This window comes from Cardinium endosymbiont of Culicoides punctatus, assembly GCF_004354815.1.
Taxonomy (GTDB): Bacteria; Bacteroidota; Bacteroidia; order Cytophagales; family Amoebophilaceae; genus Cardinium.
Map to the genome: position 1 here is coordinate 1 of NZ_QWJI01000014.1, position 54,407 is coordinate 54,407.

The following is a 54,407-nucleotide window of genomic DNA, read 5'->3' on the forward strand; positions in this document are numbered from 1 at the left end:
TTTGATTTACTATGTCTTTTTAAGAATAGCGCCCAATCTGTAAATTTATTTATTATACTCTGAAAATCTTCTTTATATAACGGAGTGCTGTTATGTAAAAAGGATATAGCTTGGGTTACATTGCTGACCACATTTTCTAAAATGGTCCCATTTTCTGCAATTACATCTTTGTCTCTTTTTTGCGTTATATCCAATCCATATGCGATTTCTTTAAGTTTCTGTTCTTCTTGAGCTTTCTGTTGGTCCTTTAGATAAATATTCTGCTTAATTAACAAATTATTTTGATTTTTAGTGTAAAAAATAATAAATAGCATAACTACACCGAATACTAAAACCAATGGCATGTTTTTGACACTTATTTGCAAGATTCCTTCTATTTCTAACTGGAAGATAGCATAAGCAAGCATTGAAACGTTAAGCACCATAGCAGGTATGCTTACATAAGAGGGTAATATATATACAGTAAAAGCCAGGTGAACAAAAGCTAAAAATAAGGTAAAAATAAGATTTGTACTATGTAACCAGTGAAAAGTAATGTCCATAGAAAGTGCAAAAAGCAGTCCTATAACCCAATACTTTCCAGATATATAACGGGTGCCACCCTTGTTTTGATGCATACCATAACAAAAAAAGATGAGGGCCGTTATTACTCTAAGTACATACCAATTTGTAAAATGATCTTTTCCAATTATAAAGAGAGCAAACAGCGTGGTAATTCCAATATAAAAGGCCATTAACAACAGACTTTGATGATTAGGCTTAAGTTTCTCTAACTTACTACGGAGTTTTTCTTCTTCTTGCATCCGCTTTTTTTTCCTTTCCTGTGCCTGTCTTTTTTGTTTAGCTTCATCATCCTCTTTCATCCATCCTGTACCTTCTGGCTGTGGACGTGAGTAATGTGCAACCATCATGGCTATGCCATTAGCCAACATACAAAAAAAGGAACCATCTATATCTGTTTTTGGCTCACCCCATATTTTCCATGCTATCATAGTCAATGCCCCAGTAACCATACCTATCAGGGCAGTAGAGGAAGTACCTCGAAAGCTAAAAACAGCTAAGATAAAGGGGGCTGTAATGATTGGTATAGAACAAGCAAATACCAGTTGCATTAGTTCTAGCAAATCTGTACAGTAAAATGTTAGTATCATGGCAGATAAACCTATAATTAGGGAAGTAAGCCTAATAAGTCCAAGCCCATTTGAAGTAGTTGTTTGTTTATTACGTATACTTTTTAAAATATCATGGACAATTAAAACAGAACAAGTATTAAGCTCTGAATCAGCTGTAGACATGGTAAGCGCAAGTAGGCTCATACAAATGAGCCCTCTAAACAAGGGGTGTATGTTACCCATAATATATACCCAAACATCTTGTATAGATGAGTCTGGAAATGAAACAAAAGCAGCTACTCCCACTAAGATTATGAAAATAACTATAAATAAGCGCAGTATACTAGAATACATAAAAACCCTTTCAGCTTGTATAGTACTAGAAGCCATATAGATCCTTTGTATTGTTGGTGGTTTTATATAAGACACCATGCCAGCTAAAATTAATGCAATTATATTGATTAAATTAGTATTCCAATAAATTACATTTGAAAATTGGAATTTTTCTTGTGTTTGTAAAAAGGTCAACGTCTCTCCCATTGACTGTCCCGTTTTTTGGAACATAAGCCAAGCTAATACAGGAATAATTATTAAAAAGGTTATAAATTGCAGTGCATCTGTATAAGTTACTGCACGAATGCCTCCAAATGAAGAATAAAAAATAAGAATAAGTGTAGCAATAATAGTTATAATTCTAGGATCAACCATATCTGTACACATACCGACGGTCAATGTTATTACATTAATTTGAATAGCAATAGTAGCAATAGCAGTAATGATGCAAGCTATTGCAGTAATAACTCTTGGTATTTTTCCATATATGCGTCCAATACTTTCTGCCATAGAAAGGTGACCCATAAATAATGTCATACGTCTTGCAAGAACACTGATCATCCAAAAGTCTATACCTCCTCCTGCCACTATCGAAAATAATATCCAATATAAGCCTTGCTTATGGACTTGTTGTACGGTTCGTATTAATCCTCCTCCTCCAAAAATTGTAGCCAATACCGTAGCTACCAACGTAGCTGTGGAAAAATTTTTATGACCTACAGCATATTCTTTAAGGCTGGTCGTTTTTTTACTAAAGTAGACCCCTGTAGCCAACGTAAATAACAAAAAGGTTATTACCATAATAAGTGGAAGATTGGATAGTATCATAGGAAATCTTGTGTTAAATGTTAAAAAGGTTATATAAATGTTTTAATTTTCAACTGTTTTCTAGACACCTTATATTTAGTACTTCTTAGCAGAAGATATTATAGGTAACTTATTTAACAAAATCAAGTTTTTATTTTAAAATTTATTAAAATATAAAATTGGTGGCTTAGATGATGGTTTAAATATATCAAAACTTTCGCACTTTTATCCAACATACGTTTACCAGCGTAATTGTAAAAACATATGCAAATAAAATGAAATTATAACATTCATTATTAATATAAAATAAATCGTTATATCTGCTTGGCTGGCTTAGCATCATATGTTTAACCACCATTTCGATAGATATGCATTGAACAGAAATTTACATATTATGTAATCCAATCAAGAAATTGGGAAGTGAAATACTTGAGCAATATATTTGATCTGTTACATACGAAAGCTTCCTTGTAGTATCTATAAAAAGTGTTATATTTGTTGGATATATGGGCCACTTCAGAAAAAGACTTTTTTGTGAGGTTTGTCGATATTTTTAATACTTTGTCTAAAGAAATGTAATTACCCAGGGTTCCCTGTGCTCTGCATACAACGGTTGTTGTCTTTGGAATTGATTTGTAATAAAATATAAAATTCGTGGTAAAAATTTTGGTAGTAGATTTCCCAATATGTTAAAATTGATAAAAATATTTATATTTAACAATCAGTTTTTTTATAAAATTTAAAAAAGGCACCTGGGTAGTTATAAAGAAATAAGAATTATAATAGGGAAGACTTCTTCTTAATTAATTTTGATAGATTTTTTTACATATGCTAGAAAATAGATTTATAAATAATACATTCATTCAGGCTATAATACAAGGGAGAGTAACGTTTTCGATAATTAAACCAGATGCTGTTAGGGCCCATCATGTGGGAACAATTATATCCATGATAGAAAAAGCGGGCTTTACTATCAAAGCCATGTCTATGACCCATCTTAAAGAAACAGAGGCTCAGGATTTTTATAAAGTACATGCAAATCGTCCATTCTATAAAGATTTGTGTTTGTTTATGGCTTCTGGCCCTATCGTTGTAATGGTATTGGAGAAAGATAATGCAATTCCAAGTTTTCGCAAGTTAATGGGGACAACCAATCCGTTAGATGCTGAAGAGGGAACAATTAGAAAAATGTTTGCACGATCAATAGATGAAAATGCCATTCATGGATCAGATGGATATGAAACAGCAGCTGAGGAAATAGCTTTCTTTTTCCCTAGTAATTATATAAAATAAATTATTGTGGGATACCTGATGGGTTGTATTTAGACTTCTTTCGAAACACATTATGTAATTCCATTTTATTATAGTCTCATCAACAAATATAAGACCTCAGGTTAGTTTCGAAAGAAGTTTGTGATCACCTTTTTGGAGATTTTTCCTAACATTATCAGTAAATTTTGTTGTTTCATTCCCGTGCAACAAAATAATATTTCTATATTGTATTCGAAGTTCTTTATGCCAAATAAAGTAATGATTGCTTGTAACTTTATAAGTTGTTGATCATTTTGTTTTATGATCTTTGGTATCTGTTCCACGTGAAACATTTTAAAAAATGCCGGTTAAATATGATATTATTGTAGTTGGTGCTGGGCATGCGGGTTGTGAAGCATCTGTAGCCGCCTCTAAAATGGGTGCTAAGGTATTGCTCATTACGATGAGCATGAATACTATTGGCCAGATGTCCTGCAACCCTGCCATGGGTGGCATTGCAAAAGGGCAACTTGTTCGAGAGATAGATGCCCTAGGGGGATTTTCTGGAATAGTATCAGATCGATCTGCGATCCAGTTTAGGATGCTTAATACATCTAAAGGACCTGCTATGTGGAGCCCTCGAACACAAAATGACAGAAGGCTTTTTTCGGAATATTGGAAAATGGCACTTGAATCATTGCCTAATCTGTTTTTTTTGCAAGATATGGTTACAGCTCTTCTTGTACAAGGAGGCACTGTGGTTGGTGTTAAAACAGCTTTAGGCCTAGAGATCGAGAGCAGGGCTGTAATTCTAACAAATGGAACTTTTTTAAATGGACTTATCCATATTGGTGAACAAAAGACTTCCGGAGGGCGTTCTACGGAAAAAGCGGCTACAGGGATAACAGAACAATTGCAAAAACTGGGCTTTGAAACAGGTAGAATGAAGACCGGAACTCCCCCTCGTATAGATGGGAGAACGTTAGACTATAGTAAAATGGAAGAACAACCTGGAGATGATTTGCCCAGTACTTTTTCCTTTTTCAATTCTACACCATTATCTAAACAAAAAAGTTGTCATATCACTTATACCAACAATAAAGTCCATGACATCATTCGCGAGAATCTATCACGCTCTCCTATGTACAATGGGCAAATACAGACCCGAGGACCTCGTTACTGCCCTTCTATAGAAGATAAAATATATAGATTTGCAGATAAAGAGCGGCATCAAATTTTTGTAGAACCAGAAGGTTGGCATACTACTCAGATTTATGTCAATGGATTGTCAACCTCATTGCCATATGATGTTCAACTTAAAATGTTACGATTGATCGTTGGATTTGAAAATGTAGAAATGCTATGTCCTGGTTATGCTATTGAATACGATTATTTCCCTCCTACACAACTAAATCATACATTGGAAACACAATTGATTCAAAATCTATATTTTGCTGGCCAAATTAATGGCACTACTGGGTATGAGGAGGCTGCCTGTCAAGGTCTAATGGCAGGTATTAATGCCTATAGAAAAATTAATGCATTGCATCCAATCATATTAAAAAGATCAGATGCCTATATCGGTGTATTAATAGATGATTTAGTAAATAAGGGGACAGAAGAGCCTTACAGAATGTTTACTTCACGTGCAGAATTTAGAATTTTACTCAGACAGGATAATGCTGACCTCCGCTTAACAGAATTAGGGCATTCTATAGGTTTGGCTGAAGATGAGCGTTTCCAAAAAATATGTCAAAAAAAAGAATATATAGCATCTATTTTAGGCTTCTTGAAAAAATGGAAAATTAAGACATGTGAAATTAATACAAAACTCGAAGCTGCAGGTACATGTTTAATTACAGAAACACAATCTGCTTATACACTACTCAAAAGACCTGAACTAAATCTTCATGATCTTATAGACTTAGATCATAAAGGGATATTAACTGCTTATACACAAGAAATACTACAGCAAGTTGAAATTCAAATTAAATATGAAAGCTATTCTATTAAAGAAAAAGAGCTTGTAGAAAAAGCAGAAAGATTAGAGCATTATAAAATCCCATTTGATTTTGACTATACTTTGTTGAAGTCACTTTCTGCAGAGGGACGTGAGAAGTTGCAGAAAAGGAAGCCTGCTACTTTAGGTCAAGCTGCTCGCATTAGTGGAGTAAGCCCATCCGACATCTCTATATTAATGGTGTATTTAGGACGATAAACAAACAGCAAAAAGATACTCCGTGCTTGAAAATACCATGCTTACACTATTAGGAAAGATATATATATCACCAACATGAGGTTAGTGTAAGCATTCCTTTATTGTAGCAACCATGTAGATCCTTACTTTTTGCTAAGAGATATGTTAATATAATAAACTGCAGGAGTTAATGTAGGGGTGTAAAGAGCAAAAAATAATGAGTGTCTTTGCCATCTCATACTAATTGTAAGCAAAATATATTAGACCATATATAGGCAAATACCTTTGATATATTGGTCTTTTTTTTTTATTTTGCCAAATAGGGGGATATGTAAGTCAGTATTATTTGGGTAATATAAACCACCAAGAAAAAAGATAACGTATATATTTTTCTGGATGTGATTTGTGTTATTTTGTTTATTGTCTGATTATTAGTGATTTTTTATTATATTTTCTTATAAGTTATATAAAGACAGATAAAAGATATTTTGGTAGGCAGTTAATAAGGTATATTAATATAATTAAGTATAAAACTTTATGCGAAATAAATCGCAATATGTATGGGAAAGATTATAGCGATTGTAAATCAAAAAGGTGGAGTTGGTAAAACTACTACTGCTATAAACCTGGCCGCTAGCCTTGCTGTGTTAGAAAAGAAAACCCTTCTTATTGATGTTGATCCACAAGCAAATGGCACATCCGGGATTGGCGTAAAACCAGAAGATGTAGAATATAGTATTTATGAATGTATTGTAGATGCTGTGGGTCCTAAGTCCCTTATTAAAGAAACCAGTATCTCAAATTTAGATCTTTTGCCCTCTCATATTAATTTAGTTGGTGCTGAAGTAGAAATGGTAAATTTTAAAAATAGAGAGGGGCGTATCAAAGAATCTCTTAAGTCTATACTTCCAATTTATGACTATGTCATAATTGATTGTGCCCCTTCATTAGGTCTAATAACTATTAATGCCCTTACTGCTGCAGATTCTTTAATCATACCCGTTCAGTGTGAATATTTTGCATTAGAAGGATTAGGTAAATTATTGAATACCACAAAAATTATACAGTCCCGACTAAATCCTAATCTTGAAATAGAAGGGATATTGATGACAATGTATGATGCACGGTTACGTTTAGCCAATCAAATTGTGGCAGAGGTCAAAAAACATTTCCAAAACATGGTTTTTGAAACAATTATTCCAAGAAATATCAAACTAAGTGAAGCACCCAGTTTTGGTATGCCCGCAATAACTTATGATGCAGAAAGTAAAGGTGCTATTAGCTATCTTAATCTTGCTGAAGAAATTATTAGTAGAAAGAAAACAGTAGTTTAACTTTTACCCCATTATCCAATTGGAAGCTATGCAACCAAAAAAAGGGAACCACAAAAGTGTATTAGGTAGGGGGTTAAGCGCCTTACTTCAGGATTCTCATACACCAATACATTCATACAATAAGAGAGACTCTTTTGAATTTATTAGTACGGAATTAATTGAAATTAATCCCTTTCAACCTCGTCAAGACTTTTGTGAAAAAGCATTACATGAGTTAAGTGAATCTATAAAGATTCATGGTATTATACAGCCTCTCACTGTTCGTAAATTGGACAATGGTACGTATCAATTAGTAGCTGGAGAACGTCGTTTGCGTGCTGCTAAATTAGCAGGCTTGGTAGAATTACCAGCTTATGTACGGACTACAGATGACCAGCAAATGTTAGAAATTGCACTGATTGAAAATATTCAACGTGAATCTCTAAATGCCATTGAAATTGCCCTTAGCTACCAACGTTTATTAACTGAATGTAAGTTAACCCAAGAAGAACTTGCACAACGTGTGGGAAAGGATAGGACCACTGTAAATAATTATCTCCGTTTACTGAAACTACCACCTGATATACAAATTGCCTTGAGAGATCAAAAAATTTCTATGGGCCATGCAAGAGCACTTATTAATCTAAACACACCAGCAGCTCAATTGAGTTTACTGAAAAAAATCATTGAATTAGGCATTTCAGTAAGGGAAGTAGAGAAATTGGTACAAAATCTATCTACAACCCATTCTAAGAAGGCTGTTCAAAACATACCCCTACATTCATCTTTTAAGACCACACTGAAAAACACTACTATGCAATTGGAACAACAATTTAATACAAAAATAGTGATCAAAACAGATGCCCAAAAACAGGGCCAAGGGGAAATTAAGATTTCATTTGGTTCAGAAGAAGAACTACAAAGAATTGTTTCCATCCTTTCCAAGTAACCACAAACATGAATAAACTGTATATCTTTTTTATGACATTCATTGGAAGTATGCTTTTTTTGGATTTAAGTATAGCTTCTACCTCTAATGAATCTTTATTATGTACTACTAAAAGAAAACTACTTAGTGAAACACAATCATACGCTCCTAGGCTTAGTATGCTAAGTATTACAACGCCAGATAAGTCAGATGAAGAAACATTGCAACGTAAGACCATGCAGATGAATGCTATGGTCCAACGTTCTTGGATCTCTTCTATGGTTATACCTGGTTTAGGACAAGTGTACAACAAACATTATTGGAAAGTCCCTTGTATTTACTTAGGATTTGCAATGCTTGGCTACAGGATACATGCAGAACATCAAGAAATGAATTCCCATAAACGTACGTTGCTTGTAACTAGTAGTAATAACGACCAAAAAAAAATACAAACTTTGCCTCTAGTTCCCTATACACAAAAACGTATTAATGATTGTAAACGTACCCGCAACTTATTCATTATGATTGCAGCTGCTTGGTATCTATTAAATGTATTTGATGCTTATGCAGGTGCTCACGATAAAATGGTTAATTTTACAGATGATATTGGAATAGATCCTGAAATAAAAACAAGTTCTAGTCAACCAGCTGCTGATGCTGCAATGGTTTGTTTTTCTTTGCCTGTTTATTTCTAATAAATTAAGTCTAGACGCTTCTCAAAACGCTATGAATACACATGCTCATCATCATTATACAGAAGAAAATATTCGTTCCTTAGCTTGGCAAGAACACCTTCGATTCCGTCCTGGTATGTATATCGGTAAGCTAGGTGATGGTTCCGCTTCAGATGATGGCATTTATATATTAATCAAAGAAGTTATTGATAATAGTATAGATGAGTTTGTTATGGGCTATGGAAAGCAAGTTGAAATAACCGTGTCTGACCATGAAATTTCTGTGAGAGATTTTGGGAGAGGAATTCCATTGGGCAAAGTAATAGATTGTGTAGCTAAAATAAATACAGGGGGCAAATACGATAGTAAGGCATTTCAAAAGTCTGTAGGGCTAAATGGGGTAGGTATCAAGGCTGTTAATGCACTTTCAGAATATTTTAAAGTTCAATCTTTTCGTGATGGATTAACCAAGTCAGCCATTTTTTCTGCAGGAGTCATGGCATCAGAAGAAGAAATTAAGGAAACTACTGAACCAAATGGGACACATATTGTATTTATTCCAGATCGGACTATATTTAAACAATACTCATTTATTCTTCACTTTATAGAAGAACAAATAGCCAACTATACCTTTTTAAATACAGGGTTGATTTTTGTTTTGAATGGCAAAAAGTACCGCTCCCGTAATGGACTTTTAGATCTTTTACACACGAAAACAGATATTGAGTCACTCTCTTATCCTATTATCCATCTAAAAGATAAGGATATTGAACTATGTTTAACCCATCATCAAAACGCTGGTAATGAGATTTATTATACTTTTGTCAATGGGCAATTCACTGCTCAGGGTGGAGTACATTTAAATTCATTTAAGGAAGCTGTTGTAAAAACAGTACGAGAATTTTATAAGAAAGATTTTGACTCAAGCGATATTCGTGGAGGACTAGTAGCCGCGCTTGCTATTAAGGTTCAAGATCCTATTTTTGAGTCACAAACTAAAACCAAGCTAGGGTCACAGCAGATGGGACCTGAAGGTCCGAGTATTCGTAGTTTTATAATTGATTTCATCAAAAGAGAACTAGACAACTATTTGCATAAACATACGATAGTCGTAGAAGCCTTACAAAAACGAATTTTACAGTCTGAACGTGAACGTAAAGAAATAGCTGGTATAAAGAAACTAGTTAGTGAAAAAACAAAAAAAGCAAATCTCCACAACAAAAAATTAAGAGACTGCCATATTCACTACAATTCTAAACATCCTAAAAAGTTGGATAGCACTATTTTTATTACAGAAGGGAATTCTGCCAGTGGCTCTATAACCAAATCACGTAATGTTGCAACACAGGCAGTTTTTTCATTACGGGGCAAACCTTTAAACTGTTTTGGGCAATCTAAAAAATTAGTTTATGAAAATGAAGAACTGAATCTTCTCCAGCATGCTTTGAATATTACAAATGGGCCCGATGGGCTCCGTTACAACAAAATTGTAATCGCTACGGATGCCGATGTTGATGGTATGCATATTCGATTACTCATACTGACCTATTTTTTGCAATTTTTCCCTGAATTGGTTCATAATCAGCATCTGCATATACTGGAAACACCACTTTTTCGAGTTCGGAATAAAAAAATTACACATTATTGCTATAATGAAAAAGAGAAAGAAAAAGCGATACAGTCACTTGGTTCACAATTTGAAGTTACACGATTTAAGGGTTTAGGAGAAATATCTCCCGATGAGTTTTCCAATTTTATAGGTGAAGGTATGCGTCTATCTCCCGTAACCTTATCAACCAGTGCCACCCTTCAAGCATTATTAGCGTTTTATATGGGCAAAAACACACCAGAAAGGCAAAGTTTTATTATTGATAATCTTATAATAGAGGAGAGCCTCTCTGACCAACATATACTGGACTAATTTTTTCAGTACATTATAAATCAAAAATAATGCTACATATGCTTTTGTAGAGAGAATATTTTTTTATAAATCCCACCCTGTTGAAGTAAACTGCTATGAGAACCTTGTTCAACAAGGTGGCCTTGTTCTAACACAAAAATTTTATCTGCTTGGCAAATGGTACTTAGCCTGTGGGATACTATAATAGAAGTCTTATTTTGAATTAATGATTTTAGTCCTGTTTGTACGTTTTGTTCAGAAGCTGTATCTAGAGCTGAAGTAGCTTCATCTAAAACTAAGATAGGTGGGTTACTTAATATCGCTCTCGCGATGCAAATGCATTGTTTTTGACCACCTGAAAGCTTATTGCCATGTGCTCCAATAATTGTGTCATACCCTTGTGGTAACCCCATGATAAAATTATGAGCAAAAGCTACCTTAGCAGCTTCAATAACCTTTTCTTTGCTATATGTTGGCCTGTTAAAAGCAATGTTGTTAAAGACAGTATCATGAAATAAAATGGATTCTTGGGTAACAACACCCATTAAGTGGTGTAAAGATGTTGTACTTATCTGTGGTAAAGGCATATTGTCTATCTCAATTTCACCCGATGTTGGCCTATATAAACCAGATAAAAGTGATAAAAGTGTGGACTTCCCTGAACCAGAAGCACCTACTATTGCTATCGTCTCTCCTTTTTTGATGGTTAAATGTATTTGGTGTAAAACGTTATTTTCTTCATTACTGTAAGAGAATGAAACATTTTTAAAAACTATTTCATGTTCAAAATTTACATGCTTTACCCCTGTAAGTTTTTGTTGATGTTTTGATTCTTCATCTAATAAACTGAAAATCCGACTTCCAGCAGCAATACCTCGTTGAATGTGTCCAATAGATCTTGAAATCATCTTAATAGGTATCAGTGTCTGAGAGCAAATGATAATGTAGGCAATAAATGCACTAGCTGTAAGGGGGCTTTGTTCCAAAAGGATTAACGTACCACCATACGCAAGTATAGTAGAAACAGCAACAACACTTAGAGATTCCGATATAGGGGCAGTCATATGCTCTTTTCTTGCTACTGACATGTTGGTAAAAGCATATGCTTGACTTTCTTTTTTGAATTTATCCACAATGTATTGCTGTGCACCAAAGACTTTTATAATACGTACTCCTTCTAATGTTTCCTCAATTAGACTCATTAAATTGCCTAGTGACTGTTGGGTTCGATTTGCCCATTTGCGTAATCTTTTTATAATTGTGGTTATTACCCATCCAATAATAGGTAGCAGTAATAGTGTGAATAGACTCAGTTTAGGTGCCATGTAAAAGAGGACAGAAATATAGCAAAAAAGTTGAGTCGGTTCTTTAAGAAATACACGAAGTGTGTCTGCTACGGCATGTTCTATTTCCTGAATATCCGTTGTAATTCTTGCCATTAAATCACCTTTCTTCTTATCCGTAAAGTGTTGCAAAGGAAGGGTTAATGTTTTGTTAAAAAGTGCCAATCGTAAATTATAGACTACATTGATGCGTACTTTTGTCATGGTAATATCAGCAATATATCTAAAGAGACCACTGATAAAGGTAGAAAGCGTAAATAAAGAGGACAATAAGTAGAGCGCTGATTTTTTTCCATAATTTTCGATCGTTTTTATAAATACAAAATTAAATACTTTTGTAAAGTAATGAATGCTTATATGCCATTGTGGGAGTGGTTGTTGCTGAGACAGCATGTGGTTCAATTCTTCTTGGTTAAATAGAATCTTAAGCAGAGGAATCACTAATCCATATGTAGTTAATCCAAAAAAGATAGAAAAGAATATAGCAATGAAATAATAGAAAGCAAGTTTTTTTAAAGGCCCTACGTAACCTAAAATTCTGGAATAAATGTTCATTAAAAACAGATGTTACAATCAATTCGTTTTCAAAACAAAAAAGATCAGTTATCTATAAAAAGCTCACTAGCTATTTTGTCCGCAAGCAATTTACCACTATTTGTTAAATAAAGTTTACTATGAGTTAAATAAGCAAGCTCTTTTTGTGTAATATGTTGTATAAAATTCCTTTTTTGAGCCATTAAGTCAACTCCATATTGCTTATGCATCCATTCAAAATCACATCCCCAATAGGTTCTAATGCTTGTCATAATGTATTCATTAATATGGTTTGTTATGGTCAGTGTTTCTTCTGTATGCGGGAGCTCCCCTTTCTGTATGGATTTTATATATATTGGATTATTAGAAATATTCCAATACCTTTTTATGCCATTGTATCCATGTGCACCCGGTCCTATGCCTAAATAGGCTCCTGATTTCCAGTAGTTTATATTGTGTCTGGAAAATTTTTCTGGTTGACAGAAATTAGAAATTTCATAGTGGATATACCCTTTTTTATTAAGGATGTCTATAGCTAGTTCAAATTGCTCTGCAGCTATTTCTTCAGAAATTTCAGTTATTTTTCCCTGTTTATACCAATGTCCAAAAACCGTTTTGGGTTCAATAGTTAAGCAATATGCTGAAATATGTTCTGGTTCTAGTAACAGTGCTTCTGTTAGATCATTTTGCCAATCGCGTGTTGTTGTACCAGTGGTAGCATAGATAAGATCTATATTTAGATTGTTGAATTGAGCTTTTCTAGCCCATATTATACTTTGTCTTGCTAAAGTAGCAGTATGAGCTCTATTCATATAACGTAGGGTATGGTCATTAAAAGACTGTATGCCAATGCTCAATCTATTGATGCCTATATGCCTAAATCCTTGTAGTTTTTCAAGTGTCAGGTCGTCTGGATTTCCTTCTAGTGTTATTTCTATATCTTTGGTAATAGAAAAATATTTGAAAATGTGATTTAATAATTTTTCTATTTCTAGGAGTGTGAGTACAGATGGGGTACCCCCACCGAAATAGATACTGGTAATGGGAACATTGCCTAAATAATTTTGGCGTAATACTAGTTCTCTACATATGCTTTCTATTACTAATGATTTTAGTTGAAAGTTTGTACTAAAGTGAAAATTGCAATAATGACAAGCTTGCTTGCAGAATGGAATATGCAGGTATATCCCTGTGTTAGATTTTTCTAATGTTGTAATCAAGGTAGATGCATAAGTAAAGAAAGATACTCCAAGGCCAATTAAATGCTATGCATGGATATCATTGTAGAGGGTGAGGGATTCGAACCCCCGATACCAATGACGATATGACGGTTTTCAAGACCGTTGCATTCAACCACTCTGCCAACCCTCCAAAAACATTCTGAAAATATAAGAAGTCTACAGCCACTAATTTATATAAAAGAGCTGGTATACCCAAAAAACTTAACAAAAAATTTAAGTTTTTTGTTAAGGCAATAATACAATAAAAATTTTGGTAATACATTTGCTTATCTATAGGTTTGGTGAAGATATGCTTGATGAATAATCAATGATTTTTTTAAAATCTAAAAAAGGCACCTGGATAGTTACGATTTGGGAGACTCTTTTTTTGTAAATACCCTATGAATCCATCTAGGAAGAAAAAGAATGCCTAAAGTTAGATAAATATAAAACGTACACATACGCCATAAAACAGCTATTACGAGGGTATAGTCGCCTAATGTTGTCTCAAAAAATTGTTGAAATAATACCTCTGCAATTCCACTTCCTCCTGGGGATATAGGAATTAACATAATCGCCCACATAATAATCTGTTTTCCAAACATAGAAAAGTGTTCTATGAAAGTAATAGGACTGTAAGCTGCAATTAAGCAGTTTAAGAAAGCATACCGAACACCCCATGTGAGAATGGTACATAGTAATATTCTGAACCAGAAAAAAATATGCTTACCTCTAAATTCGTTCGAAGTCGTAATAATATCTTTACTAAGCTCATATGCAGATCGTCGCCATCTTTTAAAAAGCGTGATACTAGTTACACGCATCAAAATCCACTTTAAGAATAATGGATTGATAAAAACACCAATGGATATAATAGATGTATAAATAGCAAGAATAAAATAATTTGTAAAGAAAATGGCTTTTACACTAGTGGCTAAGTCATTTGTCATTGCAAATAAGGTTTCATATCCACCTAAAAAAGCATGAAAACCAGCTAGTAGAAAAAAGAAATTATCCATTATTCCATTTACAATAACATAGGATAGAGACTTACCTAAACTGAGTCCTTCCTTAGAAAAAAGAAAAATAGCAACAATGCCTCCTCCTACTACTGATGGGGTCACAGCAGAGGCAAATTCCCAAAGAATGGCAATATAAAAGCAACTTGTCCAACTTAGCGTACTATCGCTTAAAAAACGGAGTCTGCAGATGTGTCCTATTTCTCGTAATATAATCGAGCATAAAGCCATACATATATATTTCCAATTAGGATCCTTCAATAGGGAAATGGTCTCTTTAGATATTTTACCAGATCTGTAAAATAAAAATACAGTAATAGCTAACCCAAATAATATGGGAAGCCACACTTTTTTTATATTAAGTGTTTGAAGTGCTTCTTGAGCATTTGTTTCAATTTGATTATTCAATTTAGTTCTCTTTTAATTAAGTATATGATTTATCCTTTTACGGAAGGGACTCTGAAGTAATTTGTGTCCCCACTAGGTGCAAGTGCTAATGCCCGTTCATGAGTAATAGCGTTCATTGCTAGATCCTGTCGAAGTTCATTAGCTTGTAATAATAGTGTAAATTGATCTAAACCTAAGTCTTGATCTTCAAAAACTAGTTCATCCAATTGTTCTACCCAATCTACCATTTCATTTAAGTCATGAAGCATTGCTTCCTTTTCATGTTCATGAAATTCCAGACGAGACAGGTAAGCTAATTTGTCTAAAGAGTCGTTGTCAATTATCATAATGAGAGATTTATAAAAATAAAGCCAGATGTACAACAGTGATGCACACAAAAGCAAATATAAGACGAATTTTCAATCATTAATATTATTTTTATGCGTTTATAAAAAAGGTTTTGGTTTTTTATCTAGTTGCAAGGCAAATATAATAAGCATTAATAGTAATAGACTATATGAAGCTATGTATCCAATATAATCACCGTATAAAGTATAGAAAGCTATCTGATCATTTGCTTGAAGCACTTGACGTATGGCAATGGGTTCTAAGGGCTTCGTTGCTGCTATGATATCTCCACGTTGGTTAATGAATCCGCAAATACCTGTATTGGCAGCACGAATCACACTTTTTCGATGTGCTATAGCTAATAACCGACTATACTGAAAATGATAATGATATATAGGCGTATTGCCCCACCAGTTGTCATTGGTTACCACAACGAATATATTCCCCCCTTTTTTTGCAGCACTACCTACAAAAGCACCATAAATGGATTCATAACAGTTAATTGGCACAGCTTTTATTTGGTGATTTATTTTAAAAACTTTGCTTCCATCTCCCTTACCTAAACAGGGGTCTATATCTCCAATTTCTGCAAACTTTTGCTTGATCCAGGATAATATTTTTTTTGGAAAAAGGTGAAAATATGGAATATATTCTGCACATGGCAATCTTTTTGTTTTGTGATATATGGCTACTTCTTTACCAGATGTGAAATAAAAAACACTATTAAAATAATCAATATATTTTGCACCTCTTTTTTTTGCCGTTTTTGAAGCATCGGCAATGTCATAAGAACGGTATGAACTGGCTCCTGATATAAGGTGTAAGTTATTATGTTTCTTTAGGAATTTCAGTATGGGCTGTATGCATACATAATTATCTATATGTTGCTCTTCGAGGCAGCAATCGATCGCCGATTCAGGCCAGGCAACCAAACAAGTGTTAGGTGTTATTCCTTTCTGAGAGAGGCTTAGTAATCTATCTATTTGGTCTTCATATGGGATATGTAATGGAGAAGTAGTGCTTTTTTCTGTATAGCTATCGAAGTTAGGCTGTACAGCTACCGTTTCTACATGAGTACCTTGATCACTATAGTTATAGTAGCTTACTAAGCTAATACATAGTGGTAAAAATAACCAGCAAAAAAAAATTTTCACTAGCATAAAGGTATATTGTTCAAACAATATATGGTAACTAATAATATTAGCAACCAAGATCCAAAGGGAGCCTCCTAAAATTCCAGTATAGGCATACCATTGAATACAATAGGCCATTCCAGCTAGACCATTTCCTAGGTTTAACCAAGGGAAAGTAAATTCCCAAGATTCCCAAGAAAGTTGAGCATGTTCCAGTGTCAACCAACAAGTCACAAGTCCTATGTAAGCTATGTATGGTTTAAACCATTTTCGAATATAATAGTAAACAATCCAGGGTATAGATAGGCAAATTGTATTGTACAAAGCTACAAAAATGAAACCTGCAAAAGCAGCATTAGAGATCCACCAAATGGTTACACAGTTCCAAAAAAATAGGGTTAATAGAATATAAAAAAAACAGCATAGAAAAGATTTTTGCTTGTTCAGTGTATTATAGTGTCTTACTATTAGTAAGATAGGCACGATAGCAACACATAGTAACCATCCAAACCAAGCTGAGCACCAGGCTAACCAAAAAAAGAGACTGCTTAAAACAGATAAAGTGAGTAAATAGGCTGTATGAGAAATATGAGTTCTTTCATTTAAAAAAATAGATTGAACAAAAGCTGCATAATGGTGCATAGAAGTTTATAGGTATTTTTATGTATATGTTTAATAGTTGAATAATTCAATATAAAGGTTCATGAAAAACTTTTCCTAAAGACTGGAATTGTATTTAAGAACCAGAAAAAAGAAATCAATGCAAATTTATAAAATTTGCAGGTAGATTTTAAATGAATTATGTATATTTACACAATCTCTTCAAAAGCCTCCTTCTTTTATTCTCGTTGTCTAGTAACTCTATTACGACTTTTCTTACGTTCATCTAAATGATCTAAGAAAGCATCTCTATCAGAAATTTCATTTCCTTTTGAGTCATAATATTTACACTTATAATCATTAAAATTACGTTTATCACTATCAAAGTTTATGCCTATAACAACAATATCCTTGTTCTGACGAACATACTGTTGGATATACTTAGTATTTTGAGTTTGTTCTATTGCAGTATGAGCATCTTGTCCATGTTTTAATTCAAATAGATAAGTAATGTTCGGTATCGAGTTAATAACAATATCTATCCTTCCTAAATTAGAACATTTTTCACTTTCTGGATTTAGTTTAGCTCCTCTTAAAAAAGCATGAAACACTGAATGGTAAAAAGCTTCATTTTTATTTTGTTCTTGTAAAAAGAAGAAATAAGGAATACTTGAAAAAGAAGATTCAAGAGTAGACATAAAACCATCTATATCTACTGCTACCAGAAAATTTATTAAGTTATCTTCGCTAGTTTTACCTTTTGATTTTACTGTTTCATTGAGTTCTTCATATAATGAGTCTTTAAAAGACTCTCTTACTTCATCATTAGGAAATTTTACTAATAAGGGTCTTGTATCTGAATCCCATGCTTCGTCCCATATCTTTTTTTCTTCATCTGATAATTCTTTATACTTATCAATAGTTAGATAACCAGATTGGAACATTTTACCAATCATACTTAATTCATTTTCTTTAGGACTGGTTAATTTGTACTCTGTAGCAATAATATTTTCATTAAAATCTATATCAAAATAGGAATCATCAGCTCTTTTAGTTAAGAAAGTAGGTGTTCCTGAATTATACCAATAGTTATTTAGTTTACCCTCTTCTAAAAACCTTAAGGTAGACCATGGATTATATACCGGAATAGTACCTTCTCCAACAGTAAATTTATACCCATTATACTTGCAACGCATCTTGCTTACAAATGTATCTCTGCTTACTTTTTTTATTTTTGCTAATTCATCTATACGTTTAATATAGGCAGAACCTTCCTGTAGTAAATCTTCTTTTTCCCTATAACCAGCTATATCTGAATAATTTTTACTAAGCGTAATATCCTTTAGGTTATTAGGACCAGATTGACATTCTTTAAAACAGTAAGCACTAACGCCTGTAACAAATTCTAACTTAATAAAGTTATTAGAAGTAAGGCTTTTAATGACCGTTAAAAACTCTCGTACAATCAAACAGTTTTCTTCTTTTATAATGGGATCTGATTGATTGATAAACGGTGCATCATATTCGTCTACCAGGATGACTACTTTAGGTTCGTAACTTGAATCAGTCTTTTTAAGTTCTGTGAATTTTAAAATTAGTTTATTAATTAAATTTATTGTATAATCTTTAATAAGCGTTTTTTCTGTAGGACTATCAATTTTTATATTGTATGCACAAACAATATCATACAATCTATTTATAAGAGTATATTTAACTGATTCTGAGTTATTATTATCTATTTTTGAAAAATCCACTCTAATGACAGGATGCTTCTTCCAATCATAACCAGAATTATAGATATAGCAATCTTGAAATAGCTCTTTATTTCCTTTAGCTATTTCTTCTAATGTGCTAACAAATAAAGACTTACCAAATCTACGGGGACGGGAGAGAAAAACAGTAGCTTCTTCTTTAAATAACGTTTCAGCATGTTTTGTTTTATCTACATAATATCCTGACCTAATCACAGCTTCAATGTTAGATTTACCAATAGGTAAAATTCCTGTGTATGTTAATTTCTGTCTTTTAGTATCAGAACCTATTTCTACCTCTTCTAATGGTCTTTTATTTTTTAAGTCTTTTTGATCTTGATTCATACCATACTTATTTGCTTTACATGAAAATAAAGATAGTATAAGACACAGTAATACCGTGTCAATATTTTTGTTTTTTTAGTGGTGGTTTAAATATATGATGTCATAGAAGTCTATTGACTTTACGCACCCCCTATTTCTTACCGTATCACACCGGATTACTCTTTTGTGTTCTTGACACACTAAACCACCACCAAACACACAAAATTGGCAACATGCTCATTATCGATATCTTTTCATATAATCATATGCATGCCATCGTTCAAAACAAGAATGCATGCTATGTCCCCAATGGCGGATCTCCCTTAGAAAAACTTCTCGAAAAGAAGACTTATCCAAAACGCTGTAATACGGTCTCTTAACATGATCCGTTTGTGATGATGAGACAGGAACCAAAGTGGAAGAAGTCGGAATTTTTCTCAAAATAGCATGGGCAAAATCATACCAACTGGCAACACCTTCATTGGTGTAGTGATAGATTCCAGGTGGACAGTAAGCTATGTGATTATCGCTTATCTTCTTAAGCACTTCTCCAATAGCTTCAGCTAAATCCCTTACATATGTGGGACTTCCTATTTGATCATCGGGCACTTGAATCGTCTCATTTTTTTTCCCTGACTCAATGATTCTAGTGAAAAAATTATCACCACATTCATGATACAACCAAGATGTTCTTATGATATAATATTGCTCTGCAATCTCTGTAATTAACTTTTCTCCCGCTAATTTAGAATGGCCATATTGATTCACTGGTTCAGTAGGATCATTTGGTTTCAATGGGCATCCTAATGTTGTACCAAAAACGTAATCTGTAGAAATATGAATAAGTGGGATATTGTATTTACGTGACAATGTAGCCAAATTACCTGCGCCAATACTATTTACTTCAAAGCATGCTTTAACTTCTTGTTCTGCACGTTGTACATCTGTATAGGCGGCACAATTGATTATATACCGTACAGGATGTTTTGTAACATAGGCTTCTAACTGAGCTGTATCTGTAATATCAAGATCTGACTTACTACAATAAAGGGGAGTGATTAATCTGTGATATTTAAAAGTATCCTGTAATGTGGAACCTAACAGACCATTCGCACCAGTAATTAAAACAGCATCCATAAAAAATAAACTATGTACACAAATGGATATTATTGTAGGACGTTTCTTATTTGTTTTCAGTAATACAGAAACATGAACTTTACACTCGTTCTTTAAATACTAAAGAAGGAATAGAAATATCTACAATACATTCATTTTGATAATCAATATCATCTACAGAAAACCCAAATAATTTGTAAAAGTCATGTCTATATCCTTTAAGATCAGTAATTTTATCTATATTTCCAACACTTACTTCCGACCAAAGTTCTGAAACCATTTGTTGAACATCTTCACGCATCTCCCAATCATCGATGCGGACTAACCCTTCGGTATCTACTGGTACATGCCCATCTTGTCTATATAAAAAATTTGCATACAACCGATACATTTGCTCTATACATCCTTCATGCAAATTTTTCTCTTTCATAACCTTGTATAGCAACGATATGTATAGTGGGACTACAGGTATAGCAGCACTAGCCTGAGTCACCAAAGCTTTATTTACAGAAATAAAAGCTTGTCCAGAAGTGTCACTAAGTTTCTGTGTTAGTAGCTTACTGGTTTCTTCTAAATGCTTTTTCGCTTGACCAATAGTACCCCTGGAATAGATTGGCTGAGTCAACTCTGGGCCTATATAGGAATAAGCCACTGTTTTTACTCCTGGTGCCAGTAGCTTTGCATCTAGTAAAGCATCTATCCACATCATCCAGTCTTCGCCTCCCATAACTGCAACAGTATGCTCTACTTCTTTAGGGGTTGCTGGATCAATATGGATGTCTGAAATTTGACCAGACATTATATCAATGGTTTTACTAGTGTAAGCTTCTCCAATAGGTTTTAAAACTGAGTTAAAGAGCGTTCCTGTTTTAGGATGGGTACGCCGTGGAGATGCCAGGCTATATACTACAAGATCCACTCCACCTCCCCAATCTCGTTTGATAAGGTCAATAGTTTCGTCTTTAATGCTATTGGAGAAAGCATCACCATTAATGCTTTTTGCATAGAGGTCTGCTTGACCAGCGGCTTGCTCAAATGCAGCAGTATTGTACCAACCAGCAGAAGCAGTCCGCCTGCTGTCTGCTGGTCGTTCAAAGAAAATACCTATCGTTTCAGCTTTAGCACCAAAAGCCGTTACTATCCTACTAGACATACCATAACCTGTAGATGCGCCAATAATCAGCACCTTTTTGGGTCCTTTTCTAATAGGATGCTGATTGGTTACATATTTAATTTGATCTAATGTATTTTTAAAACACCCCGCTGGATGGGTTGTAGTACATATAAAGCCACGTATTTTAGGTTCTATAAACATGTTCATATATATTGCTTTATTTCAGTGTGGCTTTAATTTTTATTTCCCCATGTTAGCAACATCTTCTATAGGATCCTCTTCACTAAGAAAATGCTTAGCATCGTAGGAGGTATCATATAAAGAAGCATCAGGCGTAACTGGTTCATTTTGCTGTGGTTTATTTTTGCCCATTTTGCATTTCCCATCAAAACAAGCACCCTCTTCAAAAACTAATTTACTAGCAATAATATCACCGAATACCACAGCTGTTGATTTCAATACAAGTAGCTCTACCACTTCTATCGTTCCTCTCACTTCCCCACCAATTTCAGCATTCTGCGCAAAAATATTGCCCTGTACTTGTGCCGTATGACTCAAAACTGCTTTTGCTTTTGTTTGAATACCGCCAGTTATCTTTCCTTCTATACGTATATTTCCCGTAGCACTGATATTTCCCTCAAGGTTTGATCCTTGCCCTATAATATTACTAACTGTCACAGGATTTCTATCTTTATTGATTTTGTTATTAAACATTTTTCTAGAATTTAATAAATTCCTCAGGATTTAATGGAATACCTTCATTCCAAAGCTCAAAGTGGAGATGTGGACCTGTAGAAATTTCCCCAGAGTTTCCCATAAGTGCAATTACATCACCTGCTCTAATTAAGTTACCAACTTTTTTAAATAAAACGGAACAGTGTTTACAAATTGAAACCAAATTATTATGATGTTGAATAGCTATAACCCACCCTGTTTCTACTGACCAATCAGCAAAAATAACTATTCCTGTCGCTATTCCTTTAATCGGTTCCTTATCTTTTGCAACAATATCTACTCCATAATGGCCACTTTTTTGATTAAATGACTCTGTAACCATCCCTTTTATAGGAGGGAAAAATAAACTTGGATGTTTTTGCAATGCAGATACTTGGAACGTTGCCACCGTTTGTTTTGGGATAGATGCTTGAATGGCTGGTGCATGGTCTTTTTTTACTGCATCATGCATATCAGTTGCTGATGATACGGTATCGATTTTTGTGGTAGTAGCAGATTGTTTAGTTGTTCCTTGAATAACATTTTGGAGTATTTCAATAAACTTTGTTTGTGATTCAATTTGTTGTTCTAGCTCCTCTACTGTGGTAGCCAAACAGAGTATTTTCTTTTGGTTTTCCATCTCTATATAGGTAGGATTCATCCACTTGGATAAAACGGTTTTGGCTAGAAAGAGCCCAAGAGAAAGGCTTCCAAAGAACCATAAACAAACTAGTATTATTATGGTTGCATAACTAAAAGGGGCCGTTACATATTCTGCAAAATTTTCCACGTTTCGAATAATCAGCTGGTAACGACTTTCAAACCCATTCAAAATTTTTCTATATATACCCAACGATCAATCAGTTTTTGACTTATTCAACAATAATTATCAGCTAGCGTTCAATATTTTGAATCACTAAATTTACTACCAAGCATGTGGGCAGTATTGGACTCGAACCAACGACCTTTCCGATGTCAACGGAATGCTCTAAACCAACTGAGCTAACCACCCAAATAGAAAAAAGAATTAAATCTCTTTCTTTTACATTTAATCAATAGTTTTAGCTCTCATAAATAGGTAAGTCAGCGTGCACACAGGGGGAGTCGAACCCCCACACCCGAAGGCACCACCCCCTCAAGATGGCGTGTATACCAATTTCACCATGTGTGCAAAAGACAAAATAGTTTTGACGCTTCTTTATTTTAGAACGTAAAAACAACTAAACTTAAAGCAAGTTAATAAATATTAGCGCTTGTGCCAAACTGAATGTATAGCGAAGCTTACGTTATCTTTGATGTGACATCGTGCTTCCACCATCTACTTCTTTTATAGAACTGATGGCTTAGTATACCTATGCCAATACCTAATATGGCTCCACAAAGAATGTCTAGTGGATAATGCATACCTCCATATATGCGACCATAAGAAATAATGGTCGCCCAAATAAAAAAAAGGAAAGCATACCTATATTTTGGCTTAAAAGTTTCCCAAAAAATCATTGAAAAGGAAAAGGTATTGCTGGCATGAGAAGATGGGAATCCATATAGCCCTTCATGATCCCCCACAAGATGCAGCAATGAAATATCTATCTGATAACAGGGGCGATATTTTGCAAAAAATGGTTTACAGACGGATGCAGAAAATTGATCTGAAATAACAATAGTTGCTGTAAAAAAAAGCACACCTGGCCAACCCAGTCTGTTTTTTATGAAGAAGAACAAAAAAATATACAAAGGCACCCAGAAATAAACCGTTGTAATGTGTCTAAAAAAATGGTCAAAAATGGGATGGTGGCATTGGTTTAGTATTAAAAACAATGCTTTATCTAACTCATTAAAAAAAATTTGCATCGTTTATTACAGCGTAATTAGTTGGTTCTAAACTATTTTCCCAAAACTAACACGTATGGAAAATACCTAGTGTGCTAGTAACTGACTGGTCCGAATAGTCATTATTTTTTAGGAACAAGAAAGCAAGCAAAAATTCATGGAATCCATGATATTCATTTACGCAGGTGACTGTCTACGCTCATATTGCTTTATATGAAATAGACCTGTTGCGTAAGTCCTCGGCCCACTGAAGCAGATTAAAATCTACTCTAAAATCCATTTTTCTTCATTATAAAATGACAAATAATATGATATTTTGTCTTTATTTTGGCCGTTTATGTTCAAATCCTAATATGTAGAAACCTGAATTTTTACCGGGCTGACTTACGCAACAGGTCTAATGCAGCCATGAACGGAATATACGATTTTATGGGTCTACATCTACATATTGTTCTGCTCCACGTGAATATAGGTCTATTGCATAGTTCTTTACACGTTTGTGCACCAGCATATACTCAGGAAGCGCGGGTAGCAATAATGCGGGCATCGTTTCTACCAACATTCCATTTAATTTTTCATATGCTGCTGTTTTTTCTGGGAAATCCTCCATTTGTACAGCTTGATCATACAATTTATCAAATGTTGGATCTTCCATATGTATTCCACCACCTACGGTTTTAAACCGCAATCCACAAAAAAAATCTGATGCATCTGGAAAATCAGTTATTGAGCCTAGTTTCGATATCAAATAATCTTTTTCTAAAAGTTTTTTTAATAATTCGGGGAAAGTAGATTGTTGGATCTCTACTTTAATACCCAGCTTATCCATGCACTTTGCAAAAAACTCCAATTGTATTCTATGCTTAGTCGCTATGGAAGTATTTACTGTAAGTGTAGGTAGTCCTTTGCCATTTGGGTAACCCGCATCTGCCAAATATTGTCTGGCTTTTTCTAGATCATAGGTTATATAGGGGTTTACCAGTTCTGGATTATATCCCACAAAAGAACTGGGTATAAAAGATGGATATATAATACCCAGTCCATCGCAAAAAAGTTTATTGTAGGCCTCCCTATCAAAAGCCAATGACATAGCTTGACGCAATTTCTGATTATCTAAAGGCTTTTTTAAACAATTAAAGCCTATATAATACATGCTTGAACAGGCTTCTTCAACTAAAGAGACACCTTGCTGCTTGAGTTCTTGTTTTAATGTCCCATTTTCAAATACCTGTTGTGTATAGGTACTTACAACTTCAACGCAATCTATTACTTTGTTTTTGAACTGCAACCAACGTGGTTGTTCTTCGTGCATAACATGGTAAATAATTTTATCAAGAAATGGCACCTTTTTACCAGCTGGGCCTAACATATGTTGCAATGCTGGTGATGCATCTGTAGGGTAATATTTTTCTCTAAAATTTTTGTTTTTACTAAAAACAATTTTGTTACTTTGTGCGTTAAAATGGTCTAATGTAAAAGGCCCCGTACCTACTGGATGATTTACAAAGGCATCTCCATAGTATTCCACTGCCTCTTTAGCTACTACACTAGTAGAAGCCCTTGCTAATGCATGCAAAAATATTGGATGTTTTGTAATCAGGGTAAATTGTAACGTATATCTATCCAAGGCCTTGATACCTTCAACAGGGTAGCTATAATCCCCTTTATGGATCACCACATGCTTATTAAATGCCCTATATCCTTTTATAGAATTTGCAAGCTGATCAAAATGAGGAGAGCGCACTGCTGGGTCTGCAATTCTTTTAAAGGTATAGACAAAGTCCTCAGCGGTTAGTTCTTTCCCTTTTCCATTAGGAAAACAAACATTATCATGAAAATAGACTCCTTTTTTTATGGAAAAAGTATAGGTTAACCCATCTTCAGACACAGTTGGCATAGATTCCGCCAAGTTTGGTATAAGTTCGCTAGGCCTTTTTAGATAATGATATTCCAACAAATTTTCATAAACCTTTCCAGTCAGTTGAGTAGCATAGAGGCTTGTTACTGTTGCTGGATCCATACCATCAACTTTACTGTCAAGGGACAAGTTAAGTACTTTTTCCGTATTTTTCCCTTCTTGTTTAGGCCAAAAATTGATGACCAATGTAAGCAATACGGCAAGAAACAATAGATATCTCACAAATTTATTCATAGCTAAGATTAGGTTTGGTGTTAAAAAATGCCCTTCAAAAACAAATCCGTGTAATAAAGCATACTAAAGATTTCCATTTTTTCTTTTAACATCATACATGACAAGCCATGCAGTACATATAATAATCTTATTATTGAAACAATCCGTTGTTTTTTCAGGTTTAAAATAGAAATAATTTTGAATATTTAAAAATCATGTTAACTTAATTACGACATTTTATAAAATAAACCGCAAAAATCAGGCCTTTCGCATTTTTAGTTAAAAGCTGTATATGGCACGAGGCGAGGCTTTTGAATAGATTATGTAAAATGTTTGTTATCCGTGTCTAGTGTCTCTTATACGACTTTTCTTGTTCTTTATATAATCTAGAAAATCATTTCTATCTAATATTTCATTTCCTGATTCATCATATAATTTGTACTTATGATGGACAATGTTACGTTTTTCTTTACTACTATCAAAATTGATACCTATCGTCACAATACCTTTACCTTTAGTAAGGAATTTATCTTTATAAGATTTATTGTCTATTTGATCCATAGCTACATCTGCACTTGAATCGTGTTTTAACTCTAAAATATATGTAACATGAGGTAATGAATTTAAAACAATATCTATCTTACCCTGATTGGTAGAATCTTCACTTTTTGGTTCCATATATGAGCACTCCAATATAGTATGCAGTACTGTATGGTAATAAGATTCATTCTTATTTTGTCTTTGCTGAGACAAATTGAAAGGTATACCTGAAAATAGAGATTGAGCAATTTTTACAAATTCATCTATATCTACGTTAGATAGTGCTGTGTTTACTTTACTTGGAATATCGTATGCTTCTTTTCTTAAGTTTTTCTGTAAAGATTGCTCAATTTCTTCCGATAAAGAATTATAGAAAGAATCTTTTACTTCATCATTAGGGAATGTTACTAATAAGGGTCTGGTATCTGAACTCCATCCTTTTTCCCATATCTCTTTTTCTTCATCTGATAATTCTTTATACTTATCAATAGTTAGATACCCAGATTGGAACATTTTACCAATCATATCTAATTGACCTTCTTTAGGACTAATTAATTTTTCCTCTGTAGAAATAATATTTTGACTAAAATCTATGTCAAAATAGGAATCATCAATATTCTTAGTTAAGAAAGTAGGCGTTCCTGAATTATACCAATAGTTGTTTAGTCTACCATGTTTTAAAAACTTTAGTGTAGACCAAGGATTATATACGGAAACGGGAATGTGATGTTCTTCAGCTGCATGTTCTTCAACGGTATCTTCTTCAACAGCAAATTGATACCCATTATACTTAGAACGCATCTTGCTTACAAATACATCTCTGCTTACTCTTTTTCTTTTTGCTAATTCATCTATACGTTTGATATAAGCAGAACCTTCCTGTAATAAATCTTCTTCTCTATAACCAGCTACAGTTTCATAATCTTGATCTAAAGTAATGTCATCTAAATTATTAGGACCAGATTGACATTCTTTAAAACAGTAAGCACTAACGCCTGTAACAAATTCTAACTTAATAAAGTTATTAGAAGTAAGGCTTTTAATGACCGTTAAAAACTCTCGTACAATCAAACAGTTTTCTTCTTTTATAATGGGATCTGATTGATTGATAAACGGTGCATCATATTCGTCTACCAGGACGACTACTTTAGGCTCGTAACTTGAATCAGTCTTTTTAAGTTCTGTGAATTTTAAAATTAGTTTATTAATTAAATTTATTGTATAATCTTTAATAAAAGTTTTTTCTGTAGGACTATCAATTTTTATATTGTATGCACAAGCAATATCATACAACCTATTTATAAGAGTATATTTAACCGATTCTGAGTTATTATTATCTATTTTTGAAAAATCCACCCTAATGACAGGATACTTCTTCCAATTATAGTTAGTTTTATTATAGATATCGCAATCTTGAAATAGCTCTTTGTTTCCTTTAGCTATTTCTTCTAATGTGCTAACAAATAAGGATTTACCAAATCTACGGGGACGGGATAGAAACACAGTAGCTTCTTCTTTAAATAACGTTTCAGCATGTTTTGTTTTATCTACATAATATCCTGACTTAATCACAGCTTCAATGCTAGATTTACCAATAGGTAAAATTCCTGTGTATTCTAGTTTCTGTCTTTTACTATCAGAACCTATTTCTACCTCTTCTAATGGTCTTTTATTTTTTAAGTCTTTTTGATCTTGATTCATACCATACTTATTTGCTTTACATGAAAATAAAGATAGTATAAGACACAGTAATACTGCATTAATACTTTTGTTTTTTTTGGAAAACCATTTTTTAGAGCATTTGTTTTTTTACCGCTCGATATGTCTTTATGTCTTAATGAGCTATGTAGGCAGTACAAAAAGAAGACTACATGAACGGTAAGCAACGTATCGTTATTGCTCTTTAAGACAGATCGTGTTATATATTTTAGTCACTGCATAAATATATAAAAATGTTTAGTAGATAAATACCTGTTTGCTAAAGAGAGTAGAATATAAAAAATTAGTAATTTCCCAGGTGTCTTTTTTAAATTTTTGTAAAAAACTGATTGTTAAATATAAATATTTTTATCAATTTTAACATATCGGAAAATATGCTACCAAAATTTTTACCACGAATTTTATATTTCATTACAAATCAACTATAAAAATAAAAGCAGTTGTATGCAGCACACAGGGTACCTTGGTAGTTACGATATTATCGTAGAAGATGAACAAGGTAGCAATTATTTATATATTACATAATAGATATCGATCGTTCTTATACCAACAGTATTTTCGTACTTTTAGTTGAAAACACTGTGTACAGACTAGGCTATAAAATAGCCAAATATTAATTTTTACTGATTATCAAAATTATTAAATATAACCATATCTAAAAATGTACGTCTAAGTATCTATTGTGCGAAAGTCCTGGAAATAATAAACAGGTGCCAAATTTTGATTTAACAATTAGTTCATGTGTTTTTAATGCATATTAATTTTTTTGTAACCTAAACTTTTGCTAGATTGCTTTTCTATGTATGATATATCTATTTTAAAAGAGAAATTGACCAATCCTAAACGGATTGCAGTCATTATGCATACCAATCCTGATGGTGATGCACTTGGAACTGGATTGGCTTTAACATTGTTTCTAAAGGGACAAGGTCATTACGTAAATATCATTTCCCCAACAGAATATCCTACTTTTCTATCTTGGTTACCAGAAATAAAATCGGTAATCATTGCAGAAAATCATACGCAAGAAGCCTTGCTAGAACAGTTAGGAAATGTTGATTTGCTTTTTTGTGTTGACTTTTCATCAGCCAATCGCTTAAGAGCAGCAGAATTTATATTAAAACAATCCAATGCATTCAAGGTTGTTATTGACCATCATACAGAACCGGAGGACTTTGCCGACCTTTTCTTTTGGGATCCAAAGGCAGCGGCTAGTGCAGAAGTGCTATTCCAGGTATTTGAGGCATTGGGTGAAAAAGAAAAACTAACCCCTGCTATTGCTACTTGTTTGTATACAGGCCTTGTAACAGATACCAATTCCTTTAAGAATCCAAACACAACAGCAAAAACACACCGAATTGCAGCAGATTTAATGGATAGTGGGTTAAATGCTTTTGAAATACAGCGGCTCATTTATGATAATAAATCTTTAAATAGGCTAAACTTTTTTAGTTTCGCTATTAGTCAAAGGCTTGTCGTTCTTCCAGAATTACATGCAGCATACTTTGTTATTCAAAAAGAAGACTATAAAAGATATGAGCTCCAATGTGGAGATACAGAAGGTCTTGCAGATTACGCACTGTCCTTAGAAGGTACGTTGTTGGCCGCTGTCTTGAAAGAGAAAGATGATAATGTATATCTTTCCTTAAGATCTGTTGCAGATGTGCCAGCTAACCTCATTGCAAAAAAATACTTTAACGGTGGAGGGCATAAAAATGCTGCGGGAGGATTTTCGAAGTTAAGTTTAACAGAGACAGTAGATCAGCTTGAAAAATTGTTAAAAAGTGGTCTATTTAATTTAAATCATCAATAGTTTAAAATGGAAAAAAGAGTTGATTCAGTTAATACAACACCTATAGTTATTGCCTTTGTGCTCTTGTTGGTTGCATTTTTTGCTTTATTGAATCATCAAGCCTATAGATTTTTCTATCCTTTTTCTACTACTTCGTCTGGTCTTTCCTATAAGGCAAAGAGGATAGGAAATGGAAGAAAAGCCAAAGAAGGAGAATGGGTACAGTTATCCATAATAATAAAAGAATCAGCCAACAAGCAAAAAAAAGAGGAAAAAGATAAACCCTCTAGGAAATCATCTATTTTCATAAATTCTCTTGATGAACCCCAGCCATTTATATTACCATTTAGTGATGATCTGCAAAATAAAGCTATAAAAGAAATGATAGGTATGGTTGAAGAAAAACAACGGGTAATTTTTAAATTTTCTCCAGCATACTTTTTTCAGCCACAAAAGCCTGAAGATTTAGAACGTATATTAACGCACTTTGAATTAAAGGAAAATGATGAATTAACAGCAGATATAGAAATAGATAAGATTATGAGCAAAGAAGAACGGATAGAAATAATGGAAAAGAAAAGAGCAGAACAACGAGCAGAACAAACAGAGAAAGATAAACAAAAAATTGCAGACTATTTAAAGAGCAATACGATCCAGGCCCTTTCAACAGCATATGGGCTTTTTTATAGTATTGATCAGCCTTCTCAAGGCCTCCTGTTACCCAATATCAAATGGTTAAAGTGCATTATATAGGACGGCTATTGGATGGCACTGTTTTTGATACAAGCATCATAGACGTTGCAAAAGAAAATAATATGTATAATCCACAAAGAGACTATCAACCATTTGTGTTTCAAGTGGGTACTGGAAATGTTATCCCAGGATGGGATGAGGGATTGTTATTACTCAAGAAAAATGAAAAAGCACGTTTTTTTATACCCTCTACCTTGGCCTATGGAGATCAATCTATAGGTAATGTAATACCTGCGAATTCCGTATTAATATTTGAAGTAGAAGTTGTTGATGTCTATTCATCCAAGGAGGAGGCTTCCCAAAAAGCAAAGGATGCTGAATAGTACATAAGATATATGTAAAAATAATTACATAATTTATATATGTTAATAGGACTGTCAGAAGAAGCTTATTAACAATGATATTGACTTCTAGAAAATACTTTACAGTAGAAAATATATGGGTGTTTTTATTAAATTTAATAAAAAATGATTGGTCTTTAATAAATCAACATATTATTTAAGAATCGATTTCAATGCTTCTATATAATCAATATGTGCATAGATAAATATAGTCCCTTCCTTCGAAGGAAAAGGATTTTATGAAATACAATAGACATTACATACAAAAATTTTTATCTGTTATTCTACTGTGCACACAAGCAAGCAATTGCCAACGCAATGGAGAAAAACCAAGTGACGTATCCATACACACAGCTGTGAAACAAGGGAATCACATAAAGGTTAAAAAGTATTTAATAGGTGACAATAAAAATCTAAATAAGCCAGATAAAGATCTAGCGACTCCTTTACACTGGGCCTGTTACTACTGTACAGAAAAAAATGGTATTACAATTATAAAAACATTAATAGAGAAGGGAGCTGATGTAAATGCAAAAGACAAGGATAACAATACACCACTCTTCTACCTTATAAAAAGAATCCTAAAATCCAGTGGCTCATCTTCTGATTTAGCTAAAATTAATGAAGCTATTCAAATACTATTAAAAGAAGCCGTAGAAATAAATCACAAAGATTGCAATCAACAAACACTGCTACATCTTGCTGTTATGTTGGAAAATACTGCTATAGTTCAGGCATTATTAGAAAAAAATGCAGATCCTAATCTGCAAGACCGATACAAACAAACACCACTACATCTTGCTGCTGTTATAAAGGAAAATACTGCTATAGTTCAGGCATTATTAGAAAAAAATGCAAATCCTAATCTGCAAGACCGATACAAACAAACACCACTACATCTTGCTGCTGTTATAAAGGAAAATACTGCTATAGTTCAGGCATTATTAGAAAAAAATGCAAATCCTAATCTGCAAGACCGATACAAACAAACACCACTACATCTTGCTGCTGTTATAAAGGAAAATACTGCTATAGTTCAGGCATTATTAGAAAAAAATGCAAATCCTAATCTGCAAGACCGATACAAACGAACACCACTACATCTTGCTGCTGTTATAAAGGAAAATACCGCTATAGTTCAGGCGTTATTAGAAAAAAATGCAAATCCTAATCTGCAAGATTGCAACAAACAAACACCACTACACTATGCTAATAGTAAAGGTAATAACACGATTATCCAATTATTATTACAGGAAAGTAAAGCCCTATAAATAGACATAACAGATATGGGATCTAGCCCGTTAGTTCTAGATGATTGAGCCTTTGAAAAAGACTCTTTAAATGAGCATTATGTATATTTACACAAACGCTTCAAAAGATCTGACTCGTTATGTTGCGTTGTCTGGTTTATTTCCTTCTGAGCTATTTAAGAGTATTTCCATTATCTCTTGCTCCTTACCTAGACAGGGAGTTGTTACATAATCTAATGGGGTTAAATCTTGATTGTCTAATTGTGTTATACTAGCTCCATGAGATAATAGTTTTTGAATTATTTCTTTACGTTTCCATATTATTGCACAATGTAGCGGAGTATGTCCTTCTTCATTTAATACATCTACTGTTGCTCCAAAGTGTAATAGTATTTCAACCATTTCTGTACGATTACATGTTACTGCATAATGTAGCCCGGTCATATCATTTATATCTTTTGCATTTATATCATAACCTCTATACAATAGTAATTGAACTAGTTGAATTTTATTCATTTGTACTCCTTCATGAAATGAATACTTTGGTTCTGTTTTTCTAGGTTCTAGAATAAAAAGGCATGCGTATACCACCCCTCTAAAACGTCTTTTAGGGCTATCCCATTCTTCGTCATTGAAATTGTATTTCACAAATACATTTTTTTTACATTTGGCAATAAAAGTACATACTAAAAAAGGTGTCCATTCATTTTTTTTGTTATTATTGTGTGATTCTTCATCGTTTTCTACCAAAGTTGGAATTGACGCGTAATGTTGTTTTTTGGATGAATTTTGACTTGGTGTATTTTGTTGTAGTGTTATTGCTTGTGTTTTGGCATCATAAACGTTATGTGCAGAACTATTTTGTTGTTCAATTATACTTTGGGCATTTATAATGTTTTCATCTGGGTAAGCATGTGCTCTTGTTTTTTTTGTGTGTATTAAGGTGTGCTCTGTATTTTGTTTGCAATTGCTAGCAAGAAATATCAAAAGTAAATATATCTGAGTACATCTATTTATGATAATGCGGAATTTTCTATTCTGTCTCATAATTAAAAGCCATTAAACTTTTTTAGTATTAAACTAAAAAAATATCAAGAACCTATATACGCCATCGAAAGGAGAGCAATATTATTAAACATTTTTAATAAAAACAAGATTTTTTGGTAGAAGTTTAATATATAATGGAATAAACAATTGACTAAGTTTGCGGAAGTACTGATTTTGTAAGTTGTATCAGCCATATTACTGTAAGTTGCCTTTCTGATAGAGTTTAGTAAGCACTTCGACCGTTTTCTCTATTTCTAAATGTGTTGTATGCTTACTAAAAGAAAAACGTATGGCATGACTATCGCCTTTTTGTAATGCCGTTATTACTTGCGAACCTATGTTACTACCACTTGTACAGGCGCTACCTGTTGAAGCTGAGATTCCATGAATATCTAAGTTATAAATGAGCATATCTTTATGATCTAAAGATGGTAAAGATATATTTAGCATAGTAGGGCTACTTTGTATTAAGCTTTCGCTATTACCGTTAAACACTATGTTCGGAATTTGTTTTTTCAATAAGGCAATCATATATTTTTTTATGGTAACCAAGTGGTCTGCTATTTTTAATCTATCACGGAAAGTAATTTCCAGTGCTTTAGCCATACCGATGATCGATGCAACATTTTCAGTGCCCCCACGCATATTTAACTCTTGGCTACCTCCATAAATAAGTGGTGTAATGGATGATATTTTTGAATCCACATAGACAAATCCTATACCTTTAGGGCCATGTATTTTGTGTGCAGAGCCAACTGCAAGTTGTACCAATGGATCACTAAAATTGTCACTCAAACAATAGATGCTTTGTATAGTATCTGAATGTAATAATGCATTATGTTGTTGACAAAGTTTGCTGACCTTCTGAAGGTCAATAATATTGCCAATTTCATGGTTAACCTGCATAAAGCTTACTAGTGCATGGTTATGATTTTGTAGCCAACTTTCTACTTCCTCTAAGATAATGTCTCCTGTGTTGGTAACACTTGTATAGGTTAAAGTGATTTTTCCTTGATTGGCTAGTCTTTCTAAAGGCATACGAACAGAAAGGTGTTCCAATGGGGATGTTAAAACATGGGAAATCTTCATGCCTTCTACAACTCCAGTTAGTAGCATGTTGTTTCCTTCTGTTCCTCCAGAAGTGAATAATATTTCAGAAGGGGTAACCTGGAATAAGGAAGCTATTTTTTTCCTGCTTTTTTCTATAGCTGCTTTAGCACGACAGCCATGCCGATGAATAGAGGAGGGGTTACCGCAAAAATTTATCATATATGGCATCATACTTTCTAAAACTTCTGGGTCTAATGAGGTCGTAGCTGCATTATCTAAATAAAGATCCATAAGCTAAACGGTAGTTAAATATCTGATATGAAGCTTTCTAAGCTGGTTTTATATATTTTTATACTGGTAATAAGTATCATACTTATGCTTTACTTGCATAAATAGTTTTGCTTTTGGTCTTTATGAAAGCCATTTTTTACTACATTATTCTAATATCATACCTATCCATTGCTATAGCATAAAATGTCAGTTATAGTTGTACCAATAGCGATTTTATGTTGGTTGTTTCATGCAAAAGATGGGCTATTTTGTCGATAGTGATTCGATACTGTTCCATAGAATCTCGCTCACGTATGGTTACTGTTTCATCTTCTAATGTTTGATGGTCAACAGTAATACAATAAGGTGTACCTATAAGATCTTGTCGAACGTATCGCTTGCCAATAGATTGATTGGCTTCGTAAACAATTGGAAAATCATATTTTAGCATATCCAATATGGCTAATGCCTTCTCTTCCATGCCCTCTTTTTTTAACAATGGGAATATGGCTGCCTTAATGGGTGCTAATGGAGGAGGGAGTTTAAGTAATGTCCTGTTGCCATGCGCTGCTTCACTTTCTGAAACTACTTTTTGATTTATCAAGGCATTGCTCAGAAGCATTAATACCAGTCGATCAAGACCTACAGAAGTTTCTATAACGTATGGTATATAGTGCTTTTGGGAGTTAGGATCAAAATAGTGCAATTTCTTTTTAGCATATTGTTCATGCTTACTTAAGTCAAAGTCTGTTCTGGAATGGATTCCTTCTATTTCTTTAAACCCAAATGGGAAATTGTATTCAATATCAATTGCATCTGCAGCGTAATGGGCAAGTTGCTTATGTGGGTGGATATGTATTTTTTGATCTGGGATACCCAAAACCTTATACCAGGCTATACGTGTTTTTTTCCAATAATCAAACCATTCTTTTTCTGTTCCTGGCTGAATGAAGAATTGCATTTCCATTTGTTCAAACTCTCGCATTCGAAAGGTAAACTGCCGGGCTACAATTTCATTTCTAAAGGCTTTCCCAATTTGTGCAATTCCAAAAGGAATTTTCATCCGTGCCGTTTTTTGTACATTCAAGAAATTAACAAAAATGCCTTGTGCTGTTTCTGGACGCAGATAAACAGTTGTGGCATCATTTTGAGCACCAAACTGGGTAGAAAACATTAAGTTAAACTGACGAACTGGGGTCCAGTTAGCTGTTTTAGAAACAGGACATATGATATTAGATGTTTGAATAAGCTTGTCTAAGCCTATAAGGTCGGCTTCCTGTAAGTAGGTTTCCATCGTCTCAATCAATGCTTTCGCCTCAAGTGACTTAGACTGTTCTGTAAGCTGCATTGCATGAGCTTCTATAAGTAAATCTACACGATAACGTTTTTGAGAGTCTTTATTATCTACCATTGGATCTGTGAATCCATCTAAGTGGCCTGAAGCTTTCCAGGTAGTAGGATGCATCATAATTGCAGCATCAATGCCCACAATATTTTGGTGCAGTTGGGTCATGCTTTGCCACCAAAAGTTTTGTATGTTCCTTTTTAATGCTATACCATAAGGTCCATAATCATAAATGGCTTGTAGACCATCATAAATTTCACTCGATGGATAAATAAATCCATAAGCTTGTGCATGTGCAACAAGATCTTTAAAGGTGTTATTTTGATTGGTAGAATAATCCTTGGTAGTACACATTTGTTGGTTCAATGTTTAATTTGTTAGTTGAAAAATTATTGGTATACAGAAAAATACCTCTATTTAATTAATACAGAGTGCTTTGACAAAGCTAGGTCAGCGTATAGGATCATATCCACTCCCTCCCCAAGGTTGACAACGTAATAGTCTGCGCAGGGTAAGTAAGGTGCCTTTATATACACCATACTTGGTAAACGCTTCCTTTGCATAAACAGAACAGGTAGGATGAAAACGACAAAGGGGTAGCAAAAAAGGTGATAAACAGTATTGATAGATGGTGATACAGAAACAACATAACCATCTAAGTAGACGCGACCATCTGGTTAGGATTTTTCCCATATATGCTGTATGCGTAGTATGCTCATTTTGGGGAACACACATCAAATGGCTTTGGATAGAATGACTTGTTTTAGTTTGTTCCTGTTTTCTAAGTCTATTCCATAAGGCTTTCAGCCTATCTAATATTACAATTCTACGCATCCTTATAGTTAGCTGTTGGTACAGATGAATGTAAATACCTTTTTACCTTGTTTAACATAGTCATTATGCTCCTTTATAGCCTTAGTAGAGTTACATATCAAATAGTTTTCTATTTCACCTTTTTTTCTTTTTTCTTGTAGCATATTTTCTAATTCTTTGCTGATGCCCAATAGTCCTTGCCTACCTGTAGAAAGAATTACTATAGCATCCTTGGCATTTTCAATTGCCAATAACTCTTCCAGAAATGTTGCTGGTAAGCCATGTTTTTTGCCACCATATTTGTGTTTTATACCAAGCTGCATCGTTCTAGGAAACTTTTCACTAGTTACACTTCCATAAAATTTAGGTGTTACTACCCATTTCGTTATCTCTTTACCAATTTCTATAATATTTTTTTCTGATTTAGAAAATGTACTTTCATTTGTATTGAAACATTGTTGACCATCTGTAACGTGGAAACGCAGTCTTTCAAAACCGAATTTTGTGAATATGCATCTATCTTTAGGTAGGTCTTTTTCATCATCATTAAGCTCAGACCATATCGGATGATAGATACTGGTAGCTGTATCTTTGGGCTTTTCACAAGCAAATAGTCCTAAGAAACATAGAAAATACGTAAACAATAAAAAATGCCTAGAAGAAATGGAAATCATAGAATGATTCATACAACAAAATAGAGAAAGTAAACAACAAAAATATTTATCCAAATCTAAATAAAATAAGCTGTATAGCAAAATATCCAGAAAATTTTCTATATACCAAAGAGTTTGTGTTCTTGAGATATCAGTTTTTTCATGTAGGATTGATTTATATTGATTCGATACTAAATACAAAAAGACATTTGTATATTTGTATTAGTTTATACGTTATTCCATATTTTTTTAACTGTTCTATGAGTCATGTAGGTCCTATGCGACTAGATTTTGTTAAATATCAAGCGACTGGAAATGATTTCATCGTTATTAACAATTTTGCAACCCAACAATACACCTATGATCCACTTCTAACACAACAACTCTGCCATAGACAGTTTGGTATTGGTGCGGATGGTATTATTACCATTGAAAAGCATAAATATTATGACTTTGAAATGCTACACTACAATGCAGACGGGAGTAAAGGTGGTGGTCTGTGTGGCAATGGGAGTAGGGCTGCTATTCACTATGCACAACAATTGGGACTTATTGAAAATAAAACTCAGTTTTGGGCTATGGATGGGCTGCATACAGGCTCTATAAACAATCAATTGATCTATTTTAGGTTGCAAGATATCATGTTTATTGAACAATTACATACAGGATATTTTGTAGACAATGGAACACGACACTACATAGAAATTGTAGAAAATGTTCATAATGTGGATATGGAAGAAGTTGGTTTCCCAAGGAGGAATATGGAACCTTTTCAAAACGAAGGAGTAAATCTCAATTTTATGCAATTATCTGGCAATAGTATACACCTTCGTACTTGTGAATGTGGGCTAGAGACAGAACCACTATCCTGTGGTACAGGGGCTGCGGCTGGTGCGCTTGTTGCACATATATATTATGGACTACATAGTCCTATAGAAATAATAACAAAGGGAGGCAAACTTTGGATAAAATTTGTGCGATTGCCCAATGGTCACTTTACCGAAATATATTTGATTGGAAATGTAAATCAGTCTTTTCATGGTGTTGTTGATCTTGGTAATCTTCCAGAAATTGTTTCGTAGTAGCATATAACACCAGCAATGAAATCAGAATCATTCGACTATATAGCCCTATGCATTTGTTATACGGTTAAAAGTTAAAAGCGTTTACTTTTAAGTAAAAAAAGCTTATTTTGCATTTCTTTTTTACAACTTTTCGTTATCTAAGCGGATATGAAGTGTTCTTTATTTATCGTTTATCAATTTTAAATGTATTATAATTGTTGCCATTCTTTATGTAAAAACTTTGTAAAATAATATGCATACAAAACAGGTCCCTCGCAGGAAAATATGGGAAAAAAATCTAAGCAAAGATCTGATCAAACTTTTGAGCTCTGAAAGAACACTTTTATCTGGCTTCAAATTTTTATGCAAACCTAGTGATACGTTCTCTTAAGCAGTACTTCAAAGTTCACTATCTAATATAATTTTACAATTAATAAATGATTGATTTCGAAACGTTTACATTGTCAAATGATCTAAAAGTTATTTTACATGAAGATACAACCAGTAATATTGCTGTAGTTGATATAATGTACGATGTAGGTTCTAGAGATGAACATCCTGCTAAAACAGGTTTTGCCCACTTATTTGAACATTTGATGTTTGGCGGATCCCGTAATATACCATCTTATGATACACCTTTACAACAAGTAGGTGGTGATAATAACGCCTATACAACTCCAGACGTAACGAATTATTACTGCTCTTTGCCTGCTATAAATCTAGAAACCGCTTTTTGGCTTGAATCTGATCGTATGTTTGGCTTGGCATTTGACGAAAAATCCCTTGAAGTGCAGAGAAAAGTAGTCATAGAAGAATTTAAAGAACGTTACCTGAACCAACCGTATGGAGATGTATGGCACCATTTAACAGATATGTCCTTCACTACGCATCCATATAACTGGCCCACTATAGGCAAAGAATTAAGCCATATAGAAAATGCTACTATGGATGACGTCAAAGATTTTTTTTATCAATTTTACAGGCCTAATAATGCTGTATTAGTAGTAGCAGGCAAAATAAAACTGAGAGAGGTAGAAAGATTATGCACAAAGTGGTTTGAACCCATACCAATGGGGCTACCTAATTATAGATCACTACCTCAAGAGCCAGAACAACTATCACCCAGGAGAAAAGTGCTCGAGGGAGATGTTCCTATGAAAATGATCTACAAGGCCTATCATATGCCTGGAAAATGCATGAAGGGTTATTATGCAGCTGAGGTATTATGTAACTTGCTGGGTGAAGGTAAGTCTGCTTTGCTACATGCGTATCTTGTAGAAGCACAAGAACGTTATACCAAAATAGATACCTATACGACAGAGTCATTTGATCCTGGTTTATTTGTAATCAGTGGTAGTTTGATGCATGATGTTGCATTTGAAGAAGCGGAAAACGCCTTATTAGAAGTGTTGAAAAAGATAGAATCTATTACATCTACTGACCTAGAAAAAGTAAAAAATCAAATGGAAACACATCTTGTCTTTTCTCGGGTAGATCTCATCCATCGAGCTCAAGATCTAGCAGCAGCAACTTTGTTGGGCAATACAAATTTAGTAAATAGTGAGATCGAACTGATTCGAAATGTTTCTCTAGAAGAGGTTAAGGTAATAGCGCAAAATATTTTACAAGAGCAACGTTGCACTACAATTTATTACAAACCAATTCAAAAAACATAAATCCAGATACCATAAACTAATTGTAATTATGTTTGAAAATCTAAGCAAAAATTTAGAAAAAGCCATTAAATCCTTAAAGGGACAAGGCCGCATTACAGAAATAAACGTTGCTTCTACGATCAAAGAAATCCGTAGAAGCTTGGTTCAAGCAGATGTTCACTATAAGGTAGCTAAGCAAGTTACTGATGCTATTAAACAAAAAGCCATTGGTGCCAATGTGATTACGTTCATTTCCCCGGGACAACTTTTTACAAAACTTGTACAAGATGAACTAACGCTTCTCATGGGTGGTGCGCATACTGAAGTGCGCCTTTCTGGTAATCCTGCTATTATTTTAGTAGCTGGCTTGCAAGGTGCTGGAAAGACTACTTTGGTTGGCAAGTTGGCACATTATTATGCCAAGAAAAATAAAAAGTCCCTTTTAGTTGCTTGTGATGTATATAGGCCTGCAGCTGTGGAACAATTACAAAAATTAGGGAAACAACTGGAAGTGCCTGTTTACTCAGAGCCGGATGAAAAACAAGCCTATACCATAGCCAAAAATGGTATTAAAGAAGCCAAAAATAAAGCAATAGATCTTGTAATTGTAGACACTGCTGGACGCTTATCTATTGATGAGGAGATGATGAAAGAAATTCGTATGCTTAAGGAGAACCTAAAGCCATCCGAAACACTCTTCGTTGTGGATGCTATGTCTGGTCAAGATGCGGTTAATACAGCACAAGTTTTTAATGAGCAGCTCAATTTTGATGGTGTTGTACTTACGAAATTAGATGGTGATGCCCGTGGTGGCGCAGCTCTTTCTATTCGTAGCGTAGTCAATAAACCTATTAAGTTTATTAGTACAGGAGAAAAAATGCAAGATTTGGATATCTTTCATCCAGATCGTATGGCTAGTCGTATTCTAGGTATGGGTGATGTTATCTCCTTTGTAGAGCGAGCAGAGCAGGTATATACCGAAGAACAGCACCGAAATATAAGCAAAAAAATAAAACAGAATCAATTTAATTTGGAAGATTTTGTTGACCAAATTCGCCAGATGAAAAAGATGGGAAATATAAAAGACATCGTTTCTTTATTACCTGGAATGGAAAAAATATTACAAGGTCTACCTATACATAATGATATGTTTAAATCCTATGAGGTAATGGTGGATTCTATGACAATTAAAGAAAAAAGGCACCCGCAAATTATTGGCCAAAGTCGCCGTGAACGTATTGCCCATGGCAGTGGAAAAAGCGTGCACGAAGTAACCCAACTGCTTAAGCAATTTAATGCAGTTTGTAAATTGATGAAACAAGTACAACAGAAAGGTCCTTCTTTTTTTGCCAGACTGATGGCAAAAAAGGTTAAGTGAAAATGGCACAATAATATATGGTAAAATTGTAAGAATTATGTGCCAATTATTTATCTTTGTAGTGGATGTTTGTGAAATGGTTCAAGTCATTCCATTAGCTGAGTAATGCCTAAGAATTTGTTCAAATTAATGCTTTATAGATGTTTCTTATAGGATTAATTATACTTTTACTTGTCTCGTTTTTGGGCTCTCGGCTACAAGGCATGAGCTTAAGCATGTTAGGAGGGCTGGGTGTGTTGTTGTTCATGTTTCTTTTAGATGCGGCGCCTGCAGAGCCTCCTTTTCAAGTTATATTATGTATTGCTGCTGTAGTTAGTGCAGTGGGAACCATAGAGGCTACAGGTGGGTTAGGGTACCTAGTACAACTTGCTGAAAATCTGATTAGAAAACATCCTCATAGCATTATATATATTAGTCCTATGGTTACCTATGTCATCACTTTTTTAGCTGGTACCAATCATATTGCTTATTCTATTCTCCCTGTTATTGCAGAAGTGTCTAAAGAAGTTGGTATCCGTCCAGAACGACCACTTTCACTATCTGTGATTGCAGCGTTACATGGCGCGCTTGCTAGTCCCATTTCCTCTATGATGGTTATACTGGGTGGTTTTCTAAGTGCTTCTGGCATAGCTATGGTAACCATTTTTAAAATTGTTATTCCTGCAACTATTGGCGGTTTAATGATTGCAACCTTGGTGGTCAGTCGGTTGAATAAAAAAATGCCAGATTCTTTCTACACAACCATACAGGAAAAAACAGGTCACGCAACAACTGCTGCTACAGCACCAGTTAGTTGCGTTCAACACGGCAGTACGCAGAAAGCTAAACGGTCTATTCTATTATTTTTATTGGGTAGTTTGCTGATTGTTCTGGTGGATTCTATTAAAACATTACGTCCCTCGTGGGAAATAAATGGTACAAAAGTTATGCTGCCAACAGATTTTATTCTGCCTTTGGTTATGTTATCTACTGCTGCATTGGTTATGATATTTTGTCGCATACCTGCTAGGTCTATTACACAAGGGAAAGCATTTACTGCTGGTATCCAAGGGATGCTTTCTCTTTTGGGCATTGCTTGGCTAAGCAGTACATTTGTTCAGTGTAATAAACCAGTTCTATTGGAATTTATTTCAGAGTATCTTTCCGCTCCTTGGCAGTTTTCTATTATCTTAATGTTTATGTCATCCATCATGGGCAGTTCTGCTGCTACCATAAAGGCCATATTCCCACTAGGAATCGCATTGGGCATTTCTCCTAAAATATTGTTAGCTTCGGCAGCAGCTGTTAATGCTGTATTTATTATACCTATCTATCCAACTATGTTAGCTGCTATGAACTTAGATACAACTGGCACTACACGAATTGGTAAATATTTATTCAACCATAGTTTTATGTTACCAGGCTTAGTTGCTATTATTGGAGCAGTTGGCTTAGGATTTTTACTGGTTGCGATTCTTATACCAGGTTAAACACCTTATTTAGACAATAAACTTTTATTTCTTATGGCTATAATTGGATGGATTATATTGGTATTGGTACTTATAATAGGATTTCGATTGGGTGGCATTGCAATGGGCTTGTTGAGTGGATTAGGCTTGCTTTTACTCATTTTCTCTGGCTATGTACGATCTGTATCACCCCCCTCTGAATTAATGATATTACAAGCTAGTTGGTTAATCTTTAATGCTACACTTGATGCGGTCGGTTTTTTTCATTTTTTAAATGAAAATCTTAAGAAATTTCTAGAAAAATACAGTCGATATACTTATTCATCTATTATTATCTTTTGCTATTGCTTAGCCTTTATAACTGGAGATAGAAAGTATTTTAATAAAATGGATAGTGCAATACGCAATAAATTGTCCATGCAACAGCTTGTTATGAGCCATATCTCTATACATATGGCATCACTAGTGAGCCCTTTATCTGTATCAGGCATCATACTTTTACTGGTGTTGCGTAACAATGCTTTACCCATTTTAGATATCTTTGGTATGGTTATCTCTATTACCGTTTCCATAATCGTATTCAGTGGTATAATTTTATATTTTATCCCTTGCAAATGGTCTAAAAAATTAGACCAACTATTCGAGTTGTATGGTGAACATAATCAAGTCTCAATAGTCCAAGCTGAAACCAATCTGGGTAGGCTAAAACAGCACAATTATATTTTGTTGTTTTTGCTTTTATGTTTAGTGCAAACCATATTGCTGTCAGTAAAACCTCAAACGGATGGATTAACGGGGGTAATTTACTGTAACAAGATTTTTTTAATTCAACTTCCTATGTTCTTGGCCTTAATATTACTTGCAGTTGCAGCCTTATCTACGTTGTATTGGAAAATAAAGCCTGCTAAAATCGTTGGATCTAATCGATTTAAAATAGGGATTCAACAATTTTTTATCTTTTTTGGATTGGTTTGGTTGGTAGAAACATTAGTTGATAATGATAAAATCCTTTTAGGAAAAATATTAAAAGAGGGTATAGCTATTAACAATTATAGTTTTTACTATTTAGTATACTTTTTTTGTCTATTGTTCATGGACGCGCCTATTATTATTTGGGTATTTGCCCCTTTGTTTATATCAAATCATTTTTCTTTCTTGAATATTGCCTTAATGATTATATCTATTTATGTTTTATCTATAATAAGGTCTTGCATGGTTGCAATTTGTAGAAAGAGAGGTGCACATAGACATGGATAATGTTCAATGCCAATTAGTATTAAATAAGAAATTCTTTTAAAAAATTCTGTATTAATATAGGTTTAGGCAAACCGTCAACTTCAATTTGATTGAATGGATGTAAAGAATATTTATTAAATAAATTTTCTCCATTTTGCAAAAAATCCTGGGTTGCTTCCATATGATGGAATTTTACAAATAATCTTTGGTGGGTTAATAGATGTTTCTTCTCGTTTTCGTAAGAAATGATCGATAGGTTATGTTTTTGTGCTAAAACCAGTAAAGGATCATTGATGTGATCTAGTTCCAGACGATGTTCATTCTCTAATAAATAGAAATCATACATGCCTTTCCAAATATCATTATGGATACGTTTTTTCATATATAACAGATTTTTGTATTTAATAACTATATAATCAAAGTAACGATGCTTTTTATTTAGTTTGGTTGTTTTAATAGGGATTTTTTTTTGACTATTTGTATGGAAGGCAACGCAGTACGGATTAAAGATACAAGTAACGCAAAGGGGTGCAGCTGGTGTGCACTGTAATGCACCAAAATCCATAATAGCTTGACTATATACATCAGGTTGGTCTTGATCTACCAAAGCAGTTGCAAGTTGATGGATTTGTTTTCTACCATATGTTGTACCAATGTCCTCCGTGAGGCCAAAAATACGTGTCAATACTCTGTAAACATTACCATCTACTGCGGCTACGATTTCTTTAGAAGATACTGCAGCAATAGCCGCAGCTGTATAGGGACCTATTCCCTTTAGTTTCAATAATGTTTGATAGCTACTAGGAAATATGCCATTATATTGTTTCACAACTGTTTGTGCACAGTAATGTAAGTTACGTGCCCTGCTATAGTAACCTAAGCCTTGCCATATGCGAAGAACCTCTTGTTCCGTTGCTTTAGCTAATGCTATTACAGTAGGGTATTGGGCTATAAAACGTTCATAGTAAGGCAATCCCTGTGCCACTCTTGTCTGTTGTAGAATGACTTCCGATAGCCATATTTTATATGGGTCTTTGGTAGTACGCCAAGGTAAAAAACGTTGGTGTACTTTATACCATGAGCATAGCAGATCACGAAAAACGGAGTAAGGAATAGCCATTCAATACACTATTTTAGTAGCACTAAAAAGCAAATTTTTCATATTTCAATAAAGCATTGAATGAATTGCTATTTATAGTTTAATACTACTGTAAAATAATAAATTTATATGAAGGTTGTATGTTCATCACATACTATATAGATTTTTTCTCTGTTTTTTATATAAATATCTTTAAAAGATCATATAATCAAAAAATTAATATTTAGCTATTTTAATAGACTGGTTTATACACAGTGTTTTCAACTCAAAGTGCTAAAGTCCTGACAGATATGCACAACATATAACAGATTCCTATTATTGGATGATTTACAGTACTGTACAATTTACTAGCATATGTGTATTTGTAAAAAATGAAAAAATCTTGTTTTTACAAAAAAATTACCTATACTGTGTTGTGTTTAAGGCACTATGAATTTTGTATTTCTCTTAAAAAAGAGTGCTCTTTTTTTAATTAGTATTGATTGAAAATATAAAGAGAAAAATTGGTTTATAATAATTGATATTATATGGAAATACAAAATCAGTCTCTATATCTCAATATGTATATGTCTTAAAGTTAAGACGTGAAAGTTTATGTTATGTACTTTATACGATTAAATAATATAATGCAATGTATATACATCATCACCGCTCATGTACATATGCCCATTTCATATTAATATGTATTGCGTTTTTATGCTTTACTACCGCTTGCAGTAGGTTAAATCATAACTATAATATTAAACCTGACCAATCAGCCACTGGAACAATGGCTGGAACAAGTGTTGCTTCTAGTTCTGCACAAGATTCTCATGTTGGTTGCAACAATTCCCCTGTGCTTGTTGAACCAGAATGGGAAAAGTTGATAAAAGAAATAGGTTCGTTTTTAAAGAAATCTTTCCAAGAAAACAAACAAGAGGAGTTATCACTACACCATGCTGTCTGGATAGGTAATCATACTGTTGTGAAACAGCTTTGTTTAGAGCATCCGGAGTATATCAACAAAAAAATTGCAGCAATGGGTAGTATTACGCCACTCCATTTGGCGATTTACAAAGAGGAAAATGCTTGTATCCCCTTACTTATGGAGCATGGTGCAGATATAGATAGTTTAATAGAACCATTCCAAATACAACCCATACATATAGCAGCTAGCCGTGGTTATTCGTCTATTATACAAACCTTGTTGGAGGCAGGATCTTCTATAAATATTACCGATTCAGAAGGAAAAACACCATTGCATTGGGCAGTAATGAATGGAGACATTAATTGTGTAAAAGAATTATTAAACAAAGGAAGTAATCCCAATAAGCGAGATCATTCAGGTGATGCTCCCTTATGTTTAGCTTTGCGTTATGGCAATCCGTATGTTATTGAATTATTGATTAAAGCAGATAGTAATGTTGCCTGTGACCACTGCATGAATAGTGATACGGACAAACTTCTTCGTTGGGCTATTGCTAATCAACAGGATCGTTGTATAGAAGCCTTATCGCATAAAGAGGGCATTCGAGTTGATATTTATAGCAAAGATGATACTGGCATATCCTTATTGGAATTGGCTATGCAGCTAGGCAACATTATGTGTCTTAAAGCATTGCTTATAAGAGAAAAAGGCCTATTACACTTTAGGGATAGCAAAGGTAACACTGTTCTCCATTTGGTAGCAGAGCATGGCTATGTAAAAATATTGGAAAGTATATTAGCCACTGTAGGGGTTGATCTAAATACAAACAATAGTGAGGGAAAAACACCCCTACATCTAGCAGTTATAGGAGGCCATACAGTAATCATAAACATGCTGCTTGCTACACGTAAAATCGATATAAATGAAACCGATAGCTATTGCATGAGCGCTCTTAATTATGCAATGAAAAATAGAGAATCTCCAGATATTATTGTAGCATTGTTATCCATACCTGGTATTGAGGTAGATGAAGATAATGGAAAAGAGTTATTACACTGGACCGTTGAAAATGGCCATATAGAAAGCGTACAAGCACTATTGGAAATTAAGGGTATCGATGTAAATATAAAAAATAATGGTCAGTCTGCTCTTTATTTGGCAGCAAGAAAAGGTCGTGTAGATGTAGCCAAATTGCTCATAAATAAAGGAGCTAAGATAAATGAAAAAAATAATAATATTTGGTCTCCTCTTTATGCAGCGGCAAAAAATGGACATACATCTGTAGCCGAGTTACTTATAAATAATGGAGCGAATGTAAATGAAGAAGATAAATGGGGAGACACTCCTCTTTATGTGGCAACAATCAATGGTCATACATCTGTAGTCTTGTTACTCATAAATAAAGGAGCCGAGGTGAATAAAAAAAATAATAATAGTTGGTCCCCTCTTTATGTAGCAGCAAAAAATGGACATACATCTGTAGCCGAGTTACTTATAAATAATGGAGCGAATGTAAATGAAAGAGATAAATGGGGATATACACCTCTTGATGATGCAGAGCAATACGGCCATAAAGTTGTAGCTGATCTATTAATAGAAAAGGGAGCTAAGGTAAATAAAAAAAATAACTGCGACCAAATCCCACCAGATTCTTCAAGTATTCAAGATGTTTGTAAGTGTTCTAATCGGTATCAATGTACTAAATGTGGATTTCATTGTCCTAATGATAATTGTCTTTGCCATTGTGCCCATCACTGTGAGACTTTATGCAATAACTGCGAATCTTGCTGTGGATGCCCTAATTGTGCATGTGTAAGAGAACAAGTATTAGCTTGTCAACAAGAGCGTGAACGACAAGCAAAAAAAGAACATGATCGATTGTTAGGTATTGAAGAACAAAGAACATTGAAAAAATAACTTAGTGTGATGCTATACAATGTATGAGATGGTAGAAACACTTAGATCGATGAATATCAGTACATAAAGTAATATAATAAACTATGAAAAAGATACTTGCTGGTATTTTAGCCATAAATACTTTTTTAATTGGTTGTAATAAAATAACTGCGTTTGAATCACCTGGTGGCCATAAGGATGGAAGTGTTACGACCTTTGAATTAGGGCATGGTAAAAAGATGGCTATATACCCAGATACAGATAACACGGGGAAATGGAAGGCGACCATTACAGACTGTTCATATAAAAAAACCTATACGATCATATGGGGAAATGGTATTTCTCTTTCAAGTATCCGAGATGGCTCGTGGCTCTCACGACACCATATGGAAATGGGTAATTCTCATCTCTACATAGGTCCGTGTGTGTTGCGTGGTGGTGGGAATAATAGCTCTTCCACTTCTGTTACTTGTGATACGAAAAAATTTTCCATTTGTAATAGACCAGAATGTAGGGAGTATCGGCTTATATGTAAATACTGTAAATGGTTTTGTCCTAACTGGGAATGTGCTAAACACTGTAATTGTGGTTGCAAGAGTCATATAGTTATGTGTCCTGGATGTCATGCTTGTCCTTATTGTCAAAAACCATGTAAACAATGTTGTGGGTGTGTGGTAATGCGATGTGCATCCTGCAAAACAACCATCGAAGATTGTAATTGGAAAGCTAGGAATTTGATTTGTTCAAATTGTGGAAGAAAAGATCCTGAAGTGATTGTACGTGGAGTAAAAAAAGTATAAACTATGAAAAAAATATTTGCTGGTATTTTATTTATAAATACTTTTTTATCCGGTTGTAATAAAACCACTTGTTTGCAAAACAATATGCAATCACAGGCTACCTTTGAGTTATCTAAAATGAATGATACATCCATTTGTTCACTTGGTGGCCATAAGAATGGTAGTATTACGGCCTTTGAATTAGATCATGGTAAAAAGATAGCCATATATCCAGATACAGATAACCCAGGGCAATGGAAGGCTACCATTACAGATTTCAGAGATAAATTTTCACATGAAAAAACCTATATGGTCATATGGGAGAAGGGTATTTCTCTTTCAAGTATCCGAGATGGCTCGTGGCTCTCACGTAACCATATGGTAATTGATGATGCTCATATCTATATAGGTTCGTGTGGATTGCGTGGTGGAGGATATTGGTGGCCATATGCATGTGATAAATGTTTGTGTTTTAACAAATGGTGGATATGCGAGCAATGTGGACTCGCCTGTGATGAAGGAGAGAGTGGTTTAGCCTGGGCTTGGACTATTGGAAGCCACTTTGTTACATTAGGTGCCAATACATTATATATAAGTGGAGTTGAACTTTATAAACTTTTGGGCCATAAGTGTAGCCGAGACAATTATGAAACTACTCTTACCAGGAGATTCTGTTTGAGTCATTGTGGTACAGATAAAAATGGATGTGTGCGCAGTAAAATGTGTAGACTCCATTGGAGTAGTTGCCCTAGGTGCAATCAATGTTCCATCTGTGAGGCATATTGCCGTACATGTTGTGGATGTATGAAGAGACAAATGGAAAAAATTCGTTCTAGGATTAATGTTGATCGATCAATTATTAGACCTATAAATCAGTTGGTAAACAATGAAAAAAGAGAAAATGATATGATGGAGATAGCTCAACAAGTTAATGCAGAAGCATGCAAAGCGGAACAAGAATGCAAAAAAAATGAAGCTATTAAAAGAACAGCAGAAGTGCTAAACAATACTTATTATGCTGTTCCTAAATGCACTAACATTGATACTAATACCAGTACTGATTCTGAAACTAATATTAGCACTGAGAATGAGACTGAAATTAGCACCAAAGATGGCTTATCTGCTCAAGCTTTATTTACGATCACAGCAAATACAGATGGGGGTAGAGAAGTCTTAGCAGAACTGTTAGAAAAAGGAATGTCTCTTAATGAAGCTGTTCCGTCTATTATACCTCATATCCCAGTTAATGTAGTGGAAGATATAAACGATATATCTAAAATAAAGAAATAAAGAAATATATTGAGTCGCTGCTCTTAGGAAAGACTACCCGAAGTTAGTAATGCGATAATAGACGCATTTGTTTCATATAAATATAAATTAGATTGATTTAAAATAGTTTTTATGATTCATTTCCCATGTAAGCGTCTTATTGCCCATATACTGTTATTTGGTCAGTTGCTGTCCAGCTGTCAAAGTCACACTTCATTCCATTGGAGGGCCATCAAGCACCGCAAGCAGTCACAGCCCTTGCAAAACGGTCCTTTGTTTATAGCTCCTGATCCGATTACTTATATATCCAAAGGAGGACATAAAGTACACTTTAAACAAGCATCACAAAAAAAATGGATTGCCTCTGTAGCAGAAAACCTACCTAAAGGTTTTAGTCGAACATTCGAGAACCTGCCTATTCGTTGCCAAAATCCCTACAGTGTAGAGATCCTATCTAACTATACACCAGCGTGGCATTCCCGTCATATTCATGTTATATTCCCTTCCACAAAAACAGGTACCACTGGTCTAATTTACATTGGTAGCATGGGATTACCGGGAGGTGCAGAAGGCGATGCTACCGGGGAAGCATCTAATTCTCATGAAATAGAATGGCAAGCAGGGGATATCTGTTGGTACTATAGTGAACAAAACGATACTAGAATAAAAGCAACTATTCTTAAAGTTCATTCAGATATTCGCCTTGCAGCATATATTATACTTACAGTTGATAATACTGACCATTTATATCATGTTTCTGTTCCAGCAGAAAAATTTATCGATTGGCAGCAGCAGCATGGTTTTGATCGTAATAAACAATGGAAAAAAAATGAATCATGTCATTACTATAGTGAAGAACAGCAAACCTTTTTTTCAGCCAGTGTTTATGGCTTTGAGCATAAGAACATCCCCTATTATACGATACAAGAGCATGGAGCAAATCAAGAAAAAAATGTACCCGGTGATCGATTATTTCCTATAGAAGGTGAAAATAGTACCACATCCCAACAAGCAAACGCAGAGGAATCCACAGGATCGAATAGACAAGGATCAATCCAAGAAGAAGCTAACATAGACCAGGATCAGCAAGAAGACCAAGAACAACCTCAATCAGAACGTAGAACTACCCCTCCTGACTATCAAAAAATGGCTGATAATCTAGTTGAATCCAGCCTTATGATCAGTGACGAAACACTTCCTTTATCCTTACACAAAGACACCTTTACAACGCTTTGGTCTCAGATTAAATCTATCTATCCTCCCGAAGAATTAGGTAATCTATTGGTCCACCTACAAGTACTTCAAGTTACTTATAACTTAGATATTGTTACATTAAACGCTTTACTTAGCTTTTTTACCCCTTATATAGATTCCCAGTTAACCACTCTAGTGGACCACCCCGATAATTGGCTTTTTCAGTTTCGAAAGAATTGGCTTTTAACGACGCACCCCTCTTTGCACACAACCCCTCGATTGTTAAAATATATGTCCAGTTTACCCTGGGATGCCCATCAGATTCAATCCCTTCTTGATTGTATTACCATCTCACCAGATATTGATAAAGATACAAACCCTGTCTTGTCTTGTTTGATCTACATGGCTAAATATCAAGTTCCTTATGTTTACTTTTTTCAAGCCATACACCCTTACCAAAAGGCGGAATGCCCATTACCTTGGTCCCTCATTCCCAGTATACTTTCCCAATACGCGTTATCCACTCAGCATACTACCCTTTATAGTGCAACGCCAAAACTTGCTCCTTTATTACAACATTTTTTACATGACGGCATTAAACACACCCATTTGGATAAGCATCTGACCTATATCCATGAACGATATGAAGATGCTCCATCATCAGAACAAAAGGATTTAATTGAAAAATGGCTTCAATCACTTACCCTACTATCCGACCATCTTCTTTCCCCTGACGTACTCATATCCGCTCTAGATCTTCTAGAAGGCAAGGACCCTAAATACTGGCCCGAAGCCATTCATGACTATCTACAAGAAAAGGTTTTTAAATACACCCATACCTATGATGACGATGAATTGATTGCCCTTTTAAAGGAAAAATCTCCAGCTGTTTCCTATTTAGATGACCAGATATCTAAAGACTATTCATCTTTACGCTCTGTTTATCAATCTACTTCACAACTAGCACCCGGAAAAGGGCCCATCTCTCAATGGAATGATAAAACCATTCAGCACTGGTCTGATGCCTATAAAAGAAAACCCAATAGCGTTCCCATTACTGAGCAATTGGCCGTTATTATGCGTGGCGTATCCATTGTTCATAAGATTACCCCACGCACCACTCAACTTCTTTCTACGCTTTCCCTTTACCATAATGATCAATCAAAAAGTAGGGGTCGCATTGCACAGATCAATACCGGAGAGGGTAAATCTTTGATCATAGCGATGTTGGCTATACTTCATAGCCTACAAGGAAAAAAAGTAGACATACTTACTACTTCTACAGAGCTTTCTACCCGAGAAGCCAAAGAACAATCCCCTCTTTTTTCCCTTTTTGGTCTCACAGTAGAAGCAAACAGTCCTAGGAAAAATGGTAAACCAATCGCAGATGAGATAAAGAAAACGCTCTATCAGAGCGATATTCTCTATGGTACACCCAGCAATTTCCAAGGAGACATACTACGTACAGAATTTTCTGGTAAAGATATCCGTGGGAACCGCGGCTTTCAGGTAGCCATTGTAGATGAAGCCGATAGCATGTTATTCGATAACCGCCTTAACTCTACCTATCTATCTGAGCATGCGCCTCATATGACCCATTTAGAGCTTCCCATAGCTGCTGCCTGGGGTCATCAACAACGGATCAAAAACCATTGTATAGATCGTAAAGGAACTATCTATTTTGTTAAACAAGATTTTATAACAGATGGTAAAGAAATTCAATTATTTATAAACAACCAATCGGTAAAACTTAGTGAAGAAGAGGAGTCATCCTATATCATTCCTTTAGGTAGCCCTGTTGATCAGGAAACCCTTATGATAAAAAATTCGGAGGATTACCTTAATACATTGCTCCGTACCCCCACTGCAGAAGAGTCTCAAGTTCTGAATACGAAATGGAAGAAAGCACATGATGCATATATACAAAATGAAAAAAATAAAAATAAACAAGACACCACAGCACCTACCGATCCAAAAGAAGAAAAAGATGCCGATTCTAGTTTACCTCCTACACCTTTTCTCCATACACCTCACCACTTACGTAGCTATGCCCAGTCTCAAGTACCCCATTGGGTAAAAAATATCTTTTATGGTAGTTTTGCTTTAAAAAAAGAAGGCCAATACACTGTAGAAGAAGGACGTATCATCCCGATTGATTGTGATCATACAGGGGTATTAGAACGCAGTATGGTGTGGAACAATGGTCTCACCCAAGCCTTACAAATCAAGGAGAATCTTGTGATTACCCCAGAGTCTGTTTCGACCAATACGATCACCAATGTAGGCTTTTTTAGCCGTTATAAAGGCCATATATATGGCCTTACTGGTACTCTAGGGGACCAAAATACCCGTAGTTTTTTATCCGATAAGTATGCATTAGACTGTATCGTAGTCCCTCCTCATAAGCAGATCGTTATAGAGGGCCAATCTAATAATAGCCCCTATATATGCAAAGAGCGTCGTTCATTAGTCTTTCATCAACAAGAAGCTTGGACGGAGTCGATTATTGATCATGTATTAACCCATGCTCGTTCTGGTGGCGCTGCCTTGGTCATATGCAAGTACATTCACCAAGTGGATACATTGCATACCTTGCTTAAAAAGCAATATGAAGAAAAAAAGCTCTTTACCTATACGGGCGCCATAGAGCAAGTATCCCATAGCATTACAGAGGATAGTACATCTAAAGATAAGGAAGGCAGCTCTACTCAAGAGGCTACTATTTCGAAAGTTCAGAAAGGAACTAATGGCAGTTTTACGAAAAAAGAAATTTTCGCTGGTGAGATCCTCTTAGCAACCAATATTGCTGGTAGGGGCACTGATATATCTA

39 protein-coding genes, 3 tRNA genes and 1 pseudogene are annotated in these 54,407 nt (G+C 34.4%); 19 read left to right on the top strand and 24 right to left on the bottom strand.

Translation table 11 applies throughout. The features are described 5' to 3' along the window. Nucleotides 1-2,273 (bottom strand): sodium:solute symporter family protein (locus tag CCPUN_RS02735; RefSeq protein WP_133282057.1); only part of this gene is annotated, 2,273 nt, incomplete at its 3' end. An 807-nt stretch (nucleotides 2,274-3,080) separates the two neighbouring features. Between CCPUN_RS02735 and ndk the strand changes: the two genes are divergently transcribed. The 6 genes from ndk (at nucleotide 3,081) to CCPUN_RS02765 (ending at nucleotide 10,536) form a co-directional block, all read left to right on the top strand. After that, nucleotides 3,081-3,545: a nucleoside-diphosphate kinase gene (gene ndk, locus CCPUN_RS02740; RefSeq protein ID WP_204594645.1), complete on the top strand. Its 465-nt coding sequence runs from the start codon at nucleotides 3,081-3,083 to the stop codon at nucleotides 3,543-3,545. A gap of 319 nt (nucleotides 3,546-3,864) precedes the next feature. Further along, nucleotides 3,865-5,721, top strand: a complete 1,857-nt coding sequence (gene mnmG / locus CCPUN_RS02745; RefSeq protein WP_133282058.1) for a tRNA uridine-5-carboxymethylaminomethyl(34) synthesis enzyme MnmG — start codon at nucleotides 3,865-3,867, stop codon at nucleotides 5,719-5,721. Nucleotides 5,722-6,260: 539 nt separating this feature from the next. Then, nucleotides 6,261-7,034 (top strand): ParA family protein, encoded by a 774-nt coding sequence (locus tag CCPUN_RS02750; protein ID WP_133282059.1) that lies wholly within the window; start codon nucleotides 6,261-6,263, stop codon nucleotides 7,032-7,034. Between the two features lie 28 nt (nucleotides 7,035-7,062). Next, nucleotides 7,063-7,962, top strand: coding sequence for a ParB/RepB/Spo0J family partition protein (locus tag CCPUN_RS02755; RefSeq protein ID WP_133282060.1), 900 nt, complete (start codon nucleotides 7,063-7,065; stop codon nucleotides 7,960-7,962). Between the two features lie 32 nt (nucleotides 7,963-7,994). Next, a complete protein-coding gene (locus CCPUN_RS02760) occupies nucleotides 7,995-8,636 on the top strand; it encodes a DUF5683 domain-containing protein (RefSeq protein WP_133282061.1) in 642 nt (213 codons plus the stop codon). Between the two features lie 31 nt (nucleotides 8,637-8,667). Further along, nucleotides 8,668-10,536, top strand: a complete 1,869-nt coding sequence (locus tag CCPUN_RS02765) for a DNA topoisomerase IV subunit B (protein WP_133282062.1) — start codon at nucleotides 8,668-8,670, stop codon at nucleotides 10,534-10,536. A gap of 32 nt (nucleotides 10,537-10,568) precedes the next feature. Here CCPUN_RS02765 and CCPUN_RS02770 read toward each other — a convergent pair whose 3' ends face one another. The 16 genes from CCPUN_RS02770 to CCPUN_RS02845 form a co-directional block, all read right to left on the bottom strand. After that, nucleotides 10,569-12,413, bottom strand: a complete 1,845-nt coding sequence (locus tag CCPUN_RS02770) for an ABC transporter ATP-binding protein (RefSeq protein WP_133282063.1) — start codon at nucleotides 12,411-12,413, stop codon at nucleotides 10,569-10,571. Between the two features lie 44 nt (nucleotides 12,414-12,457). After that, the gene (gene hemW / locus CCPUN_RS02775; protein ID WP_240034343.1) at nucleotides 12,458-13,612 is read right to left on the bottom strand and encodes a radical SAM family heme chaperone HemW; all 1,155 of its coding nucleotides are present in this window, start codon (nucleotides 13,610-13,612) and stop codon (nucleotides 12,458-12,460) included. Nucleotides 13,613-13,676: 64 nt separating this feature from the next. Beyond that, nucleotides 13,677-13,763 (bottom strand) — tRNA-Ser (locus CCPUN_RS02780). Between the two features lie 214 nt (nucleotides 13,764-13,977). Then, a complete protein-coding gene (locus CCPUN_RS02785; protein WP_133282064.1) occupies nucleotides 13,978-15,039 on the bottom strand; it encodes a lysylphosphatidylglycerol synthase transmembrane domain-containing protein in 1,062 nt (353 codons plus the stop codon). A 29-nt stretch (nucleotides 15,040-15,068) separates the two neighbouring features. After that, complete coding sequence (gatC, locus tag CCPUN_RS02790; RefSeq protein ID WP_133282065.1) at nucleotides 15,069-15,365, bottom strand: Asp-tRNA(Asn)/Glu-tRNA(Gln) amidotransferase subunit GatC; 297 nt, start codon at nucleotides 15,363-15,365, stop codon at nucleotides 15,069-15,071. Between the two features lie 99 nt (nucleotides 15,366-15,464). After that, nucleotides 15,465-17,141 (bottom strand): apolipoprotein N-acyltransferase, encoded by a 1,677-nt coding sequence (gene lnt / locus CCPUN_RS02795; RefSeq protein ID WP_133282066.1) that lies wholly within the window; start codon nucleotides 17,139-17,141, stop codon nucleotides 15,465-15,467. 197 nt (nucleotides 17,142-17,338) lie between these two features. Then, nucleotides 17,339-19,195 carry an AAA family ATPase gene (locus tag CCPUN_RS02800; protein WP_133282067.1) on the bottom strand — a complete coding sequence of 619 codons (1,857 nt, stop codon included), beginning with the start codon at nucleotides 19,193-19,195 and terminating at the stop codon, nucleotides 17,339-17,341. A 219-nt stretch (nucleotides 19,196-19,414) separates the two neighbouring features. Further along, the gene (gene rfbD / locus CCPUN_RS02805; RefSeq protein WP_133282068.1) at nucleotides 19,415-20,311 is read right to left on the bottom strand and encodes a dTDP-4-dehydrorhamnose reductase; all 897 of its coding nucleotides are present in this window, start codon (nucleotides 20,309-20,311) and stop codon (nucleotides 19,415-19,417) included. A gap of 79 nt (nucleotides 20,312-20,390) precedes the next feature. After that, nucleotides 20,391-21,605, bottom strand: coding sequence for an enoyl-ACP reductase FabV (gene fabV / locus CCPUN_RS02810; RefSeq protein ID WP_133282094.1), 1,215 nt, complete (start codon nucleotides 21,603-21,605; stop codon nucleotides 20,391-20,393). Nucleotides 21,606-21,644: 39 nt separating this feature from the next. Continuing rightward, the gene (locus CCPUN_RS02815; RefSeq protein WP_133282069.1) at nucleotides 21,645-22,118 is read right to left on the bottom strand and encodes a bactofilin family protein; all 474 of its coding nucleotides are present in this window, start codon (nucleotides 22,116-22,118) and stop codon (nucleotides 21,645-21,647) included. A gap of 4 nt (nucleotides 22,119-22,122) precedes the next feature. Next, nucleotides 22,123-22,950 (bottom strand): M23 family metallopeptidase, encoded by an 828-nt coding sequence (locus CCPUN_RS02820; RefSeq protein ID WP_133282070.1) that lies wholly within the window; start codon nucleotides 22,948-22,950, stop codon nucleotides 22,123-22,125. A 105-nt stretch (nucleotides 22,951-23,055) separates the two neighbouring features. Then, a tRNA-Val gene (locus CCPUN_RS02825) sits at nucleotides 23,056-23,130 on the bottom strand. A gap of 77 nt (nucleotides 23,131-23,207) precedes the next feature. After that, nucleotides 23,208-23,289: transfer RNA gene (locus CCPUN_RS02830), tRNA-Leu, on the bottom strand. Between the two features lie 110 nt (nucleotides 23,290-23,399). Then, nucleotides 23,400-23,969, bottom strand: a complete 570-nt coding sequence (locus tag CCPUN_RS02835; RefSeq protein ID WP_133282071.1) for a phosphatase PAP2 family protein — start codon at nucleotides 23,967-23,969, stop codon at nucleotides 23,400-23,402. Nucleotides 23,970-24,375: 406 nt separating this feature from the next. Next, nucleotides 24,376-26,100, bottom strand: coding sequence for an ABC transporter substrate-binding protein (locus tag CCPUN_RS02840; protein WP_133282072.1), 1,725 nt, complete (start codon nucleotides 26,098-26,100; stop codon nucleotides 24,376-24,378). 315 nt (nucleotides 26,101-26,415) lie between these two features. Then, nucleotides 26,416-28,320 carry an AAA family ATPase gene (locus CCPUN_RS02845; RefSeq protein ID WP_133282073.1) on the bottom strand — a complete coding sequence of 635 codons (1,905 nt, stop codon included), beginning with the start codon at nucleotides 28,318-28,320 and terminating at the stop codon, nucleotides 26,416-26,418. Between the two features lie 799 nt (nucleotides 28,321-29,119). Between CCPUN_RS02845 and CCPUN_RS02850 the strand changes: the two genes are divergently transcribed. The 4 genes from CCPUN_RS02850 (at nucleotide 29,120) to CCPUN_RS02865 (ending at nucleotide 32,495) form a co-directional block, all read left to right on the top strand. Further along, nucleotides 29,120-30,151 carry a DHH family phosphoesterase gene (locus tag CCPUN_RS02850; protein WP_240034344.1) on the top strand — a complete coding sequence of 344 codons (1,032 nt, stop codon included), beginning with the start codon at nucleotides 29,120-29,122 and terminating at the stop codon, nucleotides 30,149-30,151. A gap of 6 nt (nucleotides 30,152-30,157) precedes the next feature. Then, on the top strand, nucleotides 30,158-30,883 hold the full coding sequence (locus CCPUN_RS02855) for a hypothetical protein (RefSeq protein ID WP_133282075.1): 726 nt from the start codon (nucleotides 30,158-30,160) through the stop codon (nucleotides 30,881-30,883). Beyond that, the gene (locus CCPUN_RS02860) at nucleotides 30,871-31,206 is read left to right on the top strand and encodes an FKBP-type peptidyl-prolyl cis-trans isomerase (protein ID WP_165941919.1); all 336 of its coding nucleotides are present in this window, start codon (nucleotides 30,871-30,873) and stop codon (nucleotides 31,204-31,206) included. The genes CCPUN_RS02855 and CCPUN_RS02860 overlap by 13 nt, the downstream gene beginning before the upstream one ends. A gap of 257 nt (nucleotides 31,207-31,463) precedes the next feature. After that, complete coding sequence (locus CCPUN_RS02865; RefSeq protein WP_133282077.1) at nucleotides 31,464-32,495, top strand: ankyrin repeat domain-containing protein; 1,032 nt, start codon at nucleotides 31,464-31,466, stop codon at nucleotides 32,493-32,495. 117 nt (nucleotides 32,496-32,612) lie between these two features. On the opposite strand, the gene CCPUN_RS02870 is transcribed toward CCPUN_RS02865, so the two are convergent. The 6 genes and pseudogenes from CCPUN_RS02870 to CCPUN_RS02890 form a co-directional block, all read right to left on the bottom strand. Then, nucleotides 32,613-33,521: an ankyrin repeat domain-containing protein gene (locus CCPUN_RS02870; protein WP_133282078.1), complete on the bottom strand. Its 909-nt coding sequence runs from the start codon at nucleotides 33,519-33,521 to the stop codon at nucleotides 32,613-32,615. 195 nt (nucleotides 33,522-33,716) lie between these two features. Further along, nucleotides 33,717-34,862, bottom strand: a complete 1,146-nt coding sequence (locus tag CCPUN_RS02875) for a cysteine desulfurase family protein (protein ID WP_133282079.1) — start codon at nucleotides 34,860-34,862, stop codon at nucleotides 33,717-33,719. An 89-nt stretch (nucleotides 34,863-34,951) separates the two neighbouring features. Further along, a pseudogene (locus tag CCPUN_RS04910) lies at nucleotides 34,952-35,011 on the bottom strand (transposase-like zinc-binding domain-containing protein); the annotation flags it as partial. 41 nt (nucleotides 35,012-35,052) lie between these two features. Beyond that, nucleotides 35,053-36,540: a glycine--tRNA ligase gene (locus CCPUN_RS02880; protein ID WP_133282080.1), complete on the bottom strand. Its 1,488-nt coding sequence runs from the start codon at nucleotides 36,538-36,540 to the stop codon at nucleotides 35,053-35,055. A gap of 96 nt (nucleotides 36,541-36,636) precedes the next feature. Next, nucleotides 36,637-37,020, bottom strand: a complete 384-nt coding sequence (gene yidD, locus CCPUN_RS04800) for a membrane protein insertion efficiency factor YidD (RefSeq protein ID WP_240034345.1) — start codon at nucleotides 37,018-37,020, stop codon at nucleotides 36,637-36,639. An 8-nt stretch (nucleotides 37,021-37,028) separates the two neighbouring features. After that, nucleotides 37,029-37,685 (bottom strand): hypothetical protein, encoded by a 657-nt coding sequence (locus tag CCPUN_RS02890; RefSeq protein WP_165941920.1) that lies wholly within the window; start codon nucleotides 37,683-37,685, stop codon nucleotides 37,029-37,031. Between the two features lie 245 nt (nucleotides 37,686-37,930). Here CCPUN_RS02890 and dapF point away from each other — a divergent pair, with 245 nt between their 5' ends. The 5 genes from dapF (at nucleotide 37,931) to CCPUN_RS02915 (ending at nucleotide 44,454) form a co-directional block, all read left to right on the top strand. Further along, nucleotides 37,931-38,734: a diaminopimelate epimerase gene (gene dapF, locus CCPUN_RS02895; protein ID WP_165941921.1), complete on the top strand. Its 804-nt coding sequence runs from the start codon at nucleotides 37,931-37,933 to the stop codon at nucleotides 38,732-38,734. A gap of 419 nt (nucleotides 38,735-39,153) precedes the next feature. After that, complete coding sequence (locus tag CCPUN_RS02900; protein ID WP_133282083.1) at nucleotides 39,154-40,392, top strand: M16 family metallopeptidase; 1,239 nt, start codon at nucleotides 39,154-39,156, stop codon at nucleotides 40,390-40,392. A gap of 28 nt (nucleotides 40,393-40,420) precedes the next feature. Next, nucleotides 40,421-41,749 (top strand): signal recognition particle protein, encoded by a 1,329-nt coding sequence (ffh, locus tag CCPUN_RS02905; protein ID WP_133282084.1) that lies wholly within the window; start codon nucleotides 40,421-40,423, stop codon nucleotides 41,747-41,749. 140 nt (nucleotides 41,750-41,889) lie between these two features. Further along, a complete protein-coding gene (locus CCPUN_RS02910) occupies nucleotides 41,890-43,218 on the top strand; it encodes an anaerobic C4-dicarboxylate transporter family protein (RefSeq protein ID WP_133282085.1) in 1,329 nt (442 codons plus the stop codon). Between the two features lie 33 nt (nucleotides 43,219-43,251). Then, entirely contained in the window at nucleotides 43,252-44,454 is a 1,203-nt protein-coding gene (locus CCPUN_RS02915; protein ID WP_133282086.1) for an anaerobic C4-dicarboxylate transporter family protein, read from the top strand. 19 nt (nucleotides 44,455-44,473) lie between these two features. On the opposite strand, the gene mutY is transcribed toward CCPUN_RS02915, so the two are convergent. Continuing rightward, nucleotides 44,474-45,553: an A/G-specific adenine glycosylase gene (mutY, locus tag CCPUN_RS02920; protein ID WP_133282087.1), complete on the bottom strand. Its 1,080-nt coding sequence runs from the start codon at nucleotides 45,551-45,553 to the stop codon at nucleotides 44,474-44,476. Nucleotides 45,554-46,301: 748 nt separating this feature from the next. Between mutY and CCPUN_RS02925 the strand changes: the two genes are divergently transcribed. The 4 genes from CCPUN_RS02925 to CCPUN_RS02940 all read left to right on the top strand — a co-directional run. Beyond that, nucleotides 46,302-48,356: an ankyrin repeat domain-containing protein gene (locus CCPUN_RS02925; RefSeq protein ID WP_165941922.1), complete on the top strand. Its 2,055-nt coding sequence runs from the start codon at nucleotides 46,302-46,304 to the stop codon at nucleotides 48,354-48,356. Nucleotides 48,357-48,439: 83 nt separating this feature from the next. Beyond that, nucleotides 48,440-49,135, top strand: a complete 696-nt coding sequence (locus CCPUN_RS02930) for a hypothetical protein (RefSeq protein ID WP_133282089.1) — start codon at nucleotides 48,440-48,442, stop codon at nucleotides 49,133-49,135. A 3-nt stretch (nucleotides 49,136-49,138) separates the two neighbouring features. Next, nucleotides 49,139-50,404 (top strand): hypothetical protein, encoded by a 1,266-nt coding sequence (locus CCPUN_RS02935; RefSeq protein ID WP_133282090.1) that lies wholly within the window; start codon nucleotides 49,139-49,141, stop codon nucleotides 50,402-50,404. Nucleotides 50,405-50,515: 111 nt separating this feature from the next. Then, nucleotides 50,516-54,407 (top strand): DEAD/DEAH box helicase (locus CCPUN_RS02940; protein ID WP_133282091.1); only part of this gene is annotated, 3,892 nt, incomplete at its 3' end.

Bases quoted from the DNA above. Each gene is read 5' to 3' on its own strand.
- ndk (WP_204594645.1), top strand. From the start codon at position 3,081: ATGCTAGAAAATAGATTTATAAATAATACATTCATTCAGGCTATAATA.
- mnmG (WP_133282058.1), top strand. From the start codon at position 3,865: ATGCCGGTTAAATATGATATTATTGTAGTTGGTGCTGGGCATGCGGGT.
- CCPUN_RS02750 (WP_133282059.1), top strand. From the start codon at position 6,261: ATGGGAAAGATTATAGCGATTGTAAATCAAAAAGGTGGAGTTGGTAAA.
- CCPUN_RS02755 (WP_133282060.1), top strand. From the start codon at position 7,063: ATGCAACCAAAAAAAGGGAACCACAAAAGTGTATTAGGTAGGGGGTTA.
- CCPUN_RS02760 (WP_133282061.1), top strand. From the start codon at position 7,995: ATGACATTCATTGGAAGTATGCTTTTTTTGGATTTAAGTATAGCTTCT.
- CCPUN_RS02765 (WP_133282062.1), top strand. From the start codon at position 8,668: ATGAATACACATGCTCATCATCATTATACAGAAGAAAATATTCGTTCC.
- CCPUN_RS02770 (WP_133282063.1), bottom strand. From the start codon at position 12,413: ATGAACATTTATTCCAGAATTTTAGGTTACGTAGGGCCTTTAAAAAAA.
- gatC (WP_133282065.1), bottom strand. From the start codon at position 15,365: ATGATAATTGACAACGACTCTTTAGACAAATTAGCTTACCTGTCTCGT.
- lnt (WP_133282066.1), bottom strand. From the start codon at position 17,141: ATGCACCATTATGCAGCTTTTGTTCAATCTATTTTTTTAAATGAAAGA.
- CCPUN_RS02800 (WP_133282067.1), bottom strand. From the start codon at position 19,195: ATGAATCAAGATCAAAAAGACTTAAAAAATAAAAGACCATTAGAAGAG.
- rfbD (WP_133282068.1), bottom strand. From the start codon at position 20,311: ATGGATGCTGTTTTAATTACTGGTGCGAATGGTCTGTTAGGTTCCACA.
- fabV (WP_133282094.1), bottom strand. From the start codon at position 21,605: ATGTTTATAGAACCTAAAATACGTGGCTTTATATGTACTACAACCCAT.
- CCPUN_RS02815 (WP_133282069.1), bottom strand. From the start codon at position 22,118: ATGTTTAATAACAAAATCAATAAAGATAGAAATCCTGTGACAGTTAGT.
- CCPUN_RS02835 (WP_133282071.1), bottom strand. From the start codon at position 23,969: ATGCAAATTTTTTTTAATGAGTTAGATAAAGCATTGTTTTTAATACTA.
- CCPUN_RS02840 (WP_133282072.1), bottom strand. From the start codon at position 26,100: ATGAATAAATTTGTGAGATATCTATTGTTTCTTGCCGTATTGCTTACA.
- CCPUN_RS02845 (WP_133282073.1), bottom strand. From the start codon at position 28,320: ATGAATCAAGATCAAAAAGACTTAAAAAATAAAAGACCATTAGAAGAG.
- CCPUN_RS02855 (WP_133282075.1), top strand. From the start codon at position 30,158: ATGGAAAAAAGAGTTGATTCAGTTAATACAACACCTATAGTTATTGCC.
- CCPUN_RS02865 (WP_133282077.1), top strand. From the start codon at position 31,464: ATGAAATACAATAGACATTACATACAAAAATTTTTATCTGTTATTCTA.
- CCPUN_RS02870 (WP_133282078.1), bottom strand. From the start codon at position 33,521: ATGAGACAGAATAGAAAATTCCGCATTATCATAAATAGATGTACTCAG.
- CCPUN_RS02875 (WP_133282079.1), bottom strand. From the start codon at position 34,862: ATGGATCTTTATTTAGATAATGCAGCTACGACCTCATTAGACCCAGAA.
- CCPUN_RS02880 (WP_133282080.1), bottom strand. From the start codon at position 36,540: ATGTGTACTACCAAGGATTATTCTACCAATCAAAATAACACCTTTAAA.
- yidD (WP_240034345.1), bottom strand. From the start codon at position 37,020: ATGCGTAGAATTGTAATATTAGATAGGCTGAAAGCCTTATGGAATAGA.
- CCPUN_RS02890 (WP_165941920.1), bottom strand. From the start codon at position 37,685: ATGAATCATTCTATGATTTCCATTTCTTCTAGGCATTTTTTATTGTTT.
- dapF (WP_165941921.1), top strand. From the start codon at position 37,931: ATGCGACTAGATTTTGTTAAATATCAAGCGACTGGAAATGATTTCATC.
- CCPUN_RS02900 (WP_133282083.1), top strand. From the start codon at position 39,154: ATGATTGATTTCGAAACGTTTACATTGTCAAATGATCTAAAAGTTATT.
- ffh (WP_133282084.1), top strand. From the start codon at position 40,421: ATGTTTGAAAATCTAAGCAAAAATTTAGAAAAAGCCATTAAATCCTTA.
- CCPUN_RS02910 (WP_133282085.1), top strand. From the start codon at position 41,890: ATGTTTCTTATAGGATTAATTATACTTTTACTTGTCTCGTTTTTGGGC.
- CCPUN_RS02915 (WP_133282086.1), top strand. From the start codon at position 43,252: ATGGCTATAATTGGATGGATTATATTGGTATTGGTACTTATAATAGGA.
- mutY (WP_133282087.1), bottom strand. From the start codon at position 45,553: ATGGCTATTCCTTACTCCGTTTTTCGTGATCTGCTATGCTCATGGTAT.
- CCPUN_RS02925 (WP_165941922.1), top strand. From the start codon at position 46,302: ATGGCTGGAACAAGTGTTGCTTCTAGTTCTGCACAAGATTCTCATGTT.
- CCPUN_RS02930 (WP_133282089.1), top strand. From the start codon at position 48,440: ATGAAAAAGATACTTGCTGGTATTTTAGCCATAAATACTTTTTTAATT.
- CCPUN_RS02935 (WP_133282090.1), top strand. From the start codon at position 49,139: ATGAAAAAAATATTTGCTGGTATTTTATTTATAAATACTTTTTTATCC.